Raw genomic sequence first — 57,671 nt, 5'->3', positions numbered from 1 at the left:
TAGAGTAATAGTAAGGTGTGGCAGCTTGAAATTCGGCAGCACAGGTATCCACCATTTTATAAACACGCTTAATACCTAGCTCTCTCCGCCGGTTGTAAACATCATCTTCACTTACATTGCCCAATAACCAAGCGATTTGCCCGTCAGAGAATCCTTTTTGCTTCAATGTTAAAAAGAAATCTTTCGGTATATTAGATAACGAATAACGTTTTAGTTCCGTTTCCAGTTCAACAAGTTCCTGGATTTGAACCAAGAACCATTTGTCGATATGCGTAGCTTTTCTAATAGACTCCAAAGGAACGCCCATCTCAAAGGCATCCTTAATATGGAAGAGACGGCCGCTGCTTGGATGCTCCAAGCTATGCATAATTTCTTCTAAGTTACGTAGCTGTCTACCATCGGCACCTAACCCTAAACGGTTGGTTTCCAAACTTTGACATGCCTTTTGTAAGGCCTCAATAAAGGTGCGACCAATGGCCATTACTTCACCTACCGATTTCATTTGCAATCCTAGTTCCCGGTTGGCCCCTTTGAACTTCGCAAAGTTCCAACGCGGTGATTTTACGATTACGTAGTCTAAAGTAGGTTCAAAATAGGCAGATGTCGTTTTCGTGATCTGGTTTTCCAGCTCATCCAAATTATATCCGATAGCTAATTTGGCTGCAATTTTCGCAATTGGATAACCGGTAGCTTTTGAAGCCAAAGCCGACGAACGCGAAACGCGTGGGTTAATTTCAATCGCTATGATGTCCTCATTTTCGGGGTTAACAGAGAACTGTACATTACATCCACCGGCAAAATTACCGATCGCACGCATCATCTTAATTGCTTGATTGCGCATCTCCTGATAGCAAGTATCACTCAATGTCATCGCGGGAGCTACCGTTATGGAGTCGCCCGTATGGATACCCATTGGATCAAAATTCTCAATAGAACAAATAATGATGACATTATCTTTATTGTCGCGCAGGAGCTCCAACTCGTATTCCTTCCATCCTAAAACCGCTTGTTCTACCAGCACTTCATGTGTAGGGGAGGCTTGGAGCCCACGGCTAAGAGCCGCTTCAAAATCTTCTTTTTTATGCACAAACCCTCCGCCGGTTCCGCCCAAGGTATAGCTGGGACGAATCACCAAAGGAAAGCCGATTTGTTGGGCCGCTTCTTTACCTTCGAGGAAGGAGTTGGCAATTTTTGATTTTGCTACGCCGACACCAATTTCAATCATTAGCTGACGGAAGGCTTCTCGATTTTCTGTTTTTTCAATGGCTGCAACATCTACACCAATTACTTGTACACCATATTTTTCCCAGATACCGCGGTTGGAAGCTTCGATACATAGATTAAGCGCTGTTTGCCCGCCCATGGTGGGTAGCACGGCATCAATCTGACGTTCCTGAAGGATTTTTTCAATACTGTCAACGGTAAGGGGTAATAGGTAAACGTGGTCTGCGATGACCTTATCGGTCATGATCGTTGCGGGGTTCGAATTAATAATGGAAACTTCAATACCTTCCTCTTTCAATGAAAGAGCTGCTTGAGAACCCGAATAGTCAAACTCACAGGCCTGTCCGATAATAATTGGGCCCGAACCGATAATCAGCACCGAGCGAATGGAGGTGTTTTTTGGCATTTTATATGTTCAAAAGTATTAGTTATCAAAAAGAACGTTTGATAAAACAGTTTGGGAAGCTCTATGATTGTGAAGATTATTCCGACTGCTTTGTCGGAGTGCAAAGATAGGACTTTTTTGGTTTATAATTTGAAAAAAATGTAAAAAATATAAAGGCTTTTTCTTTATCCTATTTTTTTAGAATCTATTCTTTTGCTTGATCATAAAAACCAAATCCAAGAGCGCATATGTGGCAACTTGTATTGCAAAGCATTTTTCGTTAAATTTGAATATTCAATTTTATATTATGACGAATCTTAGTATTACTGATAAGCTACAGCAGCTTCCGCAAGATATGCGGCAGGAGGCAGAAGATTTTATCGATTTCTTACTGGAGAAAGTTAGCCGAATCCCTGACCATGTAAAAGAAGGTGTTCAAAAAGGACAATTGGACGTGCAGGAAGGAAATTTAAAATCTCATGAAGAAGTAATGAATAAGTACAAAAGGTATTTATGAAATACACTGTTTATTGGACAGAAACTGCCGATAGCACCTTAGATTGTATCCTTCAAAATGTCGAGAATAAATTTGGGTTTACTTCTGCTAGAAAACTAATGAAGGAGGTTGAAAGACATGTAGAATTAATAAAAGAGAATCCCTTCCTATTTAGAATTTCTCATCTTGAAAATGTAAGGAAGTGTGTAATATCGAAGCAAACGTCCTTATTTTATGAAATAAGACCTAATAATCATATATACCTCTTATATTATTGGGATAATAGACAAGAACCATTTATCGTTGATTAGTCTTTAATATTACGCAGCAATTGCTTTCCCAAATTGTACAAACCTCTTTATTAGAATGGTTTGCTGTTGTCGCAGCTTTCCTTTGTTTTGTTCCCTAATTTTCGATGACTAGAAAGGTGCTGCAAAATTGGTCAATGTGGGTTGTAGTGGATATTTTATTCCGCTTTTTGTTTATAAAAATTATACCTTAACCGCGTTATTATACGGAATTTTAGCATTTACAGCCTGGCAGGGCTATTTTGATTGGAAGCGTACATGGATGATAGTAAACAACTCATAAAAATTGCGGTAGTAGGTCCGGAATCTACCGGGAAATCGCAGATTTCGACCTATTTAGCCAAGCTATACGGTACCATTTGCGTACCGGAATATTCGAGAGAGTATTGTCGAAACCTGAACCGGGAATACACGCTGCAGGATGAATTGAATATTTTTTATGGTCAGATCGCTTTAGAGCGAAGCTTGGAACCGTTGGCCTTTAATCATTTATTGATTTGTGATACAACATTCTTGACAGTAAAGGTATGGTGCGATTACCTTTTTGGAGATACACCGGAGGAGGTGAAATCTGCACTAAAAAATCATTCCTATGATTTTTATTTATTAATGGATATCGATTTACCTTGGGAGGACGATCCGTTGCGGGATTTTCCTGAACCTGAACAGCGGCAGTACTTCCTACAAGTATGGAAAAATGAGCTGACAGAACTAAAGGCCAAATATCAACTGATATCCGGCCTTGGTGAAGAACGTTTTTTGAATGCCAAGAAAGCTGTTGACAGCTTTCTACTTTAAGCGTTATGCTCCTTTCTGGGAAATAAGAGTGAAGCGATCACACTGATAGCTAAAATCCCAATGATTATGTACAACGAATGTGCTGTGGTGAATCCCCACGCCTCCAACCAATGATGTCCCAGCATTTTTCCACCGATAAATATCAGCAGGAACGCAAGGCCTACTTTTAGATAATGGAACTTATGAATGATATTTACCAATAGGAAGAACATAGACCGTAATCCAAGAATGGCGAATATATTCGAAAAGAATACAATATAGGGATCTTTGGTAACAGCAAAGATAGCAGGGATGGAGTCGACCGCGAATATTAAATCGGTAAATTCAATAACCAATAAGACTAAAAAGAGCGGTGTAATAAATTTTTTCCCGTTTTCTCTGTGGAAAAAGTTGTGTCCGACAAATTCCGGGTAGACCGAAAAATAGCGGGATGCAAAACGGACAACTTTATGGTTTTTCGGGTCGATTTCCTCTTCTTCATTTCTATTTAGGTACATGGTAATTCCGGTATATACAAGGAAAACGCCAAATACATACAGGATCCACTCAAAGCGATTAATAAGGGAGGCGCCCAAAAATATAAACAAAAAGCGCAATAAGATTGCCCCAACAATTCCCCATACCAGCACGCGATGATAAAATTTGGGAGGAACGCCGAATGAGGTGAAAATTAATACCATTACAAAGATATTGTCAACGGAAAGTGCGTATTCAACGACATAACCGGTGAGATACTCAAGGGCTAGATTCTTCTTATATATTTCAAGGCTCGCGGCAAAATTTTCCGGTAACAGTTTAATATTGTGGAGATGTCGGCGCGTGACTTCCTGAAGATGGTCAAAATCTTGTATGTCATGTAGCTTATCGCCCCAGAACCGGAGAATTATATAAAAGCCTAAAGCAAACGCCACCCAAACACTACTCATAATCGCCGCTTCTTTAAAAGATACTTCATGATCTTTTTTATTGAAGAGCCCCAGATCAATAGCCAGCATCAGGATAATAAAAAGCAGAAAGCCAAAGAAAAACACTAATTCGTTCGCCATGGTTATTTATTTCTCTCAGTTGTAAATCGTACCAATTGTTCCAATCCCGTTTTATATTCGCTTTCGGGAAATGCTTCTAGTATGTTGAATGCCTCTGCTTGGTAGCTTAGCATTTTTTCCCGGGCATAGGCTAAGCCACCACTATTTCGTACAAATTCTATAACTTCCATTACTTTCTTTTGATCTTCGTTGTGATTTTTAACAAGATTAATGATCGTTCTCTTCTTTTCTTTGCTGGTATTGTTCAGTGCATAAATTAACGGTAGCGTAAGTTTTTTCTCCTTGATATCGATTCCGAGCGGTTTGCCCACATCATCAAAACCGAAGTCAAAAAGATCGTCTTTAATTTGAAAGGCAATACCAACCTTTTCCCCAAAGTCATGCATTTTGGTGACAAGTTCGCTTGGGGCATTGGTAGATGCCGCTCCACATGCACAACAGGAAGCAATTAACGATGCGGTTTTTTGCCGAATAACTTCAAAATAAACGCCTTCGTCAATATCAAGTCGGCGAGCTTTTTCCATTTGCAGTAATTCGCCCTCACTCATTTCGGTTACGGCCTCGTTTAAAATTCGAAGAAACTCAAAATCCTGGTTTTTTACGGATAAGGAAAGCCCTTTGCTTAAAAGAAAATCACCTACTAAAACCGCTATTTTGTTTTTCCAAAGTGCATTAACCGAAAAAAATCCTCTTCGCTGATACGAATTATCGACCACATCATCATGTACCAGCGTGGCTGTATGAACGAGTTCGACTAACGCAGCCCCTCGATGTGTAGACTCATTGATTCCGCCGCATGCGCCTGCCGCGAAAAAAACAAACATGGGCCGCATTTGTTTGCCTTTTCTCTTCACGATGTAATGCGTAATTCTATCAAGCAAGGGTACCGAGCTACGCATAGATTCTTTAAACTTTATTTCAAAATCATCGAGCTCGGTAGCTATCGGTTTCTTAATTTCCTCAAGTTTTAGCATGCATTTTTTTTTGTTAAGGTCGTCTAAAGGATTGTTTAGTCTGTCATATTGAGCTTTAATCGAACATCGCCACCCTTAGGCACCTTTCATTATTGGCCTTTCCAGAAACGTGACAAACATAGTGAAAAATCGCTAGATTTATGTGATGGGGTGTAAGGCGTAAGCTATAAGCTATAAGTTATAAGCTTTAAGTGTTAGCTATGGGGAGGTATAGGGATTAAGGTTAAACCTTATGCCTCAAGCTTCTTATCCTTCAAAGACTTGTTTGCGCCAAATTTTTGCTTCGGTGGCTACTTGTTTATATCGATTTGCAATGCTTGAAAATAGCAAGGTTTCTTTAGTGCCCAAGGCAAGGTAACCTAGCGGAGCTAGACTATCATCGAATAAACTGAAAACCTGGTTCTGAAGATAACTGTTGAAATAAATTAATACGTTACGGCAGGAAATTAGCTGAAACTCGTTGAATGAGCCGTCAGAGACTAGATTATGTTGACTGAAGATAATTTTCTCCGACAATTCCTGATTTAGTATGGCATGATGGTAATTGGCTGTATAGTAAGTTGAGAAATCCTGAAACCCTCCGGCGAGTATATAATTTTCCGAGTATAGCTTCATGCTTTTCAAATTAAATATCCCTTCCTTCGCTTCTTCCAATACAGCCGGATTAAGATCGGTTGCATAAATTAAAGACTTATGCAATAGATTGGCTTCTTTTAACAAAATGGCTATGGAATAGGCCTCTTCACCGGTAGAGCAGCCCGCTACCCATACGCGTATAAAGGGATAAGTCCCCAGCGTAGGTATGATTTGAGCGCGTAGAAATTTATAAAATTCCGCATCGCGGAACATCTCGGTAACGTTAACAGTAATTCCCTCAACAAAGCGCTTTAAATAAGTCTTGTCTACTTTTAAGCGATAACGCATTTCGGCGAAGCTAGGGAATCGGTCTCGTGTAAAAAGTCGGTTAACCTGACGCTTTAAGGAAGCTCTGCTATAATTGCGAAAGTCGTAGCCATGTATCTCTAGCAGATCATTAATTAGGGTTTCTAAGTCGGTATCTTCGATCGCTGGAAATTGCCACATATTATTGTAAATGTTTTCGAATCACCATAGTTAACTCATCAATGTCAATCGGCTTAGAAATATAGTCGTTCGCCCCTGCATCTAGGCACTTTTCCCTGTCGTGGCTCATTGCTTGGGCGGTGACAGCTATCACCGGAATATCTTTGATAGGTTCAGTTTTCCTGATCCGCGATGTAGCCTCGTATCCATCAAGATCGGGCATCATCATATCCATCAAAACCAGTTTTATATCCTTATCCTCTTTAAGAAAAGTTAAGCCTTCTTCAGCGCTGCTCGCAGTAATGGCCGTATAACCTCTTGATTTTAAAACAGCACTTAAGGCCAGAATGTTTAACGGTTCGTCATCAATGATGAGTATTTTGCCTCGGTTTATTGGTAGAGCCATACGCGCAACAAGGAAATTAATTGATCAATATCTATAGGTTTTGAAATATAGTCAGACGCACCGGCAGCAATACATTTCTCCCGATCTCCCATCATGGCTTTCGCCGTTACGGCTAATATGGGTAGATTTTTGAATCGGGATTCCTGCCTAATGCGTGTGGTAGTCTCGTAGCCATCCATTTCAGGCATCATCATATCCATCAAAACGATATCCACTTTATCAGCATGAGCATGCAAAGTCTGTAGCGCCTCTTTTCCATTTTCTGCAGCTAGTACATTTATTTTATATCGCTCCAGTGCCTTGGTCAAAGAAAATATATTTCGGATATCATCATCTGCGATAAGCACCGTCTTGTTATTTAGCACTTCGGTCAGTGTGCTGTTCAGTTTTAATTTTTCCTTCTTTGGCGTGTCATTAGACTCCTCCACAAGATGCAGAAATAGCGCTACTTCATCCAGTATCCTTTCATAAGAATGCGCAGTTTTTACCACAATGGAATCTGCATATTGTTTGATCTTAATTTCTTCTGATGGCGAAAGTTGCTTGCCGGTAAAAATAATGACCGGTAAATTTTCCATCCCCGCGTCCGACTTGATGGTCTCAAGTGTTTTATAAGCTTGCGCATCGGGGATACCCATGTCTAAGATGACACAATCGGCCTCGTGACTTTTCAAACGGTTAACGCCGGAATGAATATCCTTGCTGATATCCGTTTTGACGTCAAAGCTTTCCAAATAATGTGCAAGCGCCTGTGCATGTTTTAGGTTATCTTCAATAATTAAGACCTTTCGCGGGCCGGCCGACAACGCTTTTTCCACGCGATTAAAGATCTGGCCTATTTGTTCCAGCGCCATCGGTTTCCTGATGAAATCAATGGCCCCTTTTGTGATACTTTCTCGTTTCACTTCATGGGAAGACATAATATGAACGGGAATATGGCGCGTAGCAGGGTTACTTTTGATCTCCTCCATTACCTGCCAACCATTTTTTACCGGTAATTCGATATCCAAAAGGATGGCTCTCGGCATATATTTTTCAGCAAGCTCGATCCCTAAATCACCTCTTACCGTTGTAACAACCTTGTAATCGTTTTTATGGGAGAAGTCTACTAAAGCACGCGCAAAATTGGTGTCGTCTTCAATAATCAATAAGACGTTATCACCGTCGTTAATTTGGTCACGATCGTCGGTGAGCTCGTTCGGTATTATTGGACTTAGGAAAGGTACCGGTGGCGTGGAAATCTTTTCGTAAGTTATCTTTTTATCATTATTTTTCTCAGCTTCCCGGTGAACTAAAGGAACTTCTTCCACCACCGTTTTTTCTTCCACCGGTTTAGCGACTGGAATGCTGACAATAAACTCACTGCCTTTAGTCACTTCGCTATTAATATACAGCGAGCCGCCCAGTAGTTTAGCCAGTTCTTTACTAATCGATAAGCCAAGGCCGGTGCCGCCAAATTTGCGCCGCGTAGAGCCGTCTGCTTGTTGAAAGGCCTCGAAAACCAGTTGATGTTTTTCTTTTGGTATACCGATTCCCGTATCGCGCACCGCAAAGTTTAAATACCCTTCCTTTTCTTTATTCGGATATACACTTAAGGTCACCGAACCTTTGGCCGTAAATTTAAGCGCGTTGGAAATCAGGTTTCTTAATATTTGTTGTAACCGGAGATTGTCCGTTTGAATTTTGCTAAAGGTTGTTTTATCGCAGTCAAATTTGAGTTCGAGGCCTTTATCAACAGCCATAGGACCGAATAAATTTTGCAGATCATTGATCATATCGGCAAGTGATACGTCTTCATAGGAAAGTGTCATCTTTCCGGCCTCGATTTTAGATAGATCTAGAATCTCGTCAATTAGCGTTAAAAGTCCATTTCCGGAAGTTTGAATGACCTTAGCATATTCAATTTGATCTTCCAGTAAATTTCCTTCGTTGTTTTCGCTGAGTAAGCGGGAAAGCAATAAGATCGAATTAAGTGGGGTACGAAGTTCATGCGACATATTAGCTAAAAACTCCGATTTATACTTCGTGCTTAACGCTAGGTCTTCTGCCTTTTTTTGTATTTCCAAGTTCCGCTCCAGGATCATCTGATTTTTTTCTTCCAACGCCTGCGATTTGATTTCGAGTTCCTGGTTGCTTTCCAACAATTCTTCTTGCTGTACCCTTAATTCCTCTTCAGAAGCTTGTAATTTATTTGCCTGTGCTTCCAACTCAACATTTAGATTTTCGAGTTCGGTTTGTTGCGCCTGTAGTTCTTCCGCTTGTGCTTGCGTTTCTTCCAACAATTCTTTCAAGCGGATTCGACTCTTAATAGCATGGATAGCTGCACCTACGTTGGTAGCAATACGGTTGGCAAAAGCAACTGCCGCTTCCGGTATGTTGTTGATTGATGCAATTTCTATTATACCTTCTACTTCTTTTTCATGAATCAAAGGAATAATTAACACCCATTGGGGCTTAGCCGTACCTAAGCTGGTTCGGATTTGAAGATATTCATCGGGTAATTGTTCCAATAAAACGCTTCTCTTTTCTGCGATCACTTTTCCAAGAAGAGTTTCTCCAATGGTGATCTGCTGTGGTAGTTGCGATCGATCAGCTACGCCAATGCTGCTGATCAGTTCGAAATTTTTTCCATATTCACCTATGTAGTAAGTGCCTAAGGCAGCATCCAAATAATCAACTAAAGCCTTTAAGACGTCTAAACCGAATTCCTTCAGTTCGGATCGGCCTATAAGCAAGCCATTTACGACGCTTTCACCTGTCTGTAGCCATAACTCAGTTTTGTCTTTTTTCGAATGTCGTTCCAGCGAGTTTCTCATGTTGACGAGGGCGTTACCCAAAACGTCATGAGGACCCTTGGCTGCAATAGGAATATCGTAATTTTCTTTCCCTATTTCTTCGGCTGCTTTCGCTAGCTCCTGGTTGCTCAGGTCGATTTTCCTGATAGATCGAGCCACAACACCCAAATCGTCTTTGGCAAAGGTAGGCAAAGCGATGTTCGTATAACCCAGGGCAATTTTGCTGGCCGCCTCTTGTAGCTCGAATAAGTGATTTGCGATATTTTTTATAACCAAATAAATAAGCACGATGGCGACTAATACACAGAAAACCAGTATAATACGTGTAAAATTACGGTCGTATATCTCTGACTCATAAACGCTGGACGCACCCGTGCCAATTGACTCAATGGTGGTGTTTAAACGTGCCTTTAATACATCCATCGCCGTAGCCGATATATTCCACCATTCGTTGGCTGTAAAGCGCTCCGGCAATGCTTTAGTATCATGTACTGTTTTAAAGAAAGCTAAAGTGGTATTGAAGGCTTGGCTGGCTTTCAGTTTATCCAAATTTTGCTCACTATAGCGTTTGTCAAGACTTTTAAGCTGGTCGATATAGGATCGAAAAAGCTCGTAGTTCATATTGAATTTTGAGAAATCCAATGTATTCAGCTTGTCGTCAGCATAAGTAAAATAAATATTTAAACGCAGAATTGCGGCATAATTAATCAGCTGAGATAGGATCTCCCGAAGTTCGATTTGCCCTCCCAAGCTTTCATTAAGATTGGCATAATCGGTAGACACCCTACTGAAAACACTGAGTCTTTCGGTAATTTTCTGATAGTTATTGAACGTCTCTTCATAACCCATTTCTCCGCTATTGATGCTTGATCGCCAATGGGGTAATTCATTTATAAATGTATAATTTGCGTAGTCGGCATTTAATCCGCTGTCGATGTAGGTATTAAAATGTTGGATTGCTTCATCGGTTTTTAGCTGTTGTACATTAAGTGCGCCTTCATCTTTTGTTTTAAATATCTTATCTAGGCTCAATCGACGTTCTTGCTGTAACTGTTCGATGAGGTTGTCCGCGCTCAGCGCCAGATTGATGCGGGTTATGAAGTTATTTGTCCCTTCTATTCGCTCTGTCTTTTCGTTTTCGACAATGAAAAAGAAAAACAACAGGCACATAAGGGGTACAAAACCTAGCAAGGTAAGTTTATAGTTTAGTGGAATCAGGTTAAAACGATTTTTTGTCATCGGTTTTTATTTTTCAGCACAAATTCTAGTTTAATGGCAATCGGAAATAAAAAAATGAACCTTCGTTTAAGCGGCTTTCTACACCGTGCTCGCCATGATGGCGGGCAATAATTTCTTTACATATATAAAGTCCCATGCCCAGACCTTGAAATTTGTAAGAAGATTCTTCTACTCTATAAAATTTGTCAAATAAATGATTTAGTTTGTCGGATGGTATGCCTATTCCAAAATCGCGCACACCGATTTGGATTTTGTTGTCTTCCGTGAGCGCCGTTTCCAAATATATTTCTTTTGAATTAGGTGAGTATTTGATCGCATTGGTGAGGTAATTGATCAATACTTGTTCTAATCGCATTTCATCAGCAAGTATAGTGCTATCCACTTGGCCAATCCTTTTAAAAGCGTGTTCCGGATACATTTGACTCACATTTTCCAGTGTGTTACTGATTAACTTTTCTATAGAAACCGGCTGAAAATTAAATTTCATCTTTCCGCTCTCTATTTTGGAAATATCCAGTAAGTCGTCAATCAGTTCCCGTAATTTGTTCAGTTGAGCACTTGTTTTCCCGAGATAGGTTTTAAATTTTTCGTTGTTTTTGGCTTCCGGAAGACGCTCCAATAATTGCAAGTATCCCCTCACGCTGGTCAGGGGAGTTTTAAGTTCGTGACTGGCTATGCTAATAAATTCGTCCTTCTTATTCTCGAGCATTTTTCGATGTTCGATTTCTTGTTTAAGTGCTTCTTGCATTTCATGCATCGCTTGCGCTTGTTCAAACAGGCGATAGAAAGTTTTTACTTTTAGAAGCAAAATATCCGGATCAAATGGCTTTGTCAGGTAATCAATCCCGCCGGTTTCATATCCCTGTGTAATAAATTTTTTTTCCGTGTTTACCGCCGATAAGAAGAGTATGGGCGTATCAACGGTCTTGCTATAGCCGGAAATCAATTCTGCTACCTCAAAACCGTCCATACCAGGCATTTGAACATCTAATATGATCAGCGCGTACGTAGTTTTAAGAACTTTTTTTAGTGCCTCTTCTCCGGATGAAGCAGTGTCAACTTTAAAGTTGTTGGTTTCTAGGAACTTCCGTAAAGAAATCAGATTCTCTTGTTTGTCGTCAACAATTAGTATCATTTCGGTGTTGGCACGATGCTGTTAAGCCGTTTGTTTTATTAATATATGTTATAACTACAAGTTTAGTAAATTTTTAGGATAAGCAAAAGGATGGTTGAGTAGTTAATGGTGAGTAGTGAGTAGGGAATAGTTAATAGGAGGTATGAGACGCAAGCCATGTTCCCAACTAACAGGTTTCCTTGTTCACTAACGAGTTGTGAGTAGTTAATGGTAAGCAGTGAGTAGGGAGTAGGGAATAGTTAATAGGAGGTATGAGACGCCATGTTCTCAACTAACAGGTTTCCTTGTTCACTAACGAGTTGTGAGTAGTTAATGGTGAGTAGTGAGTAGGGAATAGTTAATAGGAGGTATGAGACGTAAGTCATGTTCCCTACTAACAGGTTCCCTTGTTCACTAACGAGTTGTGAGTAATGAGTAGGGAATAGTTAATAGGGAATAGTTAATAGAGGGTATGAGACGCAAGCCATGTTCTCAACTAACAGGTTCCCTTGTTCACTAACGAGTAGTGAGTAGGGAATAGTTAATAGGAGGTATGAGACGTAAGTCATGTTCCCTACTAACGGGTTCCCTTCTCACTGGCTACCAGCATACGAGCTTACAGCCTATTGCCTACAGCTTCCATCCTATAGAATCAATATCAATACTAAAATAATGATGATGATGGCTCCTACGGATAGATAAACCCCACCGCTGCCTAGGGCACGCGCTCTTTTGTTCATTTCCCGAAGCTCTTTACGGAGTGCTTTGCGCTCTGCCTTTGTCATCGTTGATTTATCCATCGCTTTAATCTCTGCCACGCGCCTTTTCATAGCATTGATCTCTCTAGCCGCTTCTTCTTTAGACACTTCTATTGTTTTAGCATTCTTGTCGTTAGCAAGCGCTGCAATTGGGGTGCTAAATGTGAAAGCTAGCATGAAAACAGTTAATAGTGCATAGATTTTTGATTTCATAAAATTGTTTTTTAGTGAAACTTTGTGCAATTGATTGGGATTATCATTACACTAGTGCATAATAATTAAAGTTAGCAATTTGTTTTACTTATTCGAAAAAAAATCGAGTAAGGAAGGAATGAAAAACAGCTTGAAATAAAATTCTTTAAATAGCGAGAACTGTTCGTCCGGTGGTAACAAACTGTTGTGCATTTCCTTTGGGAAGCGCGAAGGTTCCCGTTAAACTACCGAATGCAGGCAATAAAAGTAACGACTGCTCTAAATGAAAGCAGGGAAGCCGAAGCGTTTGCTTTCCCCTTGCTTTAAGATTGGCCGCAGGATGAACATGGCCGGCAATGTTCAGTACTCCTGCCGGAACTTCGGGCAAAGGCGCATGTGAATAGAGGATAAAATCTTCCTGTAAGGTTTCCAAATGGACCTTTAAATTACCCTGTTGGTAATAGGCGAGGGGAAGTATGTCATGATTGCCCTTGATGAGAATAAGCTCTGTATGCGGATATTGGGAGGAAAAATCGACAAAATGAAGCCATGCGGTATTCTCGGAACTGTGAAATAAATCACCCAAAAAAATAATCCGCTTTGTTTCATATTTTTTCAATACATCTTGCAGCAGTTTATAATCTCGGTCGGTTCCCGCTTGTTGCGGTATGATAATGCCGGCTTTCCTAAAATGAGCAGCCTTTCCAAGGTGTATATCAGCAATTACCAAGGTTTGATTTTCAGGAAAGAAAATGCATTTTTCCGCTAATAGATATACCGTTTTATTTTTTATTCGCAGCTCCAATCGGTCTCTCATTCCAGTTGCGCTATAATCTTGTTTAGTCTATCTTCCAACGCCTCATTACTGAAACGTTCCCGGAAGGATTCTGCAAATATAGGAAAAGCAAACGGTGTCAAGCGGTCGGTTTTATTGATGATAATTTTTTGCGAGGTAATGCGATTCAGGGCATTCAATAAGCGATTGTAGTCTAACTGGAAATCAAAAACTTCGTCGTAAGCTTCTCGGAGCAGTAAATTATCGCTTTCATACTCCTCAAACACCTTAAAAAATAAACCTGAATTTGCTTGCAAATGCTTGGTTTTAATCTTTTTTCCCGGAAAGCCTTGAAAAACCAAACCGGCGATACCGGCGATATCCCGAAAACGTTTCCTTGCCAATTCGGTCATGTTGACACTCTGTTGTATATCCTCGCTTAAATTTTCAACAGAGAAAAGACCGTTGGCAATAGCGGTTTTTATATCGATTTCTTGGTCGCTTAACAATTCGAAGCCATAATCGTTGAGGGCAACAGAAAAAGTGTATGGTCTTGCCTTTCCTAATCGGTGGGCAATTAAGGCGGCCATGCCCTCGTGAATAAATTTTCCTTCAAAAGGGAAGAAAAACAAATGGTGACCTTCTTTTGTCTCTGTCTGCTCCACTACCAGATACTCATTGCTAGGCAAGGTACTGCGTCTTTGCTGTTCCAGAAAAAGAGGTTTGAGAAAAGAAATTTCCGGTTCTTGGGCTGCGGAGGTTTGCCACTGATCCAAAACGTGGCGAATAGCGAAGGAAAGGTGCGTAGAGAGGGGTAAACGCCCGCCCATCCAAGAAGGAACCAGTCCCTTTTTCTTATTGGACATCCTGACAATCGCTTGCAAGTCTTTTACACGGATCAACTCTAAGTTTTTGCCGGCAAACCAAAAGGTATCCCCCGGATTGAGACGCGAAATAAACCATTCCTCAATACTGCCAATATATTTGCCACTGAGGTATTTAACGGTCATCATTGTGTCGCTTACGATGGCGCCTATACTCAGGCGATGGCGCATGGCCACCTTTTTGCTGACAACCTTATAAACCCCCTCTTCAATCACTACTTTGTGAAACTCATCGTAAGCATCCAGCGTCTTGCCGCCCTGTGTAATCATCAAGAGGCATTGCGTAAACTCTTCCCAGCTAATCGATTCAAAACAGTGCGTGCTCTTTATTTCTGAGAAGACTTCCTGTGGCCTGAACCCGTCTGATACGGCTAAGGTTACCAAGTATTGAATCAATACGTCAAAAGAACGGATATAAGGAATGCGATCTTCCATCAATTGATGCTGCTCGGCATAACGGAGGGCTGCCCCCTCCATAATTTCGAGCGAGTGAGTTGGTACGAACCAAATTTTGCTCGTCGCCCCGGGTCGGTGACCACTGCGCCCGGCACGTTGCAGAAAGCGAGCAATCCCTTTGGCGGATCCTACCTGAACCACGGTGTCCACCGGCCGAAAATCCACACCTAAGTCCAGACTACTGGTACATACCACTGCCTTTAATGTGCCGGCATGCAGTGCTTGCTCTACCCATTGTCGGATTTCTTCACTTAGCGATCCGTGATGCAAGGCGAGAATACCGGCTAGATCGGGTTGGAGACGTAGCAATTGCTGATACCAGATCTCCGCTTGAGACCGCGTATTGGTAAAAATTAAGGTTGTATCGCTATTATTAACAATTTCGAGCACCTTGGTGGCCAAGTGGATGCCTAAATGACCGCCCCAAGGGAATTTTTCCAAAACATCCGGGAGTACGGTGGTTATTTGCGTTTTCTTTGGAAGGTTTGCTTTAATAATCACGCCGTCTTGCTTTCCGAGAAGAATTTGTTTGGCTTCCTCTAGGTTCCCAATGGTCGCAGAAATACCCCAAATCTGCAACTGTGGATTAAGGTCCTTCAACTTAGATAGGCCAAGCTCTGTCAGCACACCCCTTTTGCTGCCTAATAACTCGTGCCACTCATCAACTACTACAAATTGGATGCTCTTCAATCGCGACGCATAACCTTTTTGGGCTAGCATCAAATGGATACTCTCGGGAGTAGTGATAAGGACATCGGGACTTTCTTTGATTTGTCGTTGTCTTTCTTTCAGTGTAGTGTCTCCGGTGCGTAGGGCTATATCCAGTTTTAAATCGAGATCATTGTTCACTCGATTGAGCGCCAGTACCATTTCTTGCGATAACGATCGTAGGGGCGTTATCCACAGGCAATATGTTCCACGTGACACTTTCGTTTGGCTTTGCCTAAAGGCCAATAATCGCTCCAAAATACCAAACCACATGGCGTAAGTTTTACCGTAACCGGTTGGGGCATTCAGTAAACCGGAAGCGCCTTTAATTATGGCCTGCCAAGTTTCCTTTTGAAATCGGTGCGGCGACCATCGTTTAAGTTCAAACCATTTTTCAGCTAACACGTTGTTGATTATTGGTTACTCGTTAATTGTTATTGGTTATTCGTTAATAGTTGTTAATTGTAAATACTATTTCTTTAGACAATGCTTTCCGCTTTAAGCCTTCTGTTGCTTCAGCAAAGCTAATAAATCCGCTTTTGTGTTTGCTTCCTTTGCCGGTTTATCTTTTCGCCAACGGACGATACGCGGAAAACGCAAAGCTATACCCGATTTGTGGCGGGGAGACGAACTGATTCCTTCAAAGGCGAGCTCAAAAACCAATGTTGGTGTTACACTCCTCACGGGGCCAAATTTATCAATGGTATGCCGTTTTATCCAAGCATCAACTTCCAATATCTCTTTGTCTGTCAGTCCTGAATAGGCCTTGGCAAAGGGGACCAGCTCTCCATTATCCCATACGGCAAATGTATAATCGGTATATAAATTTGCCCGTCGTCCATGTCCTCGTTGTCCATATATTAAAACGCCGTCAATCGTATAAGGCTCAACTTTCCATTTCCACCAATTGCCTCTGCGGCGTCCTGTTTCATAAATGCTTTGCTTCCTTTTAAGCATAACTCCTTCACATTGATAAGCCCTCGCCTCTTCACGCGCACGAGCGACGTCGTGCCACGTATCGCAAGGAATGATACCGGAAATCAGAAGAGGGATGTCCAAGGGAAGCTTTTCCAAGAGCATCACTAACATATTGCGTCGCGTTTCTAATGGCCGGGCGCGAATATCTTCTCCATCGTATTCCAATAGATCATAACAGATCATGATTAAAGGCGCATCAGCGAGTATTTTTTTGCTTAATTGCTTTCGGCCGGTCCGCGTTTGCATCACCGAAAAAGGAAGTACTTTTTCGTCTTTAAAAGGAAGTATCTCACCATCTATCACGGTACCATTCGGTAGTAAATCAGCCAAGGGATGAAATTCCGGAAATTTATCCGTCAATAAGTCTTCACCTCGACTCCATATATATAAACTGCCGTTGCGAACAATGATCTGTCCTCTTATGCCATCGTATTTCCGCTCAATAAACCATTCGTCCGCATTTCCTAAACTTTCAGGGTCTTTATCTAATTGATAAGCTAAATAAAAGGGATACGGTTCAAAACTGCGCTCGTCCTTCGGCATTTCTGTCAAAAGAAGTTGCTGAACGTCCGCCGTAGTGGGGTGCCAATTACCCATCAGTCTATGTGCCATTTCGCTTTCCGGTTTATCAAAAGTTATCGACAAAGCTTTAATGACTAGTTGTTTGGATGCACCCATCCGGAAGTTTCCGGTAATCAATTTGTTAAAGACAAAGCGGTGGTTGTTTGGTGTATGCATCCATCTGGAAGAAAGGGCCGCTTCCATCTCTTCGTCGCTAAGATTCTTCAAATCGTGTAAAAAAGCCATCGTTTCGTTTAATGTGTAAGCCTTTGGCTCAAGCGGTGGTGGCAAACACAGTGCGATCGTCTCTGCCAAATCCCCCACTACATGATATGATTCCTCGAAAAGCCAGGCGGGAAGTTGCGATAATTGGATGGCCGCTTGGCGAAGTATGGCCGTTTTAACAAAGCGTCCGGTTGATTTACCCATTAGCAGGTATACACACCATAATAGATCTTGGTTGTGCGCCGACCTGAAGTAACGAACGAGGGCCTCCACTTTTGCATTCGTTGAGGTTGTTCGATCTATTTCTTCGAATAGCTCATTGAATGCTCTCATCCCTGTCCTCCTGCATTAAAAGGTCGTCTTCATACAACGTATCCACTTCTATGGCATTTACATGGTACTGCTCGCGGAGCCACTTGGCGTAAATGGATTTATAACCGTGTGTTACATAGATGTTTTCGGCTTCCGTGGCTGTGATTGCTAAATTTAATTGTGACCAATCTGCATGATCTGATAAGACAAATCCGCGGTTGACATTCCTTCTTCTTCTGGCGCCTCTCAACTGCATCCAACCACTACAATAAGCTACTTCGTACGGTGCAAATTTCTTCATCCAAGAAGAGTGCAAGGCACTTGGAGGCATTACCACGACATAAGGGGCTGGAATTTTTTTTATATCAGCTGATGCATAGGCGACGTTATGCAGCAAGTGTCCGTCATCAATTAATCGTTGTTGAATATTTACTATGGCACCATGTGCGTAAATAGGTAAACCGGTTTTTCCGGCAACTTCAATAATACGTTGCGCCTTCCCTAATGAGTAGCCGACCATCAGTGAATTTATGTTGGCTTTTCGATTATTATCGATCCAGTTGAGCATATCCCGTTCTACTTCATAAGCTTCGGGAAAGCGATAAACCGGCAGACCGAAGGTAGACTCCGATACGAAATGGTGGCACTTTACCGGATCAAAGGGGGTAGAGATTCCATCCCTTTCCAGCTTATAGTCGCCCGACACCACCCAAACTTCTCCTTTATAACTAAGACGTATCTGTGCCGATCCAATAATGTGTCCGGCAGGGTGTAAAGAAACTTTGACACCATTTATGTCTATTTCTTCTCCGTAGCCTAAACACTGAATCGACGTCTGGGGTCCAAGTCTTAATTTTAGAAGTGTGGCGCTATCACGATGACAAAGATAATGCTTGCTACCAAAGCGCGCATGGTCTGCGTGGGCGTGTGTTATAATTGCCTTATCAACAGGAAACCATGGGTCAATATAGATAGCTGCCTGCGCACAATAAATTCCTTTGTCGTTAAAAGTAAGCATAATAGCATTTTGAGAAGGCTCTTCTCCTGACATCATTCAAGTACTTCTCCGTTCTATAACAGGTAATAGGGATTAAGGTTTGTATAGAGGAGTATACACTGTTAAGGTATAGGGTGTGAGGTATTTGGGAAGGAAGGTTTAAGGTTCAGGACGTTTTGCGTTAACGAAGGACTTTTACTTTTAACAAAAGGGATTATACCTTAAACCCTAAATATAGCCCCGTGCGTGGTACGACGGCCTCATGACATTGGACGTTAAAAAGATTTAGGATAGCCCTGAGAAAAAATCATGTTGAAATATACCTGCTTTTTCCCTAAGTTTGATGCGTTAAAGAGATATAAAAATCATCGAACGTGAAATTTTTTAAATATCAGGGAGCCGGGAACGATTTCGTTTTAATCGATAATAGGGATCAGCAATTTGATACAAAGGACACTGCCCTAGTGGCACAGCTTTGTGATCGGCGTTTTGGTATTGGTGCTGACGGACTTATGCTTCTCCAGCAGCGGGCCGGGTATGATTTTGAGATGGTGTATTATAATGCTGACGGCAACCCTAGTAGCATGTGTGGCAATGGAGGGCGTTGCATTGTGTCTTTTGCAAAACATTTGGGCATTATTGAAAAGTCAACCCGATTTTTGGCGGTAGACGGGGAGCATGAAGCCACTATAAATGATACGGCCGACTGGGTTAGTTTGAAAATGATAGACGTTGAGCATATTGAAAAAGATGGCGATGACTTTGTCTTAAATACCGGATCACCACATTATGTAAAAGAAGTGGTGGATTTAAAAAATCTCGATGTGTTTGCTGCAGGCCGGACGATTCGATATAACGCCACCTATAAGCAGGCAGGTATTAACGTGAATTTTGTAGAGGCCGTAAATGATGGGTATCAAGTACGCACCTATGAGCGAGGCGTTGAAGATGAAACGCTGGCTTGCGGAACCGGTGTAACGGCTGTAGCGCTCGCTATGGCTTGGCATCATAACCGCTTAGGGACATATAGTACCCCAATCAAAGCCATGGGAGGCGACCTCAATATTCGTTTCACTTATTTAGGAAATGGGGTTTTTAAGGACATTTATCTGGAAGGCCCTGCTAAACTGGTTTTTGAGGGTTTATATCCCGGTAATTCTTAGTCAATTTTCAATTTCTTTGAACAAATAGCCCACCTATTTGTTCCATCGTTAAGAACCAATTATAACGCGTATAGAAATATTGGATAGGTAAGAAGGACATAGGTACGCTGCAACATTGCTAAGTTGCTAATTTAACGAGTCGTATAAGGGAGCAAAAAAGAATCTCACTCTTCCGGAGATTGCGCCGTTTTATATGATAATAACTTATTTTAAAGATTCTATTGTGTGTTTTAAGGTTCTTTAAGGCATAGATTGCTATTTTTTTTAATTTTTTATAATACAAAAATTTTATCCGATGCTTTTTGTAAAAAAAACATAGCTTTTGTTTAAAAAATAGATGATAGATTTTTCATTTTTTTCTTTACTTTTTATTTTATTGATATTTAAAATACAATAAATGTGTATAAAAATGCTTTTTATGTATATTTTATTTTGTGTTTTTGTAACAATTTTTCATTTTTCTTGGATACGAATGTTATTTGAATAATATTTGTTGGAAATTTTTATTCTTTATTGTGTTTTTTACTGAAATCTATCTTTTGTAATGAATAGTTTTTGTGTTTTTGGAATTTTTTATGAAAGTTAGCGCCGTAATTGTGTATTTGAGAAAGGAATTTGTTTTCAGTAGAGCTGCTCAGCGTCGAAAATTTGTTTTAGTAATAAAGCCAGCCGAATAAAGCTGTTGATATTGCTGAAATTGTCTTACATGTTGCTTACGAGGAAGGTAAGCACTATTATATCCAATAATCATTAACCATTCAAACAAACACATGAAACAGAAACTACTCAGTTTCTTTCTTGTTAGCTTGGCTTTATTAGGAAGCCTTTATGCGCAAGAAAGAACGATTCGAGGAAAGGTCACTGCAAAGGACAGTGGCGAACCGCTGCCGGGCGTGTCCGTGATGGCGGTCGGTACATCATCAGGCTCAACAACTAATGAAGAGGGAATTTACTCCATTTCGGTTCCCGCAAATGCGAAAGCATTAATCTTCTCCTACATTGGTTTTGAGAAAGAAACGGTATCTATTGGTAACCAAACAGTGATAGACGTTGAATTATCACAGGATGCCCAGGCATTAAGTGAGGTCGTAGTGACAGCGCTAGGTATTGAACGTAAAAGAAACGAGCTGGGTTATGCCGCTCAGGAAGTGAGAAGCGAAGATATTACCCGCACAAGAGACAATAACTTCACAAATGCGCTTTCCGGAAAGGTGGCAGGTTTGGATATTAAGCAATCCGGTACAATGGGGGGCTCAACAAACGTAGTCATGCGGGGGTATAAGTCATTAACCGGGAATAATCAGGCTTTATTCGTTATTGATGGAGTTCCTGTCAGTAACGTCAACACCAATACTGATTTGCAAGAAGATGCCGATGCCCAGAATCAAGGACGTGGAGGCTACGACTACGGTAACGCCGCTGCTGACATCAATCCCGATGATATTGAGTCCATCAACGTGTTGAAGGGAGCGGCTGCTTCCGCATTATATGGATCTCGCGCATCCAATGGGGTGATTATGATTACCACCAAAAAGGGAAAGAAAAATAGTACCAATATTACGATCAATAGTGGTCTAACTATTGGTAAAATAGATAAAAGCACCTTTGCCAAGTATCAGAAAGAGTACGGAGCGGGATATGTTAACCAGTATAGCGAAGAAGGCTATGCCTCTCCCGATGGAAATTTCTGGTATGAAACCGTATTCGGTAATTCCGGACCGGCTTTGGTAGTACCCTTTACAGAAGATGCCTCTTATGGTGCAGCTTTCGATCCAAATTTGTTGGTATATCAATGGGATGCCTTTGATGAAACCTCGCCAAACTATGGCAAGGCAACTCCTTGGGTAGGTGCGCAAAATGATCCATCTAAATTCTATAAAACCGGTTTAAACTCCATGCAAAGCATCAGTATTGATGGAGGTGGTGATGTAACTACATATAAAGTAGGTTATACCCGAAACGATGAGACCGGTGTTTTGCCTAACAGTAAGATTACCAAGAACATGTTTAATCTTTCCGGATCCCATCAAATTAATGATAAATTAACGGTTAGTGCTACTGCCAATTTTTCTAGAGTAGATGCAATTGGCCGATATGGAACGGGTTATGATGGAAGAAATCCGAATCAGGGTTTCCGTCAGTGGTGGCAGACGAATGTCGATATTAGAGAATTGGAAAGAGCTTACGAGCGAGAGGGAAGAAATGTTACCTGGAATTGGTCGGATATCGACGCGACTGGACCTATTTACTCCAACAATCCTTACTGGGAGCGTTACAAAAACTACCAGAACGACAGTCGTAACCGTTATTTCGGAAGTGCCGTCGTAAACTGGAAGCCTCTGGAATGGATGGATGTAATGGGCCGTGTTACTTTTGATGGATCGAATGAGTTCCAGGAAGAACGCCTGGCAATCGGTGGTGCAGAAGTGCCGGAATACCAACGTTACGATCGTACCTATAGTGAGGCCAATTACGATTTGATGCTTAATTTCCATAAAGATCTGGCAGAAGATTTGACATTTACGGGTTTATTGGGAAGTAACTTGAGAAGAAATTATTTATCGGCTATTCGGGCACAAACGAATGGGGGCTTAGCTTATGAGGGCATTTATTCCCTTTCCAACTCCATTTTCCCGATAGAACCGCCCAAAGAACGGTATGAAAGAATCGGAGTAGACGGTATTTTTGCCAATGCCAACTTCGGTTACAAAGAAACTTATTTTATAGAAGGGTCTATCCGTCGCGATCAGTCAACTACACTTCCAACGGATAACAATGTGTATTGGTACCCCTCTGTTGCCGGTAGTTTCTTGTTTTCAAATTTATTAAAGGATTCCAACTGGCTAGATTACGGTAAATTACGGGTTAATTATGCGGAGGTTGGAAACGACGCATCGGCTTTAAGTTTGTATAATACCTACACCATTAATACACCTTTTAATGGAATTCCTATGGCTTCTATTGCTGAGGAGCTACGTAATTCAAATCTGAAACCGGAACGTACCAAAAGTTTTGAGGTAGGTTTGGAGATGAATTTCTGGGATTCAAGAGTCGGCTTTGATGCCAGTTATTATCGCTCAACCTCCTTTGACCAGATTATGGCCGTAACCGTTTCCTCAGCCACCGGATATGATCGGCGTTGGGTGAATGCGGGTTCTTTACGAAACCAAGGTTTCGAACTGAGTGCTTTTGTAATCCCGGTGCGGACCAACGATTTTTCTTGGACTCTGAATCTGAATTTCGCACGTAACCGCAATAAGATGATCGAGTTGTACGAAGGGAATAACAATTTACAGCTTGGTACCTTCCAAGGTGGTATAACCTTAAATGCCACTTTAGATCAACCCTTTGGTACTTTAAGAGGGGTTGATTATCTATATCTTGATGGACATCATGGTGACCCCGACTATCGCATAGTTGGCGAAGATGGTTACTATCTTACTTCCAGTCCGGATCAAGTGCTAGGCAATATTAATCCCGACTGGTTGGGCGGTATTCAAAACAACTTTAAGTATAAGGATTTTTCATTGTCCTTCTTAATCGATATTAAAAAAGGCGGTAGTTTATTCTCATTGGATCAATATTACGGAATGTCGACCGGGATCTATCCCGAAACGGCTGGATTGAACGATTTAGGCAATCCAAAGCGTTTACCAATCAGTCAGGGAGGTGGCGTTGTGTTGCCAGGGGTTAATCCCGACGGCTCTCCCAACGCAACCCGCGTAGAAGCCTATGACAATTCTGTAACACCTTATGGTTATGCCAATAATCCGCAAGCGGGATTTATTTACGACGCGGGATATATTAAACTTAGAGAAGTTTCGCTTACCTATAGCTTACCTAATAGGTGGCTGGCCAATACCAATTTCTTCAAAGGGATTGACTTTTCTTTAGTGGGCAGAAACCTTTGGTTAATTCATAGTAATGTACCTTATGCAGATCCCGAAGGGGGCTTAAGCTCCGGTAACTTACAGGGTATTCAAAGTGGGGTGTACCCTGCTGTTCGGAATTTTGGATTTAATGTTCGAATGAGGTTCTAATAATATTAAGATCGTATACAGATGAAAAGAATATTCTTATATATTGCGCCCCTAGTTTTGTTAGCTTCGTGCGCAAAAAACCTGGACGACTATAATGTCGATCAGAAAAATCCTGCAGAAGTTTCGCAGGCGCCACTCTTCAGTAATGCACTGAAAGAACTTACGGATGATGTAACTTCTCCGAGCGTTAATATCAATGTGTTTCGGTTTTGGATTCAGCAATGGACTGCCACGACATACCAAGACGAGCCTCGATATAACTTTGTTACCCGAAATATTCCTGAAAATTTTTGGGAGCCGCTTTATCAAGAAGTTTTACATGATCTAAAGCAAGCAAAGACTTATGCAACCGAGGATACGGAAATTGAAGACGTTCAACGGAATAATCAAATAGCTGCTATTGAAATTACTTCTGTTTATGCCTGGACGGTGCTCGTCAATACATGGGGAGATGTACCTTATACAGAGGCTCTTTCCGATATCGGCCAACCAAAATACGATGATGCAGCCACGATTTACGGCGATTTACTGAATAGATTGGATGCGGCGATAGCCATGATAGACCCGAGTGGAGAAGGTTTTGGCAGTGCAGATTTATTGTATGGTGGTGACATGGCCGCTTGGCTGAAGTTTGCGCATAGCTTAAAACTAAAAATGGCCATAACTCTTGCTGATGTAGACGAGCTCAGGGCACGTGAAATCATCACAGCTTCAGCAGCAGCTGCTTTTACGAGCAATGCAGACAATGCCGCCTTTGCCTATGTTTCGGCCTCGCCTAATAATAATCCGGTTTCCAATAATTTGAATTCTCAGTTTACTTCGCGGCAAGATTACGTAGCTGGAGGACCGTTTGTTAATGTATTGAATAGCTTGGAAGATCCAAGGCGCCCATTCTTCTTTACTACCGTTAATGGTGAATATGTTGGTGGAGGAATTGGGTCCAGTAATCAATATTCAACGAACTCCAAGCCAAGTGATAAAGTAATTGCCCCTGATTTCGAAGCACTGCTACTCGATTATTCAGAAGTAGAGTTCATTTTAGCGGAAGCTGCTGCCCGATGGGGCATCGGAGGCACACCAAGCGAGCATTATAACAAAGCGATTGAAGCATCTATCACCTATTGGGGTGGAGACGACCGCGATGTAGCGAACTATTTAGCGCAGCCAGCGGTTGCTTATGCTAGCGCTTCGGGTGATTGGAAAGAAAAGATTGGCGTTCAAAAGTGGTTAGCTTTATATAACCGAGGTTATGATGCCTGGGTAGAATGGAAAAGGCTTGATTACCCTCAGCTGGAGCCTGCGTTCCGGGCGGTGGACCCGGGCATTATACCTAACCGACTCACTTATCCGGTGAGCGAACGTACACTGAATGGTACCAACGTAGACGCTGCGGCCTCAAAATTAGGAGGAGATGATGTGGTTCATAAAGTTTTCTGGGATGTGAATTAAGCGGATCACTCTTTATTGAGATGGAAAGTTGCAAGGCCTCCCGCAAGGGAGGCTTTTTATTGCCGTCTAGACAAAATCATTTATTTATATGATGTATCAATGTTTGTTACATAGGACTCTTTAAACGCAGTTGAAAAGCATGTTTACACAGCTATTTTGTAACTTTTTTTAATTTTTTTTGAAAATTTTAAAATAGAATGAATATTTGCACTTGAATTTAACATTTTTTAACATCTAACTAACATTAAAATTTTTTAGCTAAAAGCGGAAAAAGGAAAATCTCCTGTGCAAATTTACATACATAGAAAGATCGTTGAAAATAAAAAAAAAGAAGTACTTACTATAGAGGAAATGGATACCCAGACGAGGGCATATGTACTTATTATTAAACCTGGTGAATAAGCTTTCTATTCATCAATCTCCTCTCTTTTACCTTATTACTTATAATACCCTTTATAATATATTAACTTAAAATCAAACACATGAAACAAAAACTACTAAGTTTTTTTCTAGCGTCATTTCTGCTCTTGGGGGCAGCCTACGCGCAGGAAAGAACAATTAGAGGGAAGGTGACTTCTCAAGATGGGGAGCCGCTTCCAGGAGTTTCCGTTGTGGTCTCGGGAACTACAGTTGGGACACAAACGAATCAAGACGGAAATTTTAGCTTGAACGCACCAAGTTCAGCCACTTCTATTACGGTTTCTTATATTGGTTTTGCAAGCCAAGTAATTAATCTTACTGCGTCTAATGAATATAATATTTCGTTAGCTCAAGATGAGGCACAATTAAGTGAGGTTGTTGTTACCGCCTTAGGTATCAAAAGAGAGCGTAAAGCATTAGGCTATGCAACCCAAGAAGTGAAGGGAACAGATCTTACTGTAAACACTAATCAAAACGTATTAAACAATCTTTCTGGTAGAGTCTCCGGTGCTCAAATAACAAGCGCAAGTGGTGCAGTTGGTTCTAGTACTAGAATTGTCTTGAGAGGAAACAATTCTTTTGGCAATAATCAACCTTTATTTGTTATTGACGGGGTGCCAATTGATAACAGCGCCTCCACCGTAGCTACAGGAACTACAACAATTACGTCAAGCGCGGTAGACTTTGGTAGCGGTATTCAAGATTTAGATCCGAACAATATCGAATCGATGAACGTATTAAAAGGCGCCAATGCAGCTGCCCTTTATGGTTCGCGGGCAGCTAACGGCGTTATTGTTATCACAACCAAAAAAGGAGCCGGTGAAAAAGGAATTGGTGTTACTTATTCCGGTGGAATTTCCTTTGAAAAGCCCTATATTTTACCTAAATACCAAAATAAATACGGGCAAGGACAAAACGGTAGCGAGTATTATTACAAGTTAGATGGCAGCCCAGGAAATTATAACGATTGGGCAATAGAAAACGGCTATAGTTATGTTAACGGTGCTGGAGCAGGTGTTAACGATGGCTATGACGAGAGCTGGGGGCCGAGATTGGATGCTGGGTTAATGATTCCTCAGTTTAATAGCCCTCTTGATGAAAATGGTAACCGAATTCCAACACCTTGGATATCACATCCAAACAACGTGAGAGATTTCTTTAGAACGGGGCTAACATTAGATAATAACGTGGCTTTTACTTCTACATCTGAAAAAGGAAGTACTAGGTTTTCCTACACTAATCAAACTCAAAAGGGAACTATACCAAACACTGATCAAAAAAGGAATACAATTCAAGTTGCTACAACACAAAATCTGACAGACAAGTTGGTAGCAGAGGCTTTGGTAAACTATGTTCGTATTGACAATGATAATCTAATCGGACAAGGATACAATTCATTTAACCCCATGAATAGCTTAGGTAGCTGGTTCGGCCGTCAAGTGGATTTAGATGCCTTAAAAGCAAATCAAAATGGGGATTTAGATACAGGTGCTCCCTACAACTGGATCAGTGTTTATCATGATAATCCGTTCGCAAGTGTAAATTCGATTTTTAATCAACCACGTGTTAAAGACCGCGTATTCGGTTATGCTTCTATAGCTTACAAATTCCACCCTTGGTTTAATGCTCAATTTAGGGTAGGTAATGATGTCTCTTGGGAAAATCGGCAAGAACGCGTTTCCGAACGTCAAATTGATATGTACCGTAGTGGTGGTAATGGTAGCTTTAGACAGACCGAATTATATCGTAGTGAGTTAAATGCGGATCTTTTATTAACTGGATCTGGAAATCTAAACGATGATTTTAGCTTAAGTTATACCGCAGGAGCTAACCTAAGAGATAATAAATACAAGTATACGATTGTTTATGCTCCTGACCTAACTGTTCCGGGAATATACAACATAGGAAACGTAAACGGAAATCCGCAGGCCGTAAATAGATTAGAGCACTTGCGATCCAATTCCCTTTTCGGACAGGCGTCTATTGGTTACAAAAGTTGGTTATACTTGGACGTTACTGCACGTAATGACTGGAGCAGCACATTACCAAGTGACAACTGGTCTTATTTTTATCCCTCAGCTAGTTTAAGCTGGATTTTCACAGATGCACTCGGACTAAGTGATTCATTCTTAAACTACGGAAAGCTAAGGGGAAGTTGGGCCCAAGTTGGTAATGCTACGAATCCCTATCAAACGCTGTCTACTTATCTAGCTGTCACACCGTCTTTTGGAGGAATTCCTCAATATCGGATAGATCCACAATTGCCACCGCTCGAACTAAAACCTGAGAAAGTAAACAGTACGGAAATAGGTTTAGAGTTAGGAGCGTTTAATAGTCGTCTACGTTTTGATGCAACATACTACAACAAAATTACGACTAATCAGATCATGGCGATTGATCTTCCTAAATTTGGAGGCGCGAGTACTTTGTTAATCAACGCAGGAGAAATTCAAAATAAAGGTCTTGAGCTACAATTAGGTGGTACGCTGATTAAAAAAGATAATTTCTCTTGGGATATGAATATTAACTGGGCTTATAACAGAAATAAGGTGAACGAACTTTATACCGATCCTGTTACAGGTAACGAGTTACTTTCTTATCCTATATCTAATGCATGGGGCGTTAATGTGCAGGCTGTTCCTGGTGAGGCATTTGGTGTAATTAGAGGTTCCAAATATAGAAGAACCGCCGATGGTGCTCTTGTCGTTAATCCTGAGACATTCGATGAAGATGGTAACAGGGATCCAAGTAGTGGTTTACTTCAGTTCGATACGCAACAACCAATTGGTAATATTACACCAGATTGGGTCGGTGGTATTTCAAATAGCTTTAGTTACAAAAACTTTAATCTAAGTTTTCTTGTTGATTTCAGAAAAGGAGGAGACTTCTTCAGCGTTACAGATATGTTTGGCGCTTATACAGGTGTCTTAGAGTATACTGCAGAGGGAGATTTACGGGAAAATGGGGTAGTGATTGGGCAGAACGTGCTTTCGGATTTCCGAGTAGTCACTCCTGATGGCCAACCCAATAACATCGTTGTTTCAGCTGATGACTTTTTTGCAAATACCGCTTATAATGGAGGTGGTACTGAGTTTTCTATCATAGATGGAAGCTTCATCAAATTGAGAAATATTAACTTGTCTTACAGCTTGCCAAAAAGCTTCACAAGCAGATATTCTTGGCTCAAGGGTGCAAGCGTTTCGATATTCGCCAATAATGTTGCTCTATTATACACACACAAAAGCAATAGAGCCCATATCGATCCGGAAACTGGTTTTGGAGCGACAAACGAAGGCCTTGGATTGGAGACTTACCAAATTCCGCCAAATAGGAGTATTGGTTTGAAGTTAAATGTTGCATTTTAAGCTAATGGATAATGAAAAAGATAATAAAATATAGTTTTGGTGTCGGTATTCTTGCTTTAGTTGCGACATCATGTACAAAAAACTTTGAGGAGATAAATACAAACCCTAATAGTCCGACAGAAGCACCGCTTACAAACCTCTTGGCATTCAGTACAAGAGATCATGCTGCCAGTTTTTTCGACGCATGGGGAGATATGAACGAACCATCTACTTACGCGGCCCATTTGGGAAAAATTCAGTATATTGATGAAGCTCGTTATATATTCAGACCTAACTCGGTAGAAAATATATGGACATATGCTTCCCGAGATCTGAAAAACTTGCAAATTGTTATAGAAGATGCTAGTGAACAGGGGGCGACAAATATGCAAGCTGCGGCGTTAACCGTACAATCGATGATTTGGCAAGCGACAACGGACAGATGGAGGGATGTACCTTTCACCGATGCTCTTAAAGCCGACGAAGGATCTATCACCCCAAAATATTCGACTCAAGAGGAAATTTATCCTGAATTGCTGAACAGATTGAAAATTGCCGCTGAATTATTTAATCAAAATGGTTCGGACGAGCTTGGTAATGGCGATTTAATATATGGAGGTGATATTGACAGCTGGAAGCGCTTTGCAAACTCTTTGCGCTTAAGAGTCGCTACTCGCATCTCAAATGTAAATCCGGAGCTAGCAAGAGCTCATATTGAGGAGATCTTAACCAATCCTTCTGTATATCCTGTAATTGAAACCAATGATCAAAACGCTTTATTAATGTGGCCAGGAGAACTTCCGTATTTAGAGCCTTGGGCGGACGATCAGTTCAACCCGTCGTCTGCTCGCGACGATCATGCGGTAAGTGATGTTTTGGTTAATCAATTGAAATCTTTGTCAGATCCAAGGCTTTCAGTGTATGCGAAACCGGCAACGGCTGACAACGAATATCGTGGAGCAGCCATTGGCCCTAACGCGTTAACTCCTGCCGCCTTGAATATGTATTCGCGCATTGGTGCAAGATTTAGAGATAACCGTTCTGGTTTTACCCCGTTTTTAAGAGCATCTGAAGTTAAATTTCTTATTGCTGAAGCTGCATTTAAAGGATGGAGTGCGGGCGTCAGCGCTCAGCAGGCATATAATGACGGCGTACGTTTGTCCCTAGAAGAAAATGGTGTAAGTGCAACTAATATAGCTGCCTATCTTGCTGGTGGAGGTGCATGGAAAAATAATTTGAATGATATATATCTTCAGAAGTGGATTGCCCTTTTCAAAAATGGAAACGAAGCTTGGGCGGAAACTAGAAGAACAGATGTACCATTGTTGCCGCCTGCTTCTGGGACACCATACAGCGGACATAATAGGCCTCCATTCAGATACCCTTATCCAAACTCGGAAATCAACTTAAATGGACCTAATAGCTCGGAATTTGTGTCCAGTGTTGTTGATAATTTTTGGGGTAAAAAAATGTGGTGGGATACAAGGGAAGGTGTAAATTAACTGCCTGCAACATAATTCATGGAAATTGGTCGCCATATACGTTGGCGGCCAATTTTTTTATACACTCTCCATTAAATAAAATAATACGAAGGATGTTTTAATTGGAGTAAAGCTTTATGTAATTTGATTAATTGAAAAAAAATGTTAAATTAGCATCCACAGTGTTCTGTTTAATAATACCTGTTCCTATTATGATTCGATTAAATACGATATTCTTCAAAATATTTTTTCTTCTTGTTGCGCTTTCTTTTATGATCTCTTGCAACAAAGATAACATCAAAACGGCTGATCAAGAAGAAGATCTAATCGTTGTGTCGTCACCTGAGAAAGTTGGTCAGTATAGTATCATTGACCAAGGCTCTGCGGTTTTGCAACCCACTAAAGTGGGCAGGCAATCTTTATTGGACTGGGAGCATATTAAATACATGCCTACATCTGTTGGTAAGGGGCCTATTCTCGCTCCTTGGTTTAGCTTGTCACAAGATTATGATAGTAACTACATGCTCGACTTTAAAAAAAGAGACGGATGGGAATTGCTATATAATACTTTTTCAACGGAATACGAAAATCCTTTAGACTTTTTTATACTATATAATAAATATCGTGGTATAATAAGAATGTATAAATATATCGACAATACTGATATTAGTCAAATTAAAGATCTCAATGTCTTGTATAATACAATTAAGATGCATTCAGGACGGGGGCATACCCTTATTTTTTCCGATCAACTTATTGTTGATCTCAATAAACAATCTAACAGCGTTAGTATTATTGAACCGAAAGAGGTTAAGAACAATAGTTGGTATATTTCTGAGTTTGAAGTAGCTTATGATCCTAATGTAAGCGATTCTCAGATGTTAAATTTTGTAATGGGATTTGGAAAAACAATGCAAAGTACTATTGGGAGACACGATTTTTCAGGAAGTCTGCCTTTAAGATTTAACATACAAAATCAAAGTTTTCCATATGTGGGCGGAGCAGGCGAATTATACCAAATTAACTTGAGGTCAGCTAAGGAGTTGCAGGATGCAAAAAATATTATACCAGAATTTTCTATAGATAGCAACATTCTTGACACTAATGATTCCAAAGAAATCGATCTTTTTAATGCTGTCATTGCGGACAAAAAAATGTCTCAAATGATTAAGGTAGCCACGACTGCTTCTGTTAATAATTTAGTGAATAACGCATTGATCACGACTCCAGTAGTCGGATGTCCTGGGTTTGATTGGAGTAATGGTGTTGGGGAGTTCCCAATTTTTAATGAGCCATTAGGTGTTTTTTACTTGAATAAGATGCCCGAGGTATTTTTTACAAAAACTAGCGGAGAGCTTGCTTATAAGTACCAATTAAACGAAGGCTCATTAGAATATCTTTTTAATCCGTTTGTGAGCAAGTATGCAACGATAGAAAATATAGAACAGGAAATGCTTGCTGTAGAGGATGGAGTTGAGAACGCTTTGATAAGTTCAAAAGTCTATAAAGGGAGACAACTAAGCTCCAATAAAGCCCTGGACGTAGTCGGCGTTAGAGTATCTTTCGATTTGGTACCGAGTAATGGAAGCAGCAAAGTTCATATAATAAAAACTTTTAAGGCTAATATAGTGGACAAATAGGCTTTTTTTTGAGATTTATAGAAATCATGAAAAGGTTGCCGTCAGCGTTTTTGTGTTTTCAGGCAACTCTTGTCAAAGGGAAATTAATCATGGATAAGTTTAAACAAATGTAGAGATCTTAAAGGAACAACCATTGTGTTTTTGCCGCACTGACTTTAATCTGGCTATCCGTAAAATTGAACAACATAATCGTAATAAAGCTTGCTCTTTCGAAACTTAAATAGTAATACCGGTAGAGTAGATCGGATAGTTGCAGTCGCTCTGAGATTGTTTCTCTTGTTTTATTTAGGATTGCGGATATGAAAATAAACGGAGCTATCAAGGTATAGGTTTCCAGTGCCTATCCTCAATAGGACCCTACGGAACAGGATAGTGATGGTACAAATGGGTTTAGCGCTCATCGTGGTTTTTCAGAACACTGCAAACAATGGAGAGATTAAATTCTATCGTTCCGCTCATGATATACTGTAAACTACCATTATTAAAATTCATTTAGCTATCGAATCGGCTCATTTTGCCGGTAGAAGGCTGCGTTTTATTAGTAAAATAGGTTATTTCGATTGCACTATGCCGTGTTGGGGTGCCGTAATACGACACAGTGCCATCAAGGTTCGGCATCGTGCTCTTTGATTGATACGTTTTACTATCAAAGATTTGTGTTTTGCTAGTCAAATAAGCCGTCTCGCTGTCAGTTTAATTCGCTTCGCTTATAAAGGACACTATTTTGCTAATTAAATGTGAAGTTTAGTAGCGGTTTTCTTTGTGTTCAGGGAGGCGAAGCAAAGAAAAGTAGGAGCTCATTGAAAACATAATAAATCGAATAGCTTTTGACGCTGTTAAAATAGTGTAATTAGCAGTTATTGAATTAACCTTCATCCAATATTTGTGGTAAATAGGAAAGCGATAAAGGAAGTAAGGCGTGAGAAGCGAAGCCTTATTTTTATACTGGATCCATCTTGTGAGATCGCAGAAGAGAAGACTAATCGGGAAAAGAAAAAGGAGTTGGAAGATTGGTTAGAAGGAAAAGATTAATCTTCTATACGAAATAATATAGTTAACTCTTGTTACAATTCTTATCTAATTTTAATTTTAGATGATGACTAAACATTGATGATTTGTAATTCTATGTGCTTTTTTAAATAAGTCTATATGATTGAATTTTTTTTCGGATTTTCTTTTTAAAAGTCTATCTTGCAAAGAAGCTAGGCTATCCCATAGGTTGGCTTGCGGCCTTATTCTGGGGGTACTCTAAGATAATTGCTTTATCCTTGTGTTGTTTCTTTTAGAAAAGATAAGTTTAGGATTATTAAATAAACAAAATATGAAAAAACCTATTTCCAGCTAACATTCTTATTTCTAGCTTGCGTTGCTTTTGTTTTGTTTCAAGGTCTGCAAGTATCAATGCCGAAGTGGCTTAGTTATGGTTAAATACAGTTGATGTCCAGCTCTTTAATCAATCGCTGCTATAGAGAGCATAATAGTCGGAGCTTATACTATTAGATGAACTACTTTGCTGTCGTATTTAAATTATGTGTCTTATGACTATGAAAATGACAGGTGTAAAACAAAGACACTCAAGAGATAGGTAAAGTGTGATTTTAGTGCCTTTTTGAATAACTTTATTTCGCTGATACTAATTGGAACTTTGGATATTTAATATTTTATGTTATGTTTGATAAAATTAAAATTATGAAAAGATGTTTACCAATAATTCTAGTCTTTACGTTTGTGTTTTCATGTTCTAAGAAAGACTCGTTTGAGAAAGATAGAGACTCGAAACAAGACAGGTCTATTACCTTTGATCAGGCGATGAGCATGATAAAAAGCGGAACAAATGCTGCAACTTCGAGTGTTATTCTAGCAGTTACTCCAAATAAAAAATCAACTAATATAAATTTTTCCGACTTTACTGGATATTCATCCTGTTCTATGCCTGAAAAAACGGTAAACGGAATCACTTTTAAAGCTTTTCAAGGTAGTTCTTTTGCGGGAGATGCCCTGAGTCTTGGTGCGGCACACGCCTATTCTGATGCACTACCAGGGAGTTACGGAAGCGGTATGGGGATCAGGTATCCCTTTAAACAAGGCTCAGTATATACGATAAAAACCTATTTGACTGGGGGTGATGATATATTTTATGGCAATATGACAACAAGACGCTATCCCACATTGCAGGCTAGATTGACAAACAATCCTGTTATGTCGACTTTATGCACGAGTGTCGCCTCAATTAACATAACTGGCACATCAGAGCCTACTCAGATTTTTCCTGCCATTGAAAAAGATGCAATTAAGGCTGTTTCTATACAACTTACGGCGGATAAATGTTATGATTACCTTTGGCTAAATGTAATTCCCAATACTTCTGGAAGATCTTTATCAACAGCAAAACTAAATGGGAATATGGTTATAGAAGAACAAAATCAATTTGCAGTTGTAGGACCGGAATCTTTGACCGTTAATCAGGTTGCCACATATTCTGTTGAAGCCTTTTCTTTGCCAATTAACTCAAATTTTACATGGTCTGTTTCCGGCGATTTTCAAATAGTTGGTAGCAACGTGGGACCTTCTGTAGCGATAAAAACAACAGGCTTAGGGGGCGGGGAAATTTCTATAAGTCTTAACGGATGTAATAAAATCGTTTCGAAAGTTTATACCTCACCAATTGTTAATGAAGTTCGGTTGGAGGGGCCTTCATTTCTGTATGAACTTGGAAATTTTTCAACGTTTCAAATTGTAAAAACTGGCTCGTCAGTTAATAGAGTTATTTCGCAGGTCACTTGGACGCCACCTCCTGGCTGCTTTATTCAGGTTACATCAAATACAACAGCTGACATTAGAGCTGGTCAACCGTCACAATCTGATTACTTGATCGTTTCATTTCTAATGGATGGAGTTCCAATCACGTTAAAGAAACCTATAACAATCCAAATATTAAGCCCTAACCCTGGAGATCCAGGTACAACGACTTAGTAAGAATAATTTGTTTAGATCTAGGCGAAATATAAACAAAAGAAGAACTGGTTACATATACAATTTATCTCCTTTTTAGGAAGGGGCCGACTAAAAAGGAAATAAATTTGTCTCCTCATTCCTCGAAGAATTGTGAAGACCTGATTGTCGGTCCTCATGCGGACAACCATCTTAACTATATTTTATCGGCGTTAATTTTCTTATCGACGGCTACAACTGTCTGAAATAGCAAGTAAATGTAACTACTTCCTAAAGCTAATTCGCTCTAATTTGTTATTCGCAAAAGATGTTCTAGCATTTCAATTTGCAACTTATTTGACTATTTTGCGGTACATAGCGTAAAGTCTAGCAAAGATAGGGTATTTAGTAAATATCGGTTTGCTTGACAATTGTATTTTTACTTTACACTCTTTCGCCGATAGGTGGAGAGATTCTTCTATATAGCATTTTAATTTGTTACAATTCTCATGAAATTTTAATAAGCAATCATTGGATTATTTGTATTCGTGAGTATGAGGATTTTCAATACTTTAATTACCTTGCTTGTTACAATCGCGTTTTTAAGGAAGCTAGTAAAAAAGGCGCTACAAGCTTTTTTGCTGAAATTTTATCCTACATTTATGAATAGATAAAAAAAAACTTGCAAAATATTTTCAATATCTTAATTTTGGAAACTAATTGTCAAATTTTTCTTATAATAACTTAAGTGTAACGTATTGAGATAGATTTACTTAGCCTAATTAGGATGACAAATGTAAGTGACGAAGAATTGAGTGATTGATCAACCTATTCTAAAGCCGTTTTTCCTGTCTTTTGCGTACACTGAACTCGAATTATTATGATAAGTGGTAATTTGTATATTGTTCAACGGATCAATATCCGGGACCAAGTGAAAGGATATGCCTTGACATCATACTTGATGCGTAAATCTTATCGGGTTCGGCCTAATATAGTCCAGTTGCTTTATATTTAATCAATTTAATTTTTAACCAAAACACAAAACACATGAAACAAAAACTACTAAGTTTTTTCTTACTGTTTACTCTCTTAATAGGAGCAGTATACGCGCAGGAAAGGAGGGTCAGCGGAAAAGTGTCTGACGAAAACGGACAGCCCCTACCAGGAGTATCAGTGGTAGTGAGCGGTTCAACTATTGGAACCCAGACCAGCAATGATGGAATGTTTTCTTTATCTGTTCCAGCAGGAGCTGTAAGCTTAACTTTCAGTTATATTGGTTACAAAACCTTAGTACAAAGTTTAAGCGCTGGAAACAATTTAGATGTAACGCTAGGTATTAACGCTTCTGAGTTATCGGAAGTTGTGGTTGTTGGTTATGGACAGCAGAGTCGAGCTTTAAGTACTCAAACAGTAGCGTCTGTAAGTTCGGAGTCTTTTAAAAATGTACCTATTCAGACTCCCCAGCAAATTCTACAAGGGCAAGCTGCTGGCGTTAATATGGTGAACTCATCGGGTGTTTTAGGTGCTGAAGCGCAAATTACCATTCGAGGTGGTTCCTCTCTAAGTGCGGGTGGACGTCCGTTGTATGTAATTGACGGTGTACCTCTAAATTCTGCTGGAGCGCAGTATACTCAAGCGCAAGGAGGTGCCTCAGCCCTTAACCCATTGATTAACATCAATCCCAATGATATTGAAAGTATGACGGTATTAAAGGACGCCTCTGCAGTTGCAATCTATGGATCAAGGGGTTCTAACGGGGTCATACTTATTACTACCAAAAAGGGAACTGGGCAAGGTAAAACAAAGATAAATGCGGATTACTTTACAGGGTTCTCCAAGCCAACTTCCTTAGAACCAATGATGAACGCTGATCAGTGGCGTCAATTTCGAACCGATTATTTGACAGCGAATAATGCCTCTGTTCCGCAATTCCCAACGACAAGTTACGATTGGATAGATAATGTTGTTAGAACGGGTCATGTGAATACCGCGAACCTCAGCGCTACTGGAGGAAGTGAAAAGACAACGTTTTTTGTTGGAGGAACGTATTCTACTGAAAGTGGTTATACGATAGGAAACCAAATGGATCGTTTATCTGGACGCATTAATTTAAATCATAAGGTCTCTGATAAAGTGAATTTTGGTGTAAATTATAATCTTTCTCACGTTGATATGGATAGAATTGGGGCAGAGAACAATACTTATGCACCACTTACATCTGCTTATTTGCAATTGCCTTATATTACACCATATGGTCCTGACGGAAAGTTTCAAAACACGGGCTTTATTGCTAATGTAATTGCTATTGAACAGACTGGTATAAATAAAAATTGGTCGGATAGAAGTACTGGTAACGCTTACGCAGAATTGGAAGTTATTGAAGGTTTGAAACTGAAGACCGATTGGGGAATTGATAACTATAAAATTGACGAAAAATATAGAGAGTCAGATTTGCTAACACCTGGTGGTTATGGATATCGTACTAATTATACCGATAATAAATGGTTGACTACCAATACGCTGAATTATAACAAAACTTTTGATGGCAGACACAACATCGGCGCATTGCTAGGTTACAGTTTTGAAAAGGCTACATTGACGCAAATATTTGTGGAAGGAACAGGTTATGCTAGCGATGGGTTGCCTAATGTTGGATCAGCATCAAATCCAGTTTCCGCATCTGAAGAGATTTTTGACTGGGCGCTTGAATCTCAGTTTGCGCGTGTAAACTATAGTTTCGATGATAAGTACTTGTTTGAAGGATCTTTTCGTCGTGATGGTTCCTCGCGGTTTGGACCGAATAAAAAATATGGAAACTTCTATGCTCTATCAGGCGGTTGGGTCATTTCCAATGAAGGTTTTTTCAATAAGGATAATAATATTGCTCAATTCCTGAAATTGACCACTAGTTATGGAACAGCTGGGAATGATAATATAGGTTATTATGATTATTTAGGCACTTTCTTAGCGGGAACCGATGCCAATAGTCAGATTGTTAATTATAATGGTGAGTCTGGGTTAGTTCCAAGCAGGGTTGCAAATCCCAATTTAAGCTGGGAAGAAACGGCTCAGTTCGATGTGGGACTAAGCGGTCGATTCTTCAACGCGATCGATATTCAAATGAATTTTTATAATAAGACATCGCGGGATCTATTGCTTAATGTACCATTACCTTTTACAACAGGATTCGCTAGTGCGTCACAGAATGTAGGTAAACTAAGAAATAGAGGTTTTGAATTTACAATCAACTCTGAAAATATCAATCGCGATCATTTTACTTGGAGAACCTCTTTTAATATAGCGTTCAACAAGAACACGGTTTTGGAGCTACCTGAAAATAGAGACGAAGACGGAAGAAACTTTTTGGGAACAGGCGAGCAAAGAGCAATTGTAGGACATTCTAAAAATACGTTTTATTTGATACGATATAACGGAATCAACCCGGAAACCGGGGATGCGGAGTGGTTAACAAAAGATGGTACACCTACTACATCACCAACGGCTGCTGATCGGGTGATAGTTGGCAAAGCAGACCCAACGTTTCAAGGTGGTATCACTAATACCTTTACATTCAAGGGTTTTGATTTAACTGCATTTTTTAACTTTACTCAAGGCAATGATGTTTATATCGATGGCTTAGAATTTACTGATAATTTCGGATCAGGTTCCTACAATAAAAGCGTGAAGCTTTTAGACTACTGGAGACAACCTGGCGATCAAGCCTTTGCACCTGCATTGAATAGTGATACAAGAACAACCTATCATCAGCCGTCCACGAAGCAAATGATGGATGGTTCTTATTTGAGACTAAAGACGTTAACCCTAGGATATAACTTGCCAAGCAGTTTTTTGGCAAAAACAAAAATATTCTCGAGTGCTAGAATATATTTCCTCGGTCAGAATTTGTGGACTGTTAAAAGTAAGGATTTTAGAGGCGATCCTGAAATTTCAGCTAATGGAGCTAGTAATTTAACAATAGGTCAAAGTTTCTTTGCACTACCACAGGCAAAATCATACACATTCGGAGTTAATCTTACACTTTAAAATATAAGAACATGAAAATCAGATATATATATTTAACTTTTGCGATGTTGGTTTTCCTTTCAGCATGCGAAAAGAAATTAGACTTGCTTCCGCAACAGGACTTAACAGAAGAACTTGTCTTTAGTAGTCCAGAAACCACTCTAAGCGCCCTTAGGGGAGTATATAGCACAACCCAAACGTTGGAATTTTATGGTTCGATGCCTCAGGTTATTGCTGATTACATGGCGGATAATGTTGATTTTATTGGGACATTTCCAACCCTTCAACAATTAAACGATTTTGCATCTGTATCGACAAATAGTAGTGTTTATGATGTTTGGGAAATACATTATCAGGTAATCACAAGAGCTAATAAGGTAATTGCTAATGTACCAAATGTTGAGGGGCTTTCGGACGAATTGAAAGCCCAGTACATCGCTGAAGCGAAGTTCTTAAGAGCACTAGCATATTTTCAGTTAGTGAATTTCTTCGCGCAACCATTTCAAGTCAGTAACGGCAACAACTTAGGTGTTCCGCTCGTTCTGGAAGACTTTACTGGAGAAGTTACCTATCCTTCGCGGAGTTCATTAAATGAAGTCCATGCTCAAATATTAAAGGACTTAGAAGAAGCTGTACCTGCGCTTCCGTCATCCTATGAAAGCGCTTCGGATACGAGGGGAAGAGCTACAAAAGGAGCTGCCCACGCCCTGCTGTCTCGTTTATATCTTTATAGAGAAGAATGGGCTCAGGTGGTTGAAGCTGCCAATAATACACTTGAGCAAGGAATATATGATTTAGCTGCAGATTTTAGCTTCTATAATGGAAATACTAGTGAAGATGTATTCACCATTCAGAATAGTGCAACAGACAATGGTAGAACAGGCGCCGGTGGCTGGGCCTCTTATTATATGCCCGCTTCTGCTGGTGGGCGAGGCGATGCTCCATTCTCTCAAAGTTTAATTCAGGCATTTGAAGCGGAACCTGGAGATAAGCGTTTCAATTTAAAAATAGAAGGACAAACTGCTGGAATAGACTACTTTTTCAATAACAAATTTCCAGATGCAGTAAACAACAGCGACAACTCTCCTGTTATTAGGACAACGGAAGTTTACCTAAATTTAGCTGAAGCATTGGCGCATTTGAGTACAACCCCAGATGTTCAAGCGATTGATATTTTGAACAATCGTATACGGAGGAGGGCTGGACTTGGTCCTAAATCTGTACTTACGCAGAACGAACTTATTAACGCTCTACTTCTTGAGAGAAGAAAAGAGCTGGCATTTGAAGGACATCGGAGGATGGATATGCTAAGAAACCGACAGAATCTAAGAGGCGGGCAGGCCTCGGCAGCGTTTGGAGCACCAAAAACTATTCTGCCAATCCCTCAAAGAGAGATAGATAATAATCCGAGTTTACAAGGACAACAGAACGAAGGATACTAAATTTAGGAAGCGACTGCAGGGGCATCTCTGTCATTGCAGTCGCCCTATATTTAAATTATTACTTACCTACCTTTGGAATACATGACATATGTATTACCTCTAGCTTAACGCTTCTGCAATTAGGCATGTATCAGAAATAATCGATACTCTGAAAGAAGTAAATTCTAAAAAAACTTGTAAAATATTTTCAAAAGCTTAGTTTTGCTAATAAATTGTTAAATTAGTTTAATAACAGCCCTAATGTTTAGCGTATTGAGATAGATTTACATTAACCTTTTTAGGATTTTAGTATTGAAGAACGGAATATTCATCATGATTGACCTAATCCTATAGCCATATTTCTCTCTCATTTTGCCGGTAAAGGGTTCTATTATACTAAATAGTGCCTAATCTGTTCTTCAGCAGTCTTGTATATGTTGGCGAGTGAATGGATTTGCTTTAATCATCAAATCTGATGAATAAAATATTTACTGATTTCTATATGAATTTAAGTACTATCATTTTATATTTTTAATCAATTTAATTTTTAACCAAAAAGCAAACACATGAAACAAAAACTACTAAGTTTCTTTCTGTTATGTATACTGCTAATAGGCGCAGCGTATGCACAGGATAGGAGAATTAGAGGTAAAGTAACTAATGAAGTTGGAGAATCGCTTCCTGGTGTATCCGTTATTGTGGCGGGGACTACAACTGGTACGCAAACAGATTCGGACGGAAACTATGCTATAACGGTGCCTCCGACAGACGCCAAGCTTATTTTTAGCTACATTGGTTATGCTAGCCAAAATCTGGAAGTTGGACAACGCTCTATCATCAATGTTACCTTGTCCGGTCAGGATAACTCGTTGGATGAGGTCGTCGTCGTAGCTTACGGTACAGCAAAGAAAGAAGCCATTACCGGTTCAGTTGCCACCATGAATTCGGCTGATATAAGTAAGCGTACCGTTACTAACATAACGAATGCTATTGCAGGTATGGCACCAGGTGTCAATGTCAACTCAGGCAATGGGCAACCAGGTACTGGATCAAATATTCGAATTAGAGGTTTCGGTTCAATATCTGCTTCTAACGCTCCGTTATACGTGGTAGACGGTGCGGTTTTCGATGGCGATATTGGTGATATTAACCCTAATGATATCGAGAATATATCCTTGCTGAAAGATGCGTCTGCAACGGCTCTTTACGGTTCGAGAGGAGGTAATGGAGTCATTATTATCACAACGAAAAAAGGGACAGTTCAGGGCACTCAGCTTAATGTGAACCTAAACCAAGGTTTCTCTTCCCGAGGAACACCCGAATATGATAGGGTTGATGCCTACGAATACTATCCGTTAATGTGGCAAGCTTTAAGAAACAGCCTGGTGTATCCAACTTCCGGTACTGGGAAGACTCCGGAAGAAGCAGCTCTCCAAGCGAGTAATACTATTCAATCGCAACTCATTTACAATCCATTTAACGTGCCTAATAATCAAATTGTTGGCACGGACGGAAAGCTTAATCCAAATGCTTCTCTACTTTATAACGATTTCGATTGGTATAAACCGCTTGAAAGAACAGGGAAAAGAACAGACGCCAATATGAGCGTAACGGGTAAATCGGAGAAATCTGATTACTACGTTTCTCTTGGCTACTTAAATGATAAAGGGTATATTCTTCAATCAGACTACAGAAGGTTTAATGCGCGTCTTAGTGCCAATTCGACTATTAAGTCGTGGTTGAAGACCGGTTTTAATTTAGCTGGATCCACCTCAGACGGTAACTTAGCGAGTGATGCGTCAACCGACAATGCAAACAGTTATATAAACGCCTTTATGTTTTCTAGATTTATAGGTCCAATTTATCCTGTACGAGCATTCGATGGGGAAGGCAACCCAATCATGAACGAGTTAACAGGGGAGCAGTGGTATGACTACGGTTTTCATCCGGGATCAATTAATAGGCCTCAAGGAGCATATCCTGGACGCCACGTGATTTATGAAACCCAGTTGAACGAAAAACTAAATAGAAGGAATTTGATCAGTGGTAGAGGTTATGTAGAAATTAAATTTTTAAAAGACTTTACGTTTAGGCCTTCAATTAGTGTCGATATCAGAGAGAACCATAATACGACCTTCTGGAATAATTTGGTTGGGGACGGCGCTTCTTACAATGGATACTCCTATAAGTTATCATCTACAACCAGATCCTACACGTTTAACCAAATTGTTTCTTATGATAAGGTGGTTGGCAAACATAGTATAAATGCTTTGGCAGGTCACGAAAATTATGATTATGATTATCGTTCCTTAACCGCAACCAAAACCGGGATTACTATTGAAGGGAACTCCGAATTTCCAAATTTTGTGACACCCTATGGCGCAGGTGGATATAGGGACACCTATAGAATTGAATCCTACTTGTCGAAGGTGGCCTATAACTATGACTCAAGATACTTTTTTGATGCTTCCTTAAGAAGGGATGGATCTTCGCGATTCGCGAAAGATTCTCGGTGGGGTACGTTTTTCTCATTGGGAGGTTCGTGGTCTATATCCAAAGAGGCATTTATGAGTAATGAGTCTTGGATCGATGATTTAAGGCTGAAAGTGTCCTATGGTCAAGTCGGAAACGACGCAACCTTAAATGCTGACGGTGATCCTACTTATTATAATTACCAATCGTTATATGAGTTAGGATGGAACAATGGTGGACAGCCAGGAGTTATACTTGCAACCCAAGGTAATCCGGCGTTAAAATGGGAATCCTCTAACACCTTGAATACCGGTGTTTCTTTTTCGTTCTTTAATAGTCGGATTTTTGGTGAATTGGAATTTTATAGAAGAGGTTCAAGCAATCTAATCTTTTCTGTACCCTTGGCGTTATCCAATCCAATAAGGAGCGTGTATAGAAATATAGGATCTATGTATAATACTGGTATCGATTTACAATTGGGAGGTGATATTATACGCTCGAAGAATTTTACTTGGAATATGGTTACCAACTGGTCGACTATCAAGAATAAAATTACCAAAATGCCGGCAGAAACTCCCGTGGTTACCAGCGGTAATAAAAGAAGAGAGGTCGGAAGAGATTTGTACAATTTCTGGTTAAGACAGTATGCGGGCGTAGATCCTGCAGATGGAGCGGCGTTGTATGTGCCTGCTGAAGGGACAACTACGAATTTAAGAACGGTTAATGGTGTTGAATATACAACAAATTATAACAATGCTAAGTTTGACTATTCGGGTAGTGCTATTCCGGATCTAATTGGTTCCATCAACAATACCTTTAGGTATAAAAGCTTTGCTTTATCGTTCCTGATTAACTATCAGATAGGTGGTAAGTTCTACGATAGCAACTATGCTGGCCTAATGGGAATAACTTATGGCGCGGCTTTACATGAAGATATCAAGAATTCATGGACAACACCCGGCCAGATAACAGATATTCCCCGTATAGACATCAACAGTACGACGCAGTTTAATGCCGCTTCAAATCGTTGGTTAATTGATGCATCTTACATTAGTTTTAGAAACGTGAACTTATCCTACACGTTGCCATCTGAATTGACAAAGAAGTTCGACGTCTCGGCACTACGAGTTTTTGTTACTGGAGAAAACTTAGGTCTTATTTCGAAAAGAAAAGGGATGAATCCTACCGAATCGTTTGATGGTTCAAATAACACGACATATTTGCCTAGTAGAATATTTAGTGTTGGAGTAAACGTTTCGTTATAATTATTAAAAAGAAAGACATGAAAAAATACTTAATATTGTCATTATTGTTCGTATTCATCATTAGTAGTTGTAGTAAAGATTACCTTGATACTAAACCGACCGATAAGGTTGATGGAGAGTCTGTCTTCAATACGGTCGAAAACGCAAGCAAATTGCTAAACGGCATTTATCGGTTGATGTTTGAGAGAACAGAGGAAGTAACCTCAAACCAGCAAAATAAACCCGGAGTAGGCGGCATTCTATTGAATATCGACTTTATGGGCGAGGATTTAGGGATTTCTAATAACAATTGGTTCTCTTCGGAAGCATCTTGGAATGCACATCGGGTTGATAATAATATCGTGCCTCAGTATGTATATAGAACATTCTATCGAATCATAGGTAACGCAAATTATATTATTGACAATGTAGATGCGGCTGTCGGAACAGAAAGTGAAAAGGCGAGAGTTAAATCAGAAGCTATTACATTAAGAGCATATGCCTACTCATATTTAGTGCAGTTTTTTGGAAAACGATATGATGCGAATGCGAAGCCAAATTCGCAAGCTGGTGTACCACTACCCCTATCAACTAAAGACAACGATATGCCTCGTGCCACTGTTGAGGAGGTTTACGCAGCCATTGTAAAAGACTTGGAAGATGTTATTGCCCTGAACGTGACAACGCGCACAAATAAATCACATGCCAATGCGCTAGTTGCTAAAGCGTTAAGAGCCAGAGTGGCACTTACGATGCAAGACTATCCTAACGCTATAAAGTATGCAAAAGAAGTGATTGATGCTGGTGAATTTCCATTAATGTCAGAGGCGGCTTATCTTTCGGGATTCAATAATGCACCCAATTTGAGCGAAGTAATGTGGGCATCCATGCCTACTGAAGATCAAGGAGACACCTTCGGGTCGTTCTTTGGCCAAATTGCCTACAATGCCAATACTTCTTTTATGCGCGCAAATCCTAAACGAATAAATTCAGCTCTTTATAGTCAAATAGCAGCGACGGATGTTCGTAAAAAGCTGTGGGAGCCAACACCTACTGCCGATAATTTTCCTTTGCCATCAACTGCCTTTGCCAGGCAGCCTTACATGAGTCGGAAATTTGCAGTTAAAGTTGTCGGTGGCCCTTCACTAGGCGATGTGCCTTTATTGAGAAGTGCCGAAATGTACCTAATTCTCGCTGAAGCTTATGCGAGAAATGGTCAAGAAGGCGAAGCTCAAAATACCTTATTTCAGTTGACTTCAGTTCGTGACGCTAATGCTATAAAATCAACAAATTCCGGAGCTGCTCTGATTGAAGAGGTTTTGTTTAACCGACGAATAGAGTTATGGGGCGAAGGTTTTAGATGGCTTGATCTAAAACGGTTGAATTTGCCTTTAAATAGAACCGTTGTGCCAAACTTTGTCTCGGCATCAGTTGCCGGTGTTATGGAGATTCCAGCTGGAGATGTAAGATGGCAGTTTTTAATCCCTAGATCTGAGATGGAAGCAAATCCGAATATCGGAGAACAGAATCCGTAAAACAAAACAGGATTTATTAGTCCCATCAATTGGCTTAGGTTGGTTGATGGGACTTTTTTATGCGCTAATAATTCTCTACAGTTGTATTTAAAGAAGCTTTTCCATAAGTTTGGAGAAACCATAGCAAAATATGCTTTATAAATGTATTGTCATTGACGATGAACCTGATTCGGTAGAAATTATTAATGATTATATTCAGCAAATTCCTGAATTAGTTGTCTTGCAAAGCTATATAGACCCGGTAAAGGCAATGGCTGATATGGCCCAAGGAGATCCCGTGGATTTCGTTTTTATGGATATTGATATGCCTCGCATTTCAGGACTCGAGTTATCAAGAGCGATCCGAAGTAAGACAAATAAGCTTATTTTCACTACAGCGCATACTAAATACGCATTTGAAGCCTTCGAAGTGGAAGCAGATGCTTATTTGTTGAAACCATTTACCTTTGCAAAATTTGCCTTAGCTATCAATAAATTACTCAACGATAACCCTCGAGTTCGAACAGAGGACAATTCAAAGGAGTTTTATGTTAAAACTACGGAAGAACGTAATCGCTTTGTTCGCATAAAATTTGATGAGGTTATTGCGATTGAAAGTGTTAAGAACTATATTAAAATCTATACGACCACAGAGGAGATAATGACTTATCTCACCTTAAAGGAGATAAAGGAGCGTTTTGATGAAACCGATGATTTTATTCAAATACATCGCTCATTTATTATTTCAAAAAATTACATAGAAAAAGTAGAAGGAAGCTTGGTGAAGCTGCCAAAGAACATGCTTATCCCAATTGGCACTTTTTATAAGGATGCCTTTTATGACTACTTGTTGAAAAATACAATAAAGACTGGCCGTAATAACTAAGCCAGCCTTTAAACCAACCAACTAAAACTATTAAATAGATTTTGACTATACCGTCCAAGTAAAAAACTCATCTGTAAAAGTTTCTTTTTTTGCTTGGGTACTTCTCTGTGTCTTTTTAAATAAAAAGATTGTTTTTTTTGTAACTTCGATCTTTTTCATGGCTTTTCTTTTAAAATTGAGAGTTATAGTTGTGATGTCCAAAATTTTTACACGAAAGCCCGTTTAGCTTACACCAAATGAAAAATTATGGATAAACGTATCCCGAATTTTTTTACCAAGTACAAGGTTCATATTATAACTTGGTCAATTTTTATCCTTTACGAAACCATCATTCTTGGATTGGTGTCTGGTAGATTTGCTAAAATTGGATCCTATACGATCCATTATGTGCAGCATATTTTATTATTCTATTTTCATGCTCATTTTGTGCTTCCCCGAGTTTTAAGAACAAAATTTGCTGTATTGGCTTTGCCTATTGGAATTGCAATTGAAATTGTTGTTTATTTCTTCGTTTTTTTTATCATTGAAAACGCTGCAGCTACATTTCCTGGAATATTTGGCGTTCGGAAAGTAACAATGGCCTGGGCATTGTTTATAAAGGTTTCGTGGCGGTCGCTTTATTTTATAGGCTTTTCTACCGGGTATTATTTTTTGATTAACTTATTAAGAGAGAGAGAACGGACAACCTCTCTCGAACGACAGCGATTAAATCAAATTATAGAGCAGCAGAAAATGGAGAAGGAACTGGCTAATGCACAAAATGCGTATTTAAGGGCTCAGATTAACCCTCACTTTCTTTTCAATACCCTCAATTTTATCTACAATAAAACACGTAAATCGGCTCCGGTGGCTGCAGATGCTATTTTAACTTTATCAGCCATGATGCGTTATGCAGTAGAAAGTAGTGAGGACAAGGGATATATTGCCATTGAAGAAGAAATTGAGCAGGTACATAATCTCATCCACCTACATCGACTTCGCCAAAATCACCAAATATATTTTAACATAGAAGTCGATGAACGAGTTCGCAACATATGGATGATCCCTTTAGTTCTAATTACGCTAACAGAAAACATTTTCAAGCATGGGAATCTATCCTTAGCCAATCATCCTGCAATTTTGAAGATATATACTGACCAAGAAAGTCTGTTAATTGAAACCAAGAATTTAATTAACGCCATACATAATACAAGTGGCTTAAGTAAAGGTCTGGAGAATATAGCCAAAAGACTCGAACATACCTATGGGGACCAGGCCACCTTTACTTATCGCAGTGATGGCAAAAATCATTTTGAAACAAAAGTTCAAATCAAGCTTGCTGTTTTAAACGGTTTTGTTGCGCCAGCAGCTCTTTCAGATAAAATTGGTAAATAATCAGTTCGTGGACGCGTTGATCGGTGGTGAATAGTCGGTTAACATGCATATGGACTAAATCCCGTATTAGCTGTAAGGATTCGTTTACATTTGTTTGTTTCAGTAGAAAGGAAACTTGTTTTAATAAGGTTTGATAAGCCCTTTCAATTTTTTTAGGCAGGGATATACTCACTTTTTCTTTTTTGAGATGGCTAAATAATTCATTGATGGCTTTAAATCCTTTCATTTCTACCTTAAATTCTTCGGCAAAAGCATCACCGCCATTTTTTATAAAAGCACTTATTTTCTTAGGATCAACATCTAATTGGTTAAGAAGATCACCCAATAGACGCAATACTAGTCTATAAGAAGTATGCTGATCAATATTGTTTTTGATTAACATGAACGTGTATTCACTATCCTTCCAAAAGCAATGTTCAGCTTGATCGATGGTGGAAATACCGTACCGTTCAATTTCTCTATGATAATTTTTTATTTGTAAATCAGAGATGATGCCACTTTCGATTTCTCGAGATAGGTGTTTGGTCAATTGAAAGATTGCTTCATGAAAGGATGTGGGGTCTGTTAGCTTGAGACGTAATCGTATGTGAGGGGAAGGAGCCGAATAACGAATAAAAAACCATTTCGATATGTTGGGTTTAACTTTTTCTAAGTAAGAAGAAATGTTTTCGGTTAACAGCACATTTGAATGTAACGGATGTATATAGATTTCAACGTATAACCAGTCTTGTCCGATCATTGAAATTCGTTGATCAGCATTGATCTTCGTAAGGCCTGTCGAGAAAGTTTTATATCGGTTTGCTGTATCGTGCAAGTGAATGTTCAACTCAGATAAAAAAGGTCGTTTTTGCTTACTTTTGATTGCCGATTTTTTTGGTAAAGCTGCTTCCGTGATATATAGTTCCTTTCCGCTTTTTATATATTGCAGTAAGAATTCGAGATCTTCATCTGAATCCTTACTGAATAGCAGGTATTGATCGCTATTTAAACATTTGAAGGTTGAAGGTATTCCTGCTTTTTTTAGGTATTTCTTTAGCGCCCTGATCGGTATAGACTCATTTAAAAAAGTCTCTCCGTTTATCCTCCACATCCGAGGAGAAAACACAAGGTTTTTGTAGTTAACCCGAGGATAATAGTTAAGTTGAGGAAAAATCTTATTTAAATTAATTGTTAGACCGGTAAGCAGGTGCTGATGTTGTATGTCGCATAGAAGACGAAATATCGATAAATCAGATCGTGTATAATTATAGGCGCTAGCTAAACGTGGAACGATACGTTTAGCTAGGCTTTTCGCGCGCAGGACAATTTCATTGCCTTTTACACTAATATAAACATCGTCTAGTCGTAATTGGTGTTCGTTCTCCGTCCACGTGAGCAGAGGTAGCTCATAATGATAAAGGTTATCCCGTCTATTAACGTTATCGACTTTCCGCTCGGATTGATAAGCAAGGTCAAAAAATATGATTTCGGGATTAGCCTCTTCCTCTATGCGCACGAGCTCTTTACTGTACCGAGTCAAATTGGGATTTTCCAAGGTAAATCGGCCTATAAGTGAATTTGCGGTAGCTCCGCCAGCCTGTTGGATTAAAATTTGGCCGTCTATCTCCTGTATAATCAGGCTAAATGTATTGGGTAATTTAGCGACATACTTCGGAAGATCATGTTTTACTAATTCTTCTAGCTGAATATCTTCCCCTTTCAAGATCCCATTTAATAAAAACTGATGGAAAGGGGTGTAAGGTATTTGTTCGTTTTCTTGTATCCGACTGCCTTTTAAAAGCTCTATTAATTCGTCTGTGTGAGGCGATGATTCCAATTCATTGTATCCCACACCTAGTTCCGGATCCAAGGCTTCCAAGAGCGGAACTTCCCGATATTCGAATTTAAGTTGGAAAGCACGCTTAAAATCTTCCAATGGCTTATGGACGGGTTGGGGTAAGTAGTCTTTTATAAAATTAATGGCCTCCGGTATTACTTTAAACTGCTGTGTGCTGAGACTACCTTTAAGCAACGATCGGGTAGCAATTATATAGGGATTTTCTTTAAATTCTTGCCCGTCCAGTCCAACTCGCTTAAAGTAATCCGTACCGATGATATTGGGATGTAGATCAGTCAATAGCAGCTGCAATTCGATGAGCTGAATCAGAAAATCGTCTACAACTGCTAATTCTAGTTCATACTTACTGATGAGATGCTCTACTATTTTTTCTTTGGCAATAGTGGTTTTACATCGCTGCAGTACATCTTCGATAATTGCTTGTTTATCAATCGATGCAATTTCAAAGGTGCCGTCTTCCAAGGTGCTGATGTAACGTAATTGATCGCCGCAGGGGTAAACGGACGTGTTGGCCTGAAAAAATTTGGCGTTCTTATAAAGATTGGGTAGATCGGATAGTAAGGTATCTTTATGAATCCAATTCGTAAACGTATGTAACGTAGGATCTTTCTCAACGATAACTTCGGATCCCTCTCTTTCCAAGGGGACCATCGTGATGGAACCAAAGGGACCAAAAGGTGTGGCCCGGAAGCGTGCCCGATTGAAATACTTCCAGCAAGAAAACCTTACTTTCTCGGGTAGTTTATCATAATCTTCTTTTTTGGCGTCTTTGATCTGCTCATAAAGGTCTTTTGACGAAATTTTAATGGCTTCTTTCAGCTCGTCCCACTTGTCTTCTAAAGTATCTTCATATGAAAAAAGAGGGGTACGGCAAATAACGGTAGGAAGTAGTTTAAGGTCCATATGGATAACGTTTTTTATAAGACGCAGTTTTTATCCAATGGTTACATGGTAAATTAAAAAGCTTGCCTCCCGCAGGGAGGGTAAAAATTAAACCTGCCTGCGGGAGGCAGGAAGTCAAAACCCCGACGGGCTCATTGATGCGTCAGGATTACCTTCGGTGAACTCTCGTTGCGTCGGTTTCGCTTTCATATAGCTAAAGGTGTTTATATTAATTTGATCTCTCTTTACCTTGATGCAAAGAGAGGCAAACATCAAGGCTTTGTAAGCTACCTCGCTCCTGATGGCAAAGCATCATTGGCGCGTATTGGAGCCGTTTCACTTCCTCAATCCACTTGGGTATTGCGATATGAACAGACGTGTAAATGCTTTGCTGCTCGTTGCTTCGGTATCCTCCAAGGCCATTTTACCCACGCGCAGGGCTATACTTAGGGCTGAAGATAATAATACGTCCGGTTAAAAGTAAAAGCCCGACGTCTAAAACAATGCCGCTGCCTGCCTGCGGTAGGCAGGAAGTGGCGATTTTATTCACTACTTCATTATTTTCAAAGGTGTTCATAGACTCCCTACAGTCGGCTCTTTGCTTCTTTATTTCGCGGACCTTCCCGTTAGGGAAAGCTTGAATGCCTTAAAAAACGAGAACTTAATGAAAAGAAAGAAAGAAGTTAAAATAAACGGTCTTTTTTTAAAGCGAACCCCTTTAATAAGGTAACGAAGCATCAATAACCCCGAAGGGATGGTCAAAATTCGAATGCTTAATGCCTATCGCTTAAAGCTTATAGCCTCTATTTAAACGTGATCGACCCATATTTGGAATCAATGCGTACCTGATTGGACGAACTCTTACCAAAGTAGCCATTATATGTTTTATGGAGTTTGGGGCCTCGTTCACTTGGATCGGGTTCTTCTTTGGTAACAACCGCATCACCCTTATCAAATCCGCCATAACTAACGTCTACTTGATAGGAAAAATGGGCTGCCGGATCAATACGGATGGTGCTAGAAGAGTAGGCTGCGTCCAGATTGAGCTTTTGGATGCTTTTATCTAATCCGATCTTAAAACCGCCCGAGTACTTAATGTCAACGTTTCCTGAGCTGATGAGCGTGCCAATTTGACTACCTCCGCAGTAGCCGATATTTAATTGTATATTATTGGCTTCACCTAAATCCATGCTGCCGTATTTGAAATCCATCATTGCATCTTTCACGGAAAGAATTTTAGCTGAACCGTAACTAGAATGGACGCGAATATTATTACCTGACAATCTGCCGGCATTTAAGCTGCCGTAGGACACGTCCAAGTCCACATCGCCCGCTAAATCAGGTAGCACAACTGTTCCGTATTTATTGTTGATGGCGAGCGAATTGTCCTTCGGTAAAGAAATAAGGTAGTTAATCTGTACCCCTTTATTGTTCCCGCTGATTATGTTATTCCACCAACTGGATTTCCCTTTATTAATCTGCGTGCTAAGTGAAATATTGCTCGGTGATTTAGTCTCCGATATGGATACACTGTTGATAATTTCTTCGGCTCTACTTCCGGAGGCGTCTATGGCTCTAATCGTTATGTCGACTTTAATTTCGTTCTTTGTCCAAGTTTTTACTTCAACCTTTCCATAGCGGTTATTAATGCTAAGTGGGGTGTTTTTGGAGATGATATAAACTTTTTGTATCGTTTTGCTTTGCTCCACTCCATTTATGGGAGTTGCATTTTCTTGGTCGATTAGTAATCCCTTCTGTTCCCAGTCGATACCTTCTATTTTTCCTGCGATTTTATTAGCCTGTTCTTCCGAAAAGCTAGCGATCCGTTCCGCTTGCTGAACAATTCCTTCTGTATCGATTTCCTTCAGACCTTTCACTAGTTCAGTTGTCATCCGTTCGATCTTCTCGCCTGTGGCTTCCAAGCGGCGAGCTAGCTTATTTTCCTCGTCATTATTTTGTGCCATCAGTTTAAACTGACTTGATACAAGCAAGGCAATGATATACACAGAAATCTTATACCTGTTCATGAGAAGATTTATTTTCTTGTTGATGGATATAATTCAAAATTTCTAATTGCTGATTGAGCACTTCAATTTGCATCTTAAGGTTATTGATCATGGCTTCTAAAGTCAGCTCTTTATTCGGACTTTGATCCAGTTCGGTTTTAAGCTGTTTATAGTTCCGCTGCATCTTATCAATAACTTGGGTGAATTCTTGATATAGCTGCGGGTTTTTCGTAGCCATATTTGATAAAGCATCCCTTTTTTCACTAATTAAGGATGCGTATTCTACTTGCTGTTTCGCCAATATAGGGTCGATTTGACTATAATCCAGACGATTCGATGTGCGTGCTTTGTAAAGCAAAAATGCAGCACTGCATACTAATACAAACATGGCGGCCATCGATATAATGGTTCTAAGACGTAAGGATCTCTCGCGCTTTTTTAGCAAATCTTCCCCCTCGAAAACAGCTGTTATGTTCTCCCAAATCCGATCAGGTGGTAATTCATTATCAAACGCTTTCCTGTTTTCAGAAATGAATTTCTCAATATTTCCCATACCTAACATTTTTTACGAAGCTTCTTTTGGCTAAAGAGCGGCTTCTATTAATTTTCCAAACCCACATTTTTGATGATACTATATTATTTTAATTCTTGAGTATCTCCAATAGTTTTCTTTTTGCTCTTAAAAATTGCGTACGAGATGTGTTCTCGCTTATTTTAAGTATATGTGCTATCTCCTCGTGGTCGTAACCTTCCAGTAAATAAAGGCTTAATACCACGCGATAGCCATCTGCCAGTTGATTGATTGCTTCTTTTACTTGTTCTACTTGAAAGCTGTAGTTGTTCTCTTCTATTTCTTCGTCCGCTACATCGTCTATATCACTGATGGATTCGAAAACAACGGTTCTCTTTCTTAGTGCGGAGAGCGATTTATTAACAACAATCTGTTTCATCCATAAGCCGAACGTGCTTTCTTGTCTAAAGCTGTCCAATCGCTTGAAAGCGTCAATAAATGCATCCTGTAGTACGTCGGCCGCTTCGTCCGCATCGATTACAATACGCAAAGCCGTATTATACATAGCTTTTGAATAAAGCTTGTACAACTTAAACTGAGCTTGCCGATTACCTTTCTTACAGTCGGCAATCAAATCTTCATGCGGGTCGCTATAGCTGACTTCCAATGTAATTGTTTATTGTTCTTTGCCTAATAGACGCAATAGGTTTATAGATGTTGCACGTTGTTTATTTTTTTTAGTGAGTTAAGTAGGGAAGTAGTTGACCGCCTACCGCTTTTTATCGCATCAATTTTCGAGAATACCATCCTTTTTATCTATGTTTGGCTTAATTTCTTAAATCACGGAAAATATAGTGTAAGCGAGTAAATGACAGAAATCATATTAAAAAAGGGTAAGGATAAAGCAGCTTGGCAATTACATCCGTGGATCTTCTCCGGTGCCATCGCGAGGATAGTTGGAAAGCCTGCAAATGGTGATCTGGTAAGCGTTTATAACGATGATCGTGAATTTATTGCCTATGGTTATTACAACGGTGAGTCGCGCGTGGCAATACGTCTTTTGGAATGGGATCCTGCAAAAGAAGTAAATGAAAATTGGTGGAGAGAGCGAATCCAAAAGGCTGTAAAGGCGAGAAATGGTATCTTTAATGAACAGACAAATACAGCCCGGTTGATTTTTAGCGAGGCTGATTTTCTACCTGGATTGATAGCAGATCGTTTTGGCGATTTCATATCTTTACAAATATTAACTAGCGGTATCGAACGCGTTAAATCGATCGTCGTGGATGAATTGCAGAAGCTGCTTAATCCAAAAGGAATTTACCAACGCGAAGATGGAGCGGCAAGGGCACATGACGGTTTGGAGGCACAAGGGGGTGTTCTTTTCGGCCAACACCCGCCTGTCTTTGTTGACATTATTGAAAATGGAATACATTATAAAGTGAACATTGCAGAAGGCCAAAAGTCTGGCTTTTATTGTGATCAACGGACCAACCGGTTAATTGTAGCCCAACATGCTCCTGACAAAAAGGTATTGGACTGTTTTTGCTATTCAGGCGGATTTAGCTTAAACGCCTTAAAAATGGGTGCGTCCCAAGTGTTTAGTGTGGACAGCTCGGCTTTGGCTATCGAGACCTTGATCCAAAATATTAGCGAGAATGCGTTCGACAAGTCGAAGCATACGGCCATTCAAAGTGATGTAAACAAGCAGCTAAAGGCATTTAAAGAGCAGGGCGAAAAGTTTGATCTGGTGATTTTAGACCCGCCCAAGTATGCCCCTTCCAGGAGCAGTTTAGAAAAGGCTTCCCGTGCTTATAAAGAATTGAATAGGTTGGGCTTACTGTTATTATCCAGTGGTGGTTTGCTGGCAACCTTTTCCTGCTCGGGAGCGATGGACATTGACACCTTTAAGCAGGTACTGGCTTGGGCTGCCTTGGACGCCGGCAAAGAGATTCAGTTTATTGATCAGTTCAACCAACCGGAAGATCATCCTATCAGAGCGTCCTTTCCGGAGGGCGAATATCTAAAGGGACTGCTTTGCCGCGTGCTTTAATGGATGTACTTATGGAGTGAATTTACTGGTATTATTGATTATTTTTTGACACATGCGTATCTATTTACTATCTTTTGTTCTTTTCTTTTTTGTTTTTGAAGGCTTTTGTCAATCTAATGAGAGTTTGAAGCCGATTTTTCAAATGATCAATGAAGAAGTATTTCAGCACTCGGAGGCTTATCATAATCTGGAAACATCTACCCTTCGTATAGGGCATCGCCTAACCGGTTCGGAGAACGGTGCCAAGGCTGAGCAATTTGCATATGATCTCTTCAAGTCTTACGGTTTCGACGAGGTATCCTTTCAAACGTTTAAAGCAGAAGGCTGGAGCAGGGGTGCGCTTTCTTTAAAAGTAACCGGTAATGTCGGGGAAAGAGAAATCAAAGCGGTATCCCTTGCGCATGCTCCTACGAACGCGAGCTTGCATGCAGAAATCATTGATATGGGCAGTGGCCTCGAGGGAGATTATCTAGTTGACCCGGATAAAGCAAAAGGGAAGATTGTACTAGCTTATTTGGGCGTTTTGCCAGACGCCAACCCACTTGCGAAAAACTTACATCGATCAGAGAAAACAGCCCTTGCCATAAAATACGGGGCAAAAGGTATCATCCTTTATAACACAGTTCCGGGAGGCGTATTACTTACGGGAACCGCCTCGGTGACTGGAAAGCTCATTCCTATTCCGGCTGTTTGTATAGGCTTGGAAGAGGGCTTGGCACTAAAGGATTCGTTGAAAAACAAAGGGCGAGTTAATGCTTCCATCGTAATGACTAATTATGCGGGCCCCGTCACGGCACGTAACGTTATTGCGCGTATTAAAGGCGTGGAATTCCCCGAAGAAAAGGTTGTGGTTGGCGGACATTTGGATAGCTGGGACCTGGCTACGGGGGCCATTGATAATGGAATAGGTGCGTTTGCAGTAATCGATATGGCCCGTACCTTGAAGAAACTAAACGTAAAACCAAGACGAACCATCGAATTTGTGCTTTTCATGGGTGAGGAGGAAGGCTTACTTGGATCTAAAGCTTATGTGGAGCAAGCGATACGGGATAAAAGTATCGAACACATTCGCTATATGTTGAATTATGACATGACCAATAACCCAAAGAGTTTTCAATCCAGTTTGGAAAGTAGCAGAACGTTGTTTGAGGCCATCGGAAAGCAAGTGCAAGCCATTGATACAACATTCAAAAATAATTTTGAGGGTAGAGCAGGTTTGCATAGTGATCATCAGCCGTTTATGCTGCAAGGGGTGCCTACCGGCGGCGGTGGTGATACGTATCTTAGCAAGGATGTATTAAACTGTTATCATGCGGATTGCGATCATATAAACTTAGTGGATAAACCGGGGCTTATTAATACAGTTCGTTTCGGTGCGATGCTGGCTTATGGTATCGCGGAGGCACCGGCGATTGATACTAAGCGCCTTTCCGATGAGGAAGTAAAGGCACTCATGATCGAGAACAAACTGGAAGAACCTTTGCGTATTTCCGGGGATTGGCGATGGCTTGAATAGTTTTAAGTACATCTCACAACCGGCAACTCACAACTATTTTTCGTATAAAACTTTTTATCTAAGTTTGCAGCCGCAATGGGAAAAGATAAATTAAGAAAGTTTGCTGAGATCGCTACGTTTGATAATGTCCTACAGTTAGAGGAAGGAAAGGTGATGAAGGGGCAATGGGCTGAGAAACATTTTGGTAATAATAACCCAATTGTCTTGGAGCTTGCCTGTGGCAAAGGGGAGTATGCTGTAAACCTGGCAAGGCTTTTTCCAGAAAAGAACTTTATTGGAGTAGACTACAAGGGAAATCGCATATGGCGGGGGGCAAAAACGGCATTGGAAGATAACATTTCAAATGTGGCCTTTTTAAGAATACAAATTGAGACGCTTCTGGATTTTTTTGAAAAAGGGGAGGTAGACGAAATCTGGATAACGTTTCCGGATCCACAACCTCAAATTAGTCGTGAAAAAAAGCGGTTGACATCCGATAAGTTCTTAGAACGCTATCATTGGGTATTAAAAGAAGGCGGCTATGTCAATCTTAAAACGGATAACGATGGTTTGCATGCCTACACATTCTCCAAAATAGAAGAGCTGGGATTAAAAGTGCACTGTAAAACAGAAGATTTATATCATTCCGAGTTTGTAAACGAGACGCTTACGATCAAAACTTATTACGAGAAAAAATACCTAGCTCACAATAAGAACATCAATTACTTGAAATTTTCTTTTAATTAGCGCTCATAGTATTGCCATCAAGCATCTTTTATTAGTTAAAACGTT

Annotated in this window: 37 protein-coding genes (1 of these 37 only partly in view); 21 read left to right on the top strand and 16 right to left on the bottom strand. The window is 40.1% G+C overall.

What is annotated here, in order from left to right; translation table 11 throughout:
* Positions 1-1,630 carry the 5' portion of a carbamoyl-phosphate synthase large subunit gene (carB, locus tag ACH11B_RS05820; RefSeq protein ID WP_377610006.1) on the bottom strand. It extends 1,187 nt beyond the left edge of the window, so only the first 1,630 of its 2,817 coding nucleotides appear in the window; its start codon is at positions 1,628-1,630; its stop codon lies beyond the left edge, outside the window.
* A 286-nt stretch (positions 1,631-1,916) separates the two neighbouring features.
* Here carB and ACH11B_RS05815 point away from each other — a divergent pair, with 286 nt between their 5' ends.
* From ACH11B_RS05815 to ACH11B_RS05805, 3 genes are all read left to right on the top strand, one after another.
* Positions 1,917-2,126: a DUF2281 domain-containing protein gene (locus tag ACH11B_RS05815; protein WP_130854758.1), complete on the top strand. Its 210-nt coding sequence runs from the start codon at positions 1,917-1,919 to the stop codon at positions 2,124-2,126.
* Entirely contained in the window at positions 2,123-2,416 is a 294-nt protein-coding gene (locus ACH11B_RS05810) for a type II toxin-antitoxin system RelE/ParE family toxin (RefSeq protein WP_354004796.1), read from the top strand. Before ACH11B_RS05815 ends, ACH11B_RS05810 begins: the two co-directional genes overlap by 4 nt.
* Positions 2,417-2,671: 255 nt before the next feature.
* Entirely contained in the window at positions 2,672-3,211 is a 540-nt protein-coding gene (locus ACH11B_RS05805; RefSeq protein WP_377610003.1) for an AAA family ATPase, read from the top strand.
* Here the strand turns inward: ACH11B_RS05805 and ACH11B_RS05800 are convergent.
* The 11 genes from ACH11B_RS05800 to ACH11B_RS05750 all read right to left on the bottom strand — a co-directional run bounded on the left by ACH11B_RS05800 (position 3,208) and on the right by ACH11B_RS05750 (position 18,750).
* Positions 3,208-4,257 carry a TerC family protein gene (locus ACH11B_RS05800; RefSeq protein WP_013664415.1) on the bottom strand — a complete coding sequence of 350 codons (1,050 nt, stop codon included), beginning with the start codon at positions 4,255-4,257 and terminating at the stop codon, positions 3,208-3,210. The genes ACH11B_RS05805 and ACH11B_RS05800 overlap by 4 nt on opposite strands.
* 2 nt (positions 4,258-4,259) lie before the next feature.
* Positions 4,260-5,231 (bottom strand): polyprenyl synthetase family protein, encoded by a 972-nt coding sequence (locus tag ACH11B_RS05795; protein WP_013664414.1) that lies wholly within the window; start codon positions 5,229-5,231, stop codon positions 4,260-4,262.
* Positions 5,232-5,477: 246 nt separating this feature from the next.
* A complete protein-coding gene (locus ACH11B_RS05790; protein ID WP_289554148.1) occupies positions 5,478-6,314 on the bottom strand; it encodes a protein-glutamate O-methyltransferase CheR in 837 nt (278 codons plus the stop codon).
* A 1-nt stretch (position 6,315) separates the two neighbouring features.
* Positions 6,316-6,699, bottom strand: a complete 384-nt coding sequence (locus ACH11B_RS05785; RefSeq protein WP_013664412.1) for a response regulator — start codon at positions 6,697-6,699, stop codon at positions 6,316-6,318.
* Positions 6,684-10,733, bottom strand: a complete 4,050-nt coding sequence (locus ACH11B_RS05780) for a response regulator (protein WP_377610001.1) — start codon at positions 10,731-10,733, stop codon at positions 6,684-6,686. Before ACH11B_RS05780 ends, ACH11B_RS05785 begins: the two co-directional genes overlap by 16 nt.
* Before the next feature lie 25 nt (positions 10,734-10,758).
* A complete protein-coding gene (locus ACH11B_RS05775; RefSeq protein WP_130854762.1) occupies positions 10,759-11,868 on the bottom strand; it encodes a hybrid sensor histidine kinase/response regulator in 1,110 nt (369 codons plus the stop codon).
* Between the two features lie 623 nt (positions 11,869-12,491).
* On the bottom strand, positions 12,492-12,818 hold the full coding sequence (locus tag ACH11B_RS05770; protein ID WP_013664409.1) for a hypothetical protein: 327 nt from the start codon (positions 12,816-12,818) through the stop codon (positions 12,492-12,494).
* Between the two features lie 145 nt (positions 12,819-12,963).
* Positions 12,964-13,614 carry a ligase-associated DNA damage response endonuclease PdeM gene (gene pdeM, locus ACH11B_RS05765; RefSeq protein WP_377609999.1) on the bottom strand — a complete coding sequence of 217 codons (651 nt, stop codon included), beginning with the start codon at positions 13,612-13,614 and terminating at the stop codon, positions 12,964-12,966.
* Complete coding sequence (locus tag ACH11B_RS05760; RefSeq protein WP_377609997.1) at positions 13,611-16,025, bottom strand: ligase-associated DNA damage response DEXH box helicase; 2,415 nt, start codon at positions 16,023-16,025, stop codon at positions 13,611-13,613. Before ACH11B_RS05760 ends, pdeM begins: the two co-directional genes overlap by 4 nt.
* A 93-nt stretch (positions 16,026-16,118) precedes the next feature.
* Positions 16,119-17,717: an ATP-dependent DNA ligase gene (locus ACH11B_RS05755; RefSeq protein ID WP_377609994.1), complete on the bottom strand. Its 1,599-nt coding sequence runs from the start codon at positions 17,715-17,717 to the stop codon at positions 16,119-16,121.
* Positions 17,701-18,750 (bottom strand): ligase-associated DNA damage response exonuclease, encoded by a 1,050-nt coding sequence (locus ACH11B_RS05750; RefSeq protein ID WP_377609992.1) that lies wholly within the window; start codon positions 18,748-18,750, stop codon positions 17,701-17,703. Before ACH11B_RS05750 ends, ACH11B_RS05755 begins: the two co-directional genes overlap by 17 nt.
* A 317-nt stretch (positions 18,751-19,067) precedes the next feature.
* Between ACH11B_RS05750 and dapF the strand changes: the two genes are divergently transcribed.
* The 14 genes from dapF (at position 19,068) to ACH11B_RS05680 (ending at position 48,095) form a co-directional block, all read left to right on the top strand.
* Entirely contained in the window at positions 19,068-19,856 is a 789-nt protein-coding gene (gene dapF / locus ACH11B_RS05745) for a diaminopimelate epimerase (RefSeq protein ID WP_377609990.1), read from the top strand.
* Between the two features lie 770 nt (positions 19,857-20,626).
* A complete protein-coding gene (locus ACH11B_RS05740) occupies positions 20,627-23,896 on the top strand; it encodes a SusC/RagA family TonB-linked outer membrane protein (protein ID WP_130854767.1) in 3,270 nt (1,089 codons plus the stop codon).
* A 21-nt stretch (positions 23,897-23,917) separates the two neighbouring features.
* Positions 23,918-25,345, top strand: coding sequence for a SusD/RagB family nutrient-binding outer membrane lipoprotein (locus ACH11B_RS05735; RefSeq protein WP_289554255.1), 1,428 nt, complete (start codon positions 23,918-23,920; stop codon positions 25,343-25,345).
* Positions 25,346-25,827: 482 nt separating this feature from the next.
* Complete coding sequence (locus ACH11B_RS05730; protein ID WP_377609988.1) at positions 25,828-29,130, top strand: SusC/RagA family TonB-linked outer membrane protein; 3,303 nt, start codon at positions 25,828-25,830, stop codon at positions 29,128-29,130.
* Positions 29,131-29,141: 11 nt separating this feature from the next.
* On the top strand, positions 29,142-30,611 hold the full coding sequence (locus ACH11B_RS05725) for a SusD/RagB family nutrient-binding outer membrane lipoprotein (RefSeq protein WP_377609986.1): 1,470 nt from the start codon (positions 29,142-29,144) through the stop codon (positions 30,609-30,611).
* Positions 30,612-30,802: 191 nt separating this feature from the next.
* Complete coding sequence (locus ACH11B_RS05720; RefSeq protein ID WP_377609984.1) at positions 30,803-32,230, top strand: hypothetical protein; 1,428 nt, start codon at positions 30,803-30,805, stop codon at positions 32,228-32,230.
* An 885-nt stretch (positions 32,231-33,115) separates the two neighbouring features.
* Positions 33,116-33,262 carry a hypothetical protein gene (locus ACH11B_RS05715; RefSeq protein WP_377609982.1) on the top strand — a complete coding sequence of 49 codons (147 nt, stop codon included), beginning with the start codon at positions 33,116-33,118 and terminating at the stop codon, positions 33,260-33,262.
* A 636-nt stretch (positions 33,263-33,898) separates the two neighbouring features.
* Complete coding sequence (locus ACH11B_RS05710; RefSeq protein WP_377609980.1) at positions 33,899-35,203, top strand: hypothetical protein; 1,305 nt, start codon at positions 33,899-33,901, stop codon at positions 35,201-35,203.
* A 1,005-nt stretch (positions 35,204-36,208) separates the two neighbouring features.
* Entirely contained in the window at positions 36,209-39,205 is a 2,997-nt protein-coding gene (locus ACH11B_RS05705; RefSeq protein WP_130854775.1) for a TonB-dependent receptor, read from the top strand.
* 11 nt (positions 39,206-39,216) lie between these two features.
* Positions 39,217-40,626, top strand: coding sequence for a RagB/SusD family nutrient uptake outer membrane protein (locus tag ACH11B_RS05700; protein ID WP_377609978.1), 1,410 nt, complete (start codon positions 39,217-39,219; stop codon positions 40,624-40,626).
* Between the two features lie 545 nt (positions 40,627-41,171).
* Positions 41,172-44,342, top strand: a complete 3,171-nt coding sequence (locus tag ACH11B_RS05695) for a SusC/RagA family TonB-linked outer membrane protein (protein WP_377609976.1) — start codon at positions 41,172-41,174, stop codon at positions 44,340-44,342.
* 17 nt (positions 44,343-44,359) lie between these two features.
* On the top strand, positions 44,360-45,856 hold the full coding sequence (locus ACH11B_RS05690; protein ID WP_130854778.1) for a RagB/SusD family nutrient uptake outer membrane protein: 1,497 nt from the start codon (positions 44,360-44,362) through the stop codon (positions 45,854-45,856).
* Between the two features lie 130 nt (positions 45,857-45,986).
* Positions 45,987-46,721 carry a LytTR family DNA-binding domain-containing protein gene (locus ACH11B_RS05685; RefSeq protein ID WP_130854779.1) on the top strand — a complete coding sequence of 245 codons (735 nt, stop codon included), beginning with the start codon at positions 45,987-45,989 and terminating at the stop codon, positions 46,719-46,721.
* A gap of 387 nt (positions 46,722-47,108) precedes the next feature.
* On the top strand, positions 47,109-48,095 hold the full coding sequence (locus ACH11B_RS05680) for a sensor histidine kinase (protein WP_377609974.1): 987 nt from the start codon (positions 47,109-47,111) through the stop codon (positions 48,093-48,095).
* Here ACH11B_RS05680 and ACH11B_RS05675 read toward each other — a convergent pair.
* Entirely contained in the window at positions 48,031-50,835 is a 2,805-nt protein-coding gene (locus ACH11B_RS05675) for a thiopeptide-type bacteriocin biosynthesis protein (protein ID WP_377609972.1), read from the bottom strand. The two genes, ACH11B_RS05680 and ACH11B_RS05675, sit on opposite strands and share 65 nt — an antisense overlap.
* A 280-nt stretch (positions 50,836-51,115) precedes the next feature.
* On the opposite strand from ACH11B_RS05675, the gene ACH11B_RS05670 reads away from it, so the two are divergent.
* On the top strand, positions 51,116-51,292 hold the full coding sequence (locus tag ACH11B_RS05670) for a hypothetical protein (RefSeq protein WP_377609970.1): 177 nt from the start codon (positions 51,116-51,118) through the stop codon (positions 51,290-51,292).
* 325 nt (positions 51,293-51,617) lie between these two features.
* Here the strand turns inward: ACH11B_RS05670 and ACH11B_RS05665 are convergent, their stop codons facing one another.
* From ACH11B_RS05665 to ACH11B_RS05655, 3 genes are all read right to left on the bottom strand, one after another.
* Positions 51,618-52,841 (bottom strand): hypothetical protein, encoded by a 1,224-nt coding sequence (locus tag ACH11B_RS05665; protein ID WP_377609968.1) that lies wholly within the window; start codon positions 52,839-52,841, stop codon positions 51,618-51,620.
* Positions 52,828-53,373 (bottom strand): hypothetical protein, encoded by a 546-nt coding sequence (locus ACH11B_RS05660; protein WP_013664386.1) that lies wholly within the window; start codon positions 53,371-53,373, stop codon positions 52,828-52,830. Before ACH11B_RS05660 ends, ACH11B_RS05665 begins: the two co-directional genes overlap by 14 nt.
* An 88-nt stretch (positions 53,374-53,461) precedes the next feature.
* Entirely contained in the window at positions 53,462-53,998 is a 537-nt protein-coding gene (locus ACH11B_RS05655) for an RNA polymerase sigma factor (RefSeq protein ID WP_377609966.1), read from the bottom strand.
* 201 nt (positions 53,999-54,199) lie between these two features.
* Here ACH11B_RS05655 and ACH11B_RS05650 point away from each other — a divergent pair, with 201 nt between their 5' ends.
* The 3 genes from ACH11B_RS05650 to trmB all read left to right on the top strand — a co-directional run bounded on the left by ACH11B_RS05650 (position 54,200) and on the right by trmB (position 57,626).
* Positions 54,200-55,384, top strand: a complete 1,185-nt coding sequence (locus tag ACH11B_RS05650; RefSeq protein WP_377609963.1) for a class I SAM-dependent rRNA methyltransferase — start codon at positions 54,200-54,202, stop codon at positions 55,382-55,384.
* Positions 55,385-55,436: 52 nt separating this feature from the next.
* Entirely contained in the window at positions 55,437-56,900 is a 1,464-nt protein-coding gene (locus ACH11B_RS05645; RefSeq protein WP_377609961.1) for a M20/M25/M40 family metallo-hydrolase, read from the top strand.
* Positions 56,901-56,975: 75 nt separating this feature from the next.
* Positions 56,976-57,626 (top strand): tRNA (guanosine(46)-N7)-methyltransferase TrmB, encoded by a 651-nt coding sequence (gene trmB / locus ACH11B_RS05640; RefSeq protein WP_377609958.1) that lies wholly within the window; start codon positions 56,976-56,978, stop codon positions 57,624-57,626.
* Positions 57,627-57,671: the final 45 nt, after the last annotated feature.

Origin of the sequence: Olivibacter sp. EAT-5, from assembly GCF_044784325.1 — a bacterium.
Classification (GTDB): domain Bacteria; phylum Bacteroidota; class Bacteroidia; order Sphingobacteriales; family Sphingobacteriaceae; genus Olivibacter; species Olivibacter oleidegradans.
The sequence above is the reverse complement of the archived record's forward strand: the minus strand, read 5'-3'. Positions and strand labels throughout refer to the sequence as shown.

What these genes read in the sequence shown, in the direction of transcription:
- ACH11B_RS05690 (WP_130854778.1), top strand. Translation starts at nt 44,360, where the DNA reads ATGAAAAAATACTTAATATTGTCATTATTGTTCGTATTCATCATTAGT.
- ACH11B_RS05815 (WP_130854758.1), top strand. Translation starts at nt 1,917, where the DNA reads ATGACGAATCTTAGTATTACTGATAAGCTACAGCAGCTTCCGCAAGAT.
- ACH11B_RS05770 (WP_013664409.1), bottom strand. Translation starts at nt 12,818, where the DNA reads ATGAAATCAAAAATCTATGCACTATTAACTGTTTTCATGCTAGCTTTC.
- ACH11B_RS05785 (WP_013664412.1), bottom strand. Translation starts at nt 6,699, where the DNA reads ATGGCTCTACCAATAAACCGAGGCAAAATACTCATCATTGATGACGAA.
- ACH11B_RS05685 (WP_130854779.1), top strand. Translation starts at nt 45,987, where the DNA reads ATGCTTTATAAATGTATTGTCATTGACGATGAACCTGATTCGGTAGAA.
- ACH11B_RS05775 (WP_130854762.1), bottom strand. Translation starts at nt 11,868, where the DNA reads ATGATACTAATTGTTGACGACAAACAAGAGAATCTGATTTCTTTACGG.
- ACH11B_RS05800 (WP_013664415.1), bottom strand. Translation starts at nt 4,257, where the DNA reads ATGGCGAACGAATTAGTGTTTTTCTTTGGCTTTCTGCTTTTTATTATC.
- ACH11B_RS05725 (WP_377609986.1), top strand. Translation starts at nt 29,142, where the DNA reads ATGAAAAAGATAATAAAATATAGTTTTGGTGTCGGTATTCTTGCTTTA.
- ACH11B_RS05735 (WP_289554255.1), top strand. Translation starts at nt 23,918, where the DNA reads ATGAAAAGAATATTCTTATATATTGCGCCCCTAGTTTTGTTAGCTTCG.
- ACH11B_RS05695 (WP_377609976.1), top strand. Translation starts at nt 41,172, where the DNA reads ATGAAACAAAAACTACTAAGTTTCTTTCTGTTATGTATACTGCTAATA.
- ACH11B_RS05675 (WP_377609972.1), bottom strand. Translation starts at nt 50,835, where the DNA reads ATGGACCTTAAACTACTTCCTACCGTTATTTGCCGTACCCCTCTTTTT.
- ACH11B_RS05795 (WP_013664414.1), bottom strand. Translation starts at nt 5,231, where the DNA reads ATGCTAAAACTTGAGGAAATTAAGAAACCGATAGCTACCGAGCTCGAT.
- ACH11B_RS05810 (WP_354004796.1), top strand. Translation starts at nt 2,123, where the DNA reads ATGAAATACACTGTTTATTGGACAGAAACTGCCGATAGCACCTTAGAT.
- ACH11B_RS05720 (WP_377609984.1), top strand. Translation starts at nt 30,803, where the DNA reads ATGATTCGATTAAATACGATATTCTTCAAAATATTTTTTCTTCTTGTT.
- ACH11B_RS05755 (WP_377609994.1), bottom strand. Translation starts at nt 17,717, where the DNA reads ATGAGAGCATTCAATGAGCTATTCGAAGAAATAGATCGAACAACCTCA.
- ACH11B_RS05750 (WP_377609992.1), bottom strand. Translation starts at nt 18,750, where the DNA reads ATGATGTCAGGAGAAGAGCCTTCTCAAAATGCTATTATGCTTACTTTT.
- ACH11B_RS05660 (WP_013664386.1), bottom strand. Translation starts at nt 53,373, where the DNA reads ATGGGAAATATTGAGAAATTCATTTCTGAAAACAGGAAAGCGTTTGAT.
- ACH11B_RS05665 (WP_377609968.1), bottom strand. Translation starts at nt 52,841, where the DNA reads ATGAACAGGTATAAGATTTCTGTGTATATCATTGCCTTGCTTGTATCA.
- ACH11B_RS05805 (WP_377610003.1), top strand. Translation starts at nt 2,672, where the DNA reads ATGGATGATAGTAAACAACTCATAAAAATTGCGGTAGTAGGTCCGGAA.
- ACH11B_RS05710 (WP_377609980.1), top strand. Translation starts at nt 33,899, where the DNA reads ATGTTTGATAAAATTAAAATTATGAAAAGATGTTTACCAATAATTCTA.
- ACH11B_RS05790 (WP_289554148.1), bottom strand. Translation starts at nt 6,314, where the DNA reads ATGTGGCAATTTCCAGCGATCGAAGATACCGACTTAGAAACCCTAATT.
- ACH11B_RS05780 (WP_377610001.1), bottom strand. Translation starts at nt 10,733, where the DNA reads ATGACAAAAAATCGTTTTAACCTGATTCCACTAAACTATAAACTTACC.
- ACH11B_RS05730 (WP_377609988.1), top strand. Translation starts at nt 25,828, where the DNA reads ATGAAACAAAAACTACTAAGTTTTTTTCTAGCGTCATTTCTGCTCTTG.
- ACH11B_RS05650 (WP_377609963.1), top strand. Translation starts at nt 54,200, where the DNA reads ATGACAGAAATCATATTAAAAAAGGGTAAGGATAAAGCAGCTTGGCAA.
- ACH11B_RS05645 (WP_377609961.1), top strand. Translation starts at nt 55,437, where the DNA reads ATGCGTATCTATTTACTATCTTTTGTTCTTTTCTTTTTTGTTTTTGAA.
- ACH11B_RS05700 (WP_377609978.1), top strand. Translation starts at nt 39,217, where the DNA reads ATGAAAATCAGATATATATATTTAACTTTTGCGATGTTGGTTTTCCTT.
- ACH11B_RS05705 (WP_130854775.1), top strand. Translation starts at nt 36,209, where the DNA reads ATGAAACAAAAACTACTAAGTTTTTTCTTACTGTTTACTCTCTTAATA.
- trmB (WP_377609958.1), top strand. Translation starts at nt 56,976, where the DNA reads ATGGGAAAAGATAAATTAAGAAAGTTTGCTGAGATCGCTACGTTTGAT.
- ACH11B_RS05740 (WP_130854767.1), top strand. Translation starts at nt 20,627, where the DNA reads ATGAAACAGAAACTACTCAGTTTCTTTCTTGTTAGCTTGGCTTTATTA.
- ACH11B_RS05670 (WP_377609970.1), top strand. Translation starts at nt 51,116, where the DNA reads ATGGCAAAGCATCATTGGCGCGTATTGGAGCCGTTTCACTTCCTCAAT.
- pdeM (WP_377609999.1), bottom strand. Translation starts at nt 13,614, where the DNA reads ATGAGAGACCGATTGGAGCTGCGAATAAAAAATAAAACGGTATATCTA.